Here is a 57,671-nt window from a genome sequence, read left to right as displayed (position 1 = left end):
CGACCCCATCGCCGTGCTGGCGATTATCAAGAGCCTCAGGGCCCCGGAGCAGATCGCCATCCAGGTGGAGGGGGAGTCCCTGTTCAACGACGGCTTTGGCCTGGTGATTTTCACGGTGATCTTCGCGGTGGCGTTCCAGGGCGGCCAGCCCACATTGCCGGCAGTGGCGGAGCTGTTCGCGGTGGAAGCGCTCGGCGGGGTGGCGCTGGGACTGGCCATCGGCGGTCTGTTCCACTGGCTGATCTGTTCCACTGACGACCACAGCCTGGAATTGCTGCTGACCCTGGTCATCCCCACCGCGGGCTTTTCCCTGTCCAACGTTCTCGGCGTGTCCGGCGCCCTGGCGATGGTGGTGAGCGGCATCATTATCGGCAACTTCACCCGCGAGCAGGGGTTTTCCCGGGTGAGCCAGCACGAGTTGGACAACTTCTGGAGCACCACCGAGGACTTTATGAACGGCCTGCTGTTCCTGCTGGTGGGGCTGTTCCTGATCACCATCAACCTGCGCGCCTTCGACTACCTGCTGATCGCCGCCGCCATCGCCATAGTGCTGCTGGCACGCACCCTGGCGGTGACCGTCCCCTTCACCCTGCTGAAGATGCACCGCCGGTACCACCCCTACAGCGAGCGCATCCTGATCTGGGGCGGCCTGCGCGGCGGCCTGGCGCTGGCCCTGGCGATGTCCATTCCCGCCGGCCACACCATGATCCAGGGCCAGGACCTACGCCACCTGTGGGTAGTGATGACCTACGGCGTGGTACTCTTCTCCATCGTGGTGCAGGGCTCCACCATAGCGCCGCTGATCCGGCGCAGCCGGGATATCGCCGAACCGGAGACGGCGGTGGAGCCGGTCCAGTAGCGGCAAATTCACCGACAAGAAGCCGGTAAGTCACCATGGAAGAAACCAGTTTCCCGCTGCAGACAGTCATTCACCAGGCCGCGGCGGCTTTCGCCTCCGAGCTCCGGTTCCGGGAGTAGCGCACCGTGTGGCCGTCCGTGTTCGTGCAGATGGCGGCGGTGCTCGCGGTAGCGGCACTGGCGGGCGCCCTGGCGCAAAAACTGCGCCAGCCGCTGATCGTGGCTTTTATTGCGGTGGGTATCCTGCTCGGGCCCTCGGGGCTGGGGTGGGTGGTGCACTCCGACGAAGTGGAGCTGTTCGCGCGCCTCGGCATTTCCCTGCTGCTGTTCGTGGTGGGGCTGAAACTGGATTTGCACATCATCCGCACCCTGGGGCCCGTGGCCCTGGCCACGGGCCTGGGGCAGGTGCTGTTCACCTCGGTGGTGGGTTACCTGATCGCGCTGCTGCTGGGCATGTCCCACGTCGCCGCACTCTATGTGGCGGTGGCGCTCACTTTCTCCAGCACCATCATCATCATCAAGCTGCTCTCGGACAAGCGGGAGGTGGACGCGCTGCACGGGCGTATCGCGGTAGGCTTCCTGATCGTGCAGGACATAGTGGTGGTGCTGGTGATGATCGGCCTCACCGCGCTGGGCCAGGCCGGTAAGGGTGCGGAATTGGCGTGGACGGCGCTGGAGGTACTGGCCAAGGGCGTATCGATGCTGCTGGCACTGGCGCTGCTGATGCGCTACCTGCTGCCGCCGCTGCTGCACCACCTGGCGAGCTCGCCGGAACTGCTGATGCTGTTCGCCATCGCCTGGGCGGTGCTCGGCGCCGCCGCGGGCGAGGCACTGGGTTTCAGCCAGGAAGTGGGAGCCTTCCTGGCCGGGATATCCATCGCCTCCTCCCCCTATCGCGAGCTGGTGGCGGCGCGGCTGGTGAGCCTGCGCGACTTCCTGCTGCTGTTTTTCTTTATCGAACTGGGCGCCAACCTGGACCTCGGCGCCCTGGGTGCGCAGCTGGGCCCATCGCTGGTGTTCTCGCTGTTCGTACTGGTCGGCAACCCGCTGATTGTAATGGCGATCATGGGCCACATGGGTTATCGCAAGCGCACCGGCTTCCTCGCCGGCCTCACGGTGGCACAGATCAGCGAATTCTCACTGATCCTGGCCGCGCTCGGTCTCAGCCTCGGCCACATCGGCCGGGAGACCCTGGGGCTGATCACTCTGGTGGGGCTGATCACCATCAGCGCCTCCACTTACATGATTCTCTATTCACACCCGCTGTACGAGCGGCTGGCCCCCTGGCTTTCGGTCTTTGAGAGACGGGTGGTGCACCGGGAGGTGGACGCGTTGGTGGATGGCAAAGAACGGGTGGATATACTGCTGTTCGGCCTCGGCCGCTTCGGTGCGGCGATGGCCGGCAGTCTGCGTGAACGGAAGTGCCGCCTGCTGGCAGTGGACTTTGACCCCGAAGCGGTGCGCCGCCACGCCCGCGAGGGTTTCGACACCCGCTATGGGGACGCGGAAGACCCGGAGTTCCTCGCCTCGCTGCCGCTGTCCCGGGTGAGCTGGGTGGTGAGCACCATGCGCGACCCGGCAATCAACCGCACCCTGCTGCAGGGATTGCGCCACCAGGGCTACCCCGGCAAAGTGGCGCTGGCGGTAGCCAACCGCCGGGACGCCGAGCCGTTCGAGAAAGCGGGCGTGGACCTAGTGCTGGTTCCCTACGCGGACGCGGCGCGGGAGGCGGCGGACCGGCTGTGCCCGACAGATACCGATAAGCGATAAATCCAACCGCTCCGCGGTAGCGGGGCCACCCGGGCCTCTCCGTCGGCAACGGGGCAAGTAGTACTGATCAATAAGGATTTCGATGGAACACGACAGCTTCCTGCTACAGGCGGTGATTTACCTGGCTGCGGCGGTCATCTCAGTACCGCTGGCCAAGCGCCTGGGGCTGGGGTCGGTGCTCGGCTACCTGTCCGCCGGCGTGCTGATCGGCCCGCACCTGCTGGGCTGGGTGGGTGACGCCCGGGAGGAGCTGCACATCGCCGAGTTCGGCGTGGCAATGATGTTGTTTCTGATCGGCCTGGAGCTGCAACCGCGCAAGCTGTGGCAGATGCGCCACGGAATATTCGGCACTGGCAGCGCGCAGCTGCTGGTCACCGCCGCGGTCATCACCCTGCTGGCGCTGCTGCTGTTCGGGCGCAGCTGGCGCGGCGCCATCGCCATAGGTCTGATTCTGGCGCTGTCCTCCACCGCCATAGTGCTGCAGTCCCTCAGCGAGAAAAACCTGCTTAAGACTCAGGGCGGGCGGGGCGCCTTTGCGGTACTGCTGCTGCAGGATATCGCGGTGATCCCGATTTTGGCGCTGCTGCCGCTGCTGGCCGGCGGCGAGCTGCCGGTCGCCGGCGACGAAGGCCTCACCGGCTGGCGCTATGCGCTGGCGGTGGTCGCGGTCATCGCAGCCTTTATTGCCGCCGGCCGCTACCTGCTCGGACCGCTGCTGCGTGTGGTCGCCGGCGCCCGCACCCGCGAGCTGTTCACCGCCAGCGCACTGCTGATCGTATTGGCCTCGGCGGCGGCGATGAGCTGGCTGGAGCTGTCACCGGCGCTGGGTACCTTTCTCGCCGGGGTGATGCTGGCCGAGAGCGAGTTCCGCCACGAACTGGAAGCGGACATAGAGCCGTTCAAGGGGCTGCTGCTGGGGCTCTTTTTCCTCGCCGTGGGCGCCAGCCTCGACCTGGAACTGGTGGCGGCACAACCACTGTTGCTGTTGGGGCTGGTACTGCTGCTGGTGGCGGTGAAATTCGCGGTGCTGTTCGCCCTCGCGCGGGCCATCGGCATGGCGCGTGGTGAAAACTGGCTATTCGCGCTGGCGTTGGCCCAGGCCGGCGAATTCGGCTTCGTGCTGATCACTTTCGCGGCGCAGAACCAGGTGCTTGACAGCGCCACCAGCAGCCTGCTGGTGGCGATAATCGCGCTGTCGATGGCGCTGACGCCGATACTGCTGCTGATCTACGAGCAATGGGTGATGCCCCGCTACCTGCGTAGCGGCGAGCCGCCCAGGCCGGAAGAGGAGCCGCCGCGGGATCAGGGCTCGCCGGTGATCATCGTCGGCTACGGCCGCTTCGGGCAGATCGCCGGGCGCCTGCTCAACGCCTGCGACTTCGACACCACCCTGCTGGAACGCAACGCGGAACAGCTGGACATGGTGCGACGCTACGGCATCCGGGCCTACTACGGCGACGCCTCGCGGGAGGACCTGCTGCGCGCCGCCGGCGCCCGCAACGCCAGGCTGGTGATCCTCACCCTGAGCGACCAGGCCGCCTCGCTGGAAATCGTCACCCAGCTGCAGAAGCATTTCCCCCACCTGACCATCCTCGCCCGGGCCCGCAACCGCATGCACCACTATGCGCTGATGGAGGCGGGCGTGCCCTACATCTTCCGCGAGACGGTGGACTCGGCCCTGTCCATCGGCGAGAAGGCGCTGGAGCTGCTGGGCCTGAGCCCGCTGGCGGCGCGGCGCGCAGCGCGCAAGTTCAAGCAGCACGACCAGCGCATGCTGGAATCCCTGTTCCCCTACTGGCGCGACGAATCCCGGCATATCGCCGAGACGCGGATCTACCGCGAACAGCTGCTGCAGGCGCTGCGCGAGGACCGGCGCGACAAGGACCTGCACCTGGATCACCACTGGGAGGAATCCAGGCCCGGGCTCTAGCCGCTCAATTTCCGCTCCTCGCGCCCGTTTCTGCAGCCGTCACCTTACCCGCACACGGAAGCCGAACTCCGCCCAGGCGCTGAGGCCGCCGGAGGCGGGGTTCATGCCGCCGCCGGGCCTGAGGCGGATATGGCGCACCGCGGCGTCGAAACCATCGGCATCCGGCACCGGAACATAGTCCCAGTTGATGCCGTCCAGGGAAAAGTCCAGGCCGTCGGTGCCGCTGTCCAGGGAAGTGTATTCCCAGGACAGGCCGCTGGCGGGATCACCCTCGGTGAACACCACGGGGCCGGAACCGGCCCCCGCCAGGTCGCCCACGTACAAGTCCACATCCGCCGGCAGCGCATCCCTGAGCACCAGGCTGTCGGCATCCACACTGCCGTCGCCGGCATTGCTGAGGCGCAGTGCATAGCTGCTGATGGATTGCGGAATCGCCTTGGGATCGTCGGCGCCGTTGACCGGATCCCATACCGGCGCGACCCATTTCAGCAGTGTCAACGCCGGCAGACTGCGGGTATTGGTGGCGGTGCAGACGATATCGGTATCGGCGGGCGCCACTGTGAGAGTGCTGCCGGCGAGGCCGCTGCTGCCGCTGCAGTCGATGGCAAGGCTGTAGTCGGCGGGGTCGCCGACGGAGAAGGTCTCGGCAATGGTGGCGGACTCCCCGGCGTACACAGTTACCGGTGCGCCGGCGGCGGTGTTGTCGCCGCTGGATACCACCTCGCCGGTAGTGGCGTCGTTGCTGAAGCCGCTGCTGGCGACGGTGACCGTGTCGCCACTGCTGGCATCGACCCAGGTTTTGCGCAGAGTTAGGGTCGCAGAGCGGCGTGTATTGGAGAAAGTACAGTCCACATCGGCATTGGGCATGGTGAGGCTGCCGGCGGTGCCGTCCCCGGCGGTCGCCGGGCTGGTGTTGCAGCTGTAGCTGGCATCGTAGTTGTCCAGGGAGCTTCCCGAACCGGCGCTCTCGCTGAAACTGACGCTGCTGCCCACATCCACCAGCGCGTTGGCACTGGCGCCGTCACCGCCCTCGGGGCCGGTGGTGCCGTTGGCGTTCATAACAAAGAGACCGCTGTCGCCGCCGGGCCAGGGAGTGAGGGGGGTTAGCTGCTTGGTCACCGTCAGGGTGCGCTGGCGCACATTGCTGAAGGTGCAGCCGATCTCGCCACCGGGCTCGGACACCGCCGCCGCATCCAGGGTGACCTTGTGGTTGACCAGGTCGGCGGTGGCGCTGCCCCCCGACCCCAGGCCGGTGCAGTCGATACCCGCCAGGCGCCAGCCGGACTCCGGCACCTCCACCAATTCCGTGGGTACGGCAAAGGCCGCCAGGAACTGCGCCGCGCCGCTCTCGGGAGTGCCCGCGTCGGGGGTGGTGATGGTCTGGCTGGTCCAGCCGTTGTTGCCGGTGAAGGTGAAGCTGCCGCTGTCGCCGCTGGTCACCTTGGTGACTGTCACCCGGGGCAGCTTGCGGTTGGTGATGGTGCAGGCGGCGGCGGAGTTGTTCTCGTCCAGATCCGCACTGATGCTGCGGTTGGCCTCGTCGGTGGTGATGGCGGGGGAACCGCGCTGGGCGCTGCAGTTGATCAGCGCGGTGGAGTCCCAGCCGGTCTCCAGATCCTCGGTGATCTGCAGCGTCTGTGCCGCGGGCAGGGCGTTGATGTAGACCCGCGCCGTCTGCCCGTCGCTCAGGGTAAAAGAGGCCTGGTTGCCGGCGCTGTTGAGGTCGGAGGTGTAGGTGACGCCGTCGGCGAGGCGCACAATGACCTGGGAACCGGCCGGGCCGCTCGCAGTGTAGTCAAACACCTGGCCCTCGCCGCCGGGTTGGGTCTCCTTGGTGACGTCGATATAGGCGCCGGCGGAGACGCTCACCACACCGTCCACCAGCGCGCTGTCCGCCTGACATTTGGATTTCCCGCCGGGCTCGACATCCTCCGGCGACGAACACAAGCCGCCGGTATTCTGCTGGTAGGTGAGCACATAGGGCACCTGCAGGGCGCTGGTGGCGCTATCCCCCTGGCACACCACCTTGATCTCGGTGACGCGCACTGTGTCGTCCGCGCCGCTGAAAAAGTCGCCGCAGGCGTTGCCGTCGGCGTCGAACCAATTGCCGCTCGGCGAGGTAGTGGGGAAGGTTGCCACCGAGCAGAAATTGCCACTGCTGGTTACTTGTGGATCGTTGCCCTGCTGGCCCACGAACAGGCCTATGTTGTAGCGGTCGGCGTTGCTGTCGAAGAGGCGCACGTCCACCACGAACTCAAATTCGGCGCCGGCCTCGCAGAAGGGCGGCGTGCCGGGCTCGGCGCTGAAGGAGGGCGACACGGTAAACTCTTTGGCGGTGCAGTTCGGATTTGAAATCCGCTCGCCGAGGCAGGTCTGATCCTTCAAGGCGGCAGTGGGTGTGATCTGCGCCCGCGCCTCCGGCGCCAGGGCCAACAACAGACAGATCCCCCACAGGCCGAAATAAGTACGCATTATTCTCGCCAACATCACCTGTCCCCCGTCTCGCCATCAAAACCAACGCGGGTGTTTTGATCGAACTTGAAGCGCAGCTGCAAATAGGGCCCCTGCGCGGTGTAGCGGGCCGCCTCGAAATCCCGGTCGCGGAAGCCGCGCAGATTCCAGCCCAGGGTTATCCAGCCGTCGCGCACCGGCGAGAAGCCGAGCTGCGGGCCGAAGGAGTAGAGATGGGTGCCGGCATTCCAGGAGTTGAGCGCGCTGGCCTGCAGGCCCAGATCCAGCCATTCGCTGAGGTCGTGGCGTATCTCCACCCCCAGCATATCCGTGTAGCCGGAGTACTCCTCGCCATCGAAGCTGTCCAGCACATACTTGGCGCCGTAGTAGAGGGACCACTGGTTGCGCTCGTAGCGCTGGAAGAGGTTGCCCTGGCGGTCTTCGGCAGTCCACTCCCGGGAGACGCGGTTCAGGACGAAATTGTTGATCAGGCGCCGGCTGCGGGCATCGGCGGCACTGAGGCTGTCGAAGCCATACAGGCCTCCCGGGTTGGAAAATCCTCCGCCGGTGAGCGCTGGATCCCAGACGCTTTCGTAGCGGAATTCCAAACGGTTGAGGATGGACCACTGGCTGTTCAGCGGGCGCCAGGCCCAGGACAGATCCAGGCTCGCCAGGTCGCCTCTGGCTCCGCCATCGTAGTCGCTGCGGAAGGCCTCAAGGCCGCTGGCGAAAGCCACTCCGGCGCGGGCCTGGCGCAGAAAGTTGCTGGTGAGGCCGTGGCGATCGCTGTTTTTCCCATTGCGGGATTCCAGCCGCCCGCGCCAGCCCCAGACGTCACCGCGCCATGTGGCACCGGCGCTCAGGGCCAGGAAATCCTCGCTCACCGCCGCGAGTGAGGACTGGCCGAAGGGGCTGCGGCTGGCATCTGAGTTCACCGGCGGGGTTTCGCCGCCGTCGCTCAGGGTATGGCTGGAGTCCAGGCCGAAATCCAGGCGCCAGTTCTCCCCCAGCATCGCTATCTGCGACAGGCCCAGCTGGCTGTATTTGCGCGGCCCGTGGCGGTTGATGCGGCTCTGGTTCAGGGTGGAGGTGAGGCGCGCGCCCCGCCAGGGCGTCACCTGCACGCCGACGCGGCTGGAACTGGTGTCCTGCGAGTCGCCCTCGGTGAATTCCTGCGCAGCCAGCAGCTGTGCGTAATCGGTTGCGGCATAGGTGGCGCCCAGCACATAGCGGTCGGGATAGTCGGCACTCTGCCGCTGGTCCCCGCTCAATGCCGTCTCCGCCTGCAGAGAGAGATCCAGCCTGCCCTCCATCAACTGCCGGCTGGCGGCGAGCAGGGCTTGGCTGGAGTTGGCTTCCGATACGGATTGTGGCCCGCTGGCGCCGGCGGGCAGTTCGTCCGCTATGTGCTGGGCGCCGAAACTGACGCTGCCCTGCGGGGTTTCGTAGCGCAGTCTGCCGATGGCGGCGTCGCGGGTGGCGTCGCTGGCCAGGTTCTCCTGGCGGTAGGCTTCGCCCTGCAGGGACCATCCGTCCGCCAGGTGCAGCTGCCCCTGGGCGCCGGTTTTGCGCTGGCCGGCATTGCTCAGGTTTTGCTGGTTGACGCCGAACTCCGCGTCCTGCCGGCGCGCGTAGGCGAGCAGGTCGTAGCGACCGCTGTGGTGCTCCAACTCCGCCAGCCAGGCGTCGCCGCTGCGCTCCGAACCGGCGCTGCTGCCACGGCTCTGCGCCGCTTCCAGGCGCAGTTCGCTGTCGTCGGCGAAACGCCAACTCAGGTCGGCACCCGCCAGGTCGGTGCGCCCGGCGGCACTGTCATCCCGCAGGCCGCTGAATCCGATGTCCAGGCTGTCGTCGCGCAGATTCAGGCCCACGCGGCCACCGCCGTTGAACTGGCGGTTGTCGGCGCCCTGGGTTTCGTATTCGGCGACGATATAGACGGGGTTGAAATCGCTGTCGCGGCTGAACACCGGTTGGTGGAAGAAGAGGGTACCGGCGGCGTAGTCGATTTCGTAGTCGATATAGGGGGTCAGGGTCCGGCTATTCAGTACCCGGTCGCTGTGCACCCGGTCGCGGGTTTCAATGCGCACCCGCTCGCTGTTGAGCACTATGCCCGGGTAGCTGAGGCGGTAGAGGCCGGAGGTGCCGTCGCCCTGGATTTCGTCGCGGGCGTAGGTCTGTTCCGTATCGGCGGCAAAGACGTTGAACACCAGCGGGCCGCCGCCGCTTTCCGCCTTGAAGCCGTTGAGAGTGCGGCTGTAGCGGGACAAGCGGGTTTTGTCGAGGCCGGTTTCGTAGTCGCCGAAGAGGGCGTAGAACTGGCCGCGCTCCATCTTCACGTAGAGCTTTGCGCGGCTGACGGCACCGTAGACCTGGGTGGTACCGTCGCCGTAGAGGGTGTAGTAGCGCGACGGGTCGATGGGCGACAACAGGGTATTGTCGCGGGGCTTGTCGCTGTCGTAGGCCATGGTCAGCAGCCAGCGGCCGAGCACGCGGCCCTTGGCGTAGAAACTGAGTTGACCGTCGGTGTAGACCCCCTCTTCCTCTCCGTCCGGCAGGGATTCCATATGACTCTCGATCGTGTCGTAGCCCAGGGTGCCCTCGGCAAAACCCACCACCACCCAATCCCGCGCCGCCGGCGCCATCCAGCCGTGCAACTGTTGCGTGCGGCTGGTATCCGCGCCGGTATGGAAGCGGAAATCCAGGGTGAAGGCACCGGAGCGGGTGGTGGGGGCCAGTTCTATCCAGGCAATACCCTCGTCGCCCTGCACCCGGTACTGGGGCTGGTATCCGTCCATACCCGCCAACTGGCGCTGCTGGCGGGTGTCCGCGCTCTGCCAGGCTTCGTAGGGAACACTGATACCGACGCTGCCGGTGATGCCGTCGCGCACCGGGTAGCCGTCGCGGTCGAGGATGCGTACCGCCACCCGCGGGCGACTGACGCCGTCCGCTACCAGGCTGGACTCCTCCTCCAGCAGCAGGGCGCGCGCCGGGGTGTTGGCGAAGTGCACCCGGCGGGTGAAGTTATCCAGAACCCTGCCGCTGTCATCGAGCAGCCGCGCCTTCAGTTGGTTGTCACCCTCCACCAGCGGCAGGGCGCGCCACAGGCTGATGGCGGTTTCCCCCCCGGGGGATTGCTCCACGCCCTCGAAACTGAGCGCGGGCGCCGGCTTGCCATTTACGGTGAGCTCGACTCTTTCACCCGTGCGGTGCGCTATTACGGCCCGCAGTGCGGGAGCGCGCGGGTTGTGCTTCTCCGGGGGAAACAGAAAACCCGCCTGCCCCGCCGCGCGCGCCGACCAGTCCACATCCCCGCCGGCGGCGCTGATGCTGGAGACATCCGGGGCCGCCCCGGAATCGGAGGCAACGGGCTCCTCCCCGCCGACGGACGGCGTCAGCGCAACGGTGAGACGGCCGCTGTCGACTTTTTCCCTGTGCTCTTTGCCGTTGTCCCGCGCTGCTCCATCTTCGGCGGTTTTTCCGCAACCCAGGCGGTTTTCCGCCACTGGAAGGCGCAGGTTCCCGCCGGCCGCCGTGTCCACCAGGGCATTGATTTTGATACTCAAATCCCGGTCACAGGGCGCCTCCCGCAAATGCCGCGCCTCTGTCTGGAAAGAGAAGCGGCGCCGGAAGGGCTCTGTTCCGCCGGTTTTTTCCGCCGCGCCGTCGGGCAGGCGCCACAACAGCATTTCGCCGCTCTGCTGCGGGTCGGGCACCGCCTCATCGTCGAGACGCGCGGAGCCGGCCAGGTAGCGCAGCCCCTCCGGCAGCTTGGCGGTAACGCGCAGGTTGGTGAAGGCGCCGCCGCCGGTGTCCAGGTCGATGTGGTGGCGGCGGCGCAGCCTCTCGCCCACCACCACCGTATCCGGCCCCACGCGGCCGTACACAGTCACCTCCACGCGGCGGTTCTGCGCCATGCCGGCGGCGGTATCGTTGGCGGCCAGCGGTTGATCCGGACCCATTCCGCCCACGGTTACGCGATCGGCAGACAGCCCCAGTGCCCAACCGAGCACATCGGCGACTGTGCCGGCGCGGGCCATGGAGAGACCGTAGTTGTCGCGGAATTTTGCCGCCGCGCGCGGCGACAGCCGCTGGCTGTCTGTGTGACCGACCGCTTCCAGCGCCAGTACCTCGCCACCTTTCAGTTCCCGCAGCAGAGCCTGCAACTGCGCGGTGGACTCGGGCAGCAGCCGGTCGTCGCCGGAGGCGAAGCGCCCGCGGAAGGTGAATTTGCGCGGCTCCACCTTCTCCACCAGGTCTGTCACTCCCGCCCCTTCGGTGTGCAGGCGCACACCGGCCTCGGCGGGGCGCAGCTGGAAATCGGCGCGCCACAGGCTGCCGCCGCGGGCGTCCACGAACTGGGAATAGGCACTGCCGGCGAAGCGGGTGTTGTCGATACAGGATACCGGCTCCCAGCCGGCGGGCAGGTTGCCGATATCGAGCTGCACCACGTGGCTGCCGGGGCGCAGCCCCTCCATGTGGTAGCGGCCATCGGCATCGGTCACCACATTGGTGCCGTCATCCAGCAACAGGCGCACGCCGGCGACACCATCGCGCTCCTCCCAGGGCGTGTTGCAGTCGCCGCCGAAAACGCGCCCCACCAGGGTGAAGCGATCGCTCATCAATGGTTCGGTAATGCGCACCGCCACCTGCGCCAGGTTGGAACTCAGGGCACCGCCGCCTGGATTCAGCGCCGTCGCACTGGCGCTGTTCACCGCGTCGCCGGGGCGCGCGCCGGCGACCACTTCCAGCACATAGCGCAGCTCCAGCTCGGCGCCGGCGGCGAGGCTGCCCACGGGGATGCCGAGCGTGCGGCCGTCGGCGGAGATCACTGGGTCCGGCTGCCGTTCACCGTTCAGACTGAGAGATCCGGCGCGGTAGCGCATGCCCGCGGGGATCACGTCGGTAATGGTGGCTTCCGAAGCCTCGGCGGCGATCAGGCTGCGAAGCTGCAATCGGTACTGCAGAAAGTCCCCCACAGAGGCCTCGCCATTGGACACGCTTTTCTGCAGCAATAGCCCTTCACCACTTGGGTCGGCGGGAATATCCACCACCAGCGCCGGGCCCGGAGCCAGGCTGAACACCTCGCCCCGGGAGCCCTGAACCACCTGGTAGGGGGTGCCGTCTGGCGCCGGCGGCATAGTTTCATTCTCCACGGTGGAGGGTACCGTATAGCCGAAGGGGGGCGTCACCAGCAGGCGGTAGTCTCCCGGCGGTACATAGGGAAAGCGGAAGAAGGGGGAGCCGCCGCCGGTTACCTGAGTGTTGGAGATAGGGGTGACACCGTCGTCGTCGTAGACGGTGGCGGGTGATCCGTCGCCGGCATTGACAAGGGACACGGTGGCCCCGCTCAGGGGGGTGCCGTCGACCGAATCGAACACCACGCCCAGGGGATCCACCAGCACCAGGCCCTGCGCCGTCTCGCCGGCGCACATGGGATCTTCGTAATTCAGAGTCAGGCGGGCGTTGACGCCCAGCACCAACCGGCCGTCAGCGTCTTTCGGCTCGCGCTCTGGCGACGGCGCCAAAGTCTGCACGGCCGCGGCGAATACGCCGGTATCCGGCCCGGTTTCGAGCAGGTAGAGAGTTTCCCGCTCGGGCGCGGCGCCGTCGGGGTTGAGGTCACCGCTGGAATAAGCGGAGTTCAGGGCCACCTCCACCGTTTCGCGGAGATCCGGATCTATGTTGCGGTTGCCGTCCTTGAGCGCAACCAACACGGGTTCGCCGGCATGGTAGATACCGGTGGGCAGGGATTCCACCGCCTCCGGCGCCAGGGCTGTGCCGTCAAGGGCTGCCGGCGCCTCCAGGGATTCCCGTTCACCGGCGCCGCCTGCATAGGCGCCGCCATCGAAACTGCGCTTGCGGGCATCGGGCACAGGGTAGGCGCTGGGCACATGCTGGTAGAAGACCGCTTCCGAGGGGGTGCAGGCAGGGATTTCCAGCAGCGTCAGGCTGACATCATTGGAATCCACCGACACGGGCACGGAAGGAGCTTTCGGGTTGGTCCAGCTGGAATGCGCCGTGTTGGTGATAGCCGAACCGGCCGCCAGCGCCCGGGAACCGGGCAGCAGTATGCCCGCCAGAAATACCGCGGCGGCGAACAGCAGCAGAGCCGGCGCGCGCGCAGACAGGGAATGAAACCAATCCCCCGGGGCACTGCCAGCCTGTTCCTGCAGTGTGTGAGCCATTGAAAAATTCCCGTAGTCATCAAGAGCAGCAGGGCCACCGCGGAGGTAGCCCTGCCTGGTGGCGGAACCGCTGCGCCGACCACTAAATCACTGCAGGGTGACTCGGAAACTGGCCCAGACACTGCTGCCGGCGGCAACACTGCCGAAGGGCACGGTGACGGTACCGGAGGATTCACTGCCCAGCGGCGAACCGTCGGCACTCACGCCGCAGCTGGCGCCGGTGCCGGTGGCAACGCTGCTGGCCACATAGGTGGTATTGGCGGGAATGTTGTCGGTCAGGGCGACGTCGGTGGCTTGAGTGCTGCCGCCATTAGTCACCACCATGCAGTATTCCAGCACCGCGCCGGGGATAAACTTGGGGTCCGTGGTGCCGTTGAAAGGATCGCTGATTACCGTGGAGCTCTTGGCCACGGTGATGCTGGCACTGGCCACACCGTAGGCACCGTAGGCACTGATGGTGGCGTCGCGCGCAGCGTCGGTGGCACCGGCGGCATCGCCGAATACCGTGTCTTCGCCGGCGGTATTGGCGCCGGCAGTTTCCGCCAGGGCGCTGCCGTCGGTCTCTTTGGCGGCGGATGTAAGCGCCACGCCGATGATGTCCCCGTCGACAGCGTCGGCGGGGACATCGATAACCACAAATACCTTGGCGCTGGCGTCGGCGGCCAGGTCATCGGCGCTGGCGGCTGTATCGGTGCCCGGGTCGTAGACGCCATTGCCGTCGACATCCAGAAACACAGAAATACTGGTGCCATCCTGATTGTCCACACCCAGTGCGCCCATATCCGTACCGCTCAGGTTCAGGGCGCTGAAATCGAAATCCAGCGGGGCGTTGGAGGTGTTAGTGAGGGTATAACCGGTCACCTGGCCGCTGGCGCCGGGCACGGTGCTCACGGGGCTGTCGTCCGCGGTCAGGGTCATGTCCACCACCCGATCCACGGTAAAGGTTGCGGTATTACTGTCTACCGGTGTCTGGGGAACGCCGCCCACCTGGTAATCTACGGTGGCGGTGTTCTCTACGCTGGTACCGGCGGCGGTGCCGGCGGCAAAGGCCTGCGGTACCAAGCCCAATATCAGCAACCCGGCCATTGCCGCCAGGCGCAGGGAATTGTTGTTTATGGAAATCATTGTTGACTTCGCTCCGTTATTATTAAGTGAGTAACCGTTTGTTTTTTTATTTCAAAACCGCGCGGTAGCTGACACTGCCGGAAGCGCCCGGCGCCACAGCGCCCTGTACCGTCCAGCGCAGGGCGGTGACGTCCGCCGCCAAAGCCCGGCGCTGGCTACCATCGGAATTTTTTACCCGCAGGGAGGCCAGCTGGCCGAAAGTGCGGCCGTCCACCGAAACCTCGGCAGTCGCATTGGCGCCCCGTGCAGAACCCACCACGAACACCATTTCCGCGGGCACCTTGTTGTTCACGACCAGCCCCTGCGCCGCTTCATCACTGCTGTTGCGGTAGGTGATCACATAGACCACTTCCTGGCCGGGCGCGGCGCGCTCCAGGGGTTCCAGATTCTTGGCCTTCTCGCCATCCGCACTGGCAACCTCCACCTCGCGGTAGGCCCGCGTCTCCAGCTCCACCGCCGCCAGGGCCGGTATGGCAAAAGCCAGCAGCGGGGCCGCGAGGCCCAGGGAAGAAATAAGTGCTTTCATTTTCATGGAGACCTCCTCGTCACTCAGTTGATCTGCACCTGGAAAGTGACTGTGTGGGTGGCTGGCGCGGTGACGGTGCCCAGGTCTACCTCGATATGGTTGGGTGAACTGCCCGCATCGAAAGCGGCCTCGTCGTCTCCGGGCGTATCTGTCTTGTCGGCACCGTTGAGGGTGATGGAGCCGGGGATATAAGTGGTGTTGTCGGGAATGTCGTCGCTCAACACCAGATTGCTGATATCGCCAGTGCCGTTGGCTTCGAAGCTGAGGGTATAAGTGATGACCGAGCCCTGCACCGCGGCGCTTCCACCAAAGGGATCAGCCACGCTCTGGCTCTTGTTGAAGGCAATTTCCGCCTGCAGCGACTGGTAGCCGTTCTGTCCGGAGGCGGCGGCGCCACTGGCGCCAACCACCGCATTGCCGCCGCCGTCGCCCTGGCCCGCAAAGACAGTGCCGGGGCTGTCGGCTCCGGGGGTAGCCTGCGCGGTGACGGATTCCACGGTCAGCTCCACCAGACCTATGTCGCCGTTGCTAAGAGAAGTCGGCATATCCGACACGACAAACACGGTGACTGCACCGTCCGCCGGTAACAGGGGGGGGCTAGTGCTACCCGGAACATAGAGGGTATCCACGCCCGGGTCGTATAGGCTGTTACCGTTGGTGTCCAGGTGGATCTCTGCATTCTGCGGGTCGAAATCGTCGCCAGTGACGCTGCTGTTCAGGCCCAGTTCGTAACTTTCCTCGCCGTTACCGGTATTGGTGACAGTAAAAGACAGTACCGCGTCGTTTTCCGAAACCGACACAGAGACACTGCCGGCATCGTTGCTCACCAGAGTGACATCCAGCAGCTCATCTACCGTGAGATTGGTGGTGTTGGAGTTGACCGTTTGCGGATTGCCGCCGCCGTCCGTAAAGGTGGCGGTGGCGGTGTTGCTGATGGTGGTACCCGCCCCGGTGCCGGCAGCCAGCGACAACTGCGACAGGAACAGTGCGACTCCCCCAATGAGCCAGCAGCGTAGAAAAATACCCATTTTTGACCCTTTGATGCAGGTATTGAGTAGTAATCTCACGGCCGACAATTCCGTTGTGGCGCGATTTTTGTGATTTGTATCACGATTTTGTCGTGACTTACAACAAAACGAAATAAAAATTAGAATAGATATTCCAATTTACATTAATGGAAGTATTGACAGTTATGGAAAGAATGTCTGGCCAATTACCGGAGGGGGGAGGGGGCGTATCCGCATCCACCAGTGTCAGCGAGTCAGCGGGGCTCGCCGGGCTGGGACATGGTCACATTTTGAGTGAGGGGACCGACGGATGGGCTTTTTTCGTCACCACGGTGACGATCACCAGGCCGATGGCCAGGGTGAAAAAGGTGAAAATCGGGCGCAGGTAGCAGGGCCAGGGCAACGTCTTGCATCCGCCGTCAGCGCCCGGCAGCTTCCGGGGCCGACAGCGCGGGGCAGGCGGACAGCGGGAAAACGGTTGCGAACAAGGCGTCTGCGGCGGAGGGGACTCAAACGGTGCGCAGAGCCGGAGCCACGCGGGCCCCGGTTATTCAAGTATCTCCGGCTGTTCGGCGCAGATCACGTCATATAACGGCTGGAAACTAAAAATTCCCGCCAGTTCGGTCCCCACCACCGCCCGGGTGCGGATCGCCACTTCCGGATCGATCAGTTTCGGCGTGCCGGCGGCCTCCGCCAACAGCTGCGCCTGGCAGCTGCGCTCCATGGTGATATACCACCAGGCGGCCTCGTCCACCGATTTGCCCACGGTGAGCAGGCCGTGGTTCTGCAGGATCAGCGCCTTCCTGTTGCCCAGCGCCCTCGCCAGCGCCTCGCCTTCGCCCATCTCCAACACCACGCCGGAGAAGGTGTCGAGCAGGCCGTGGTCGCCGTAGAAGGCACAGGCATCCTGGGTGATAGGGTCCAGCAATCGGCCCAGGGTGGACCAGGCCTTGCCGTACAGGGAATGGGCGTGGGCCGCGGCCACCACGTCCGGGCGCATCTTGTGGATATGGGAGTGGATGGTGAAAGCCGCGCCGTTCAGGTAGCCGTCCCCCTCCACCACCTCGCCCTTGTGATTCACCAGCAGCAGATCCGACAGTTTCAACAGTTTGAAGGAAACACCCATGGGATTAACCCAGAAGTGATCCTCGTGTTCCGGATCGCGCACGGTGATATGCCCGGCCACCCCCTCGTCGAAACCGAATTTGCCGAACAGGCGAAAGGCGGCGGTGAGTTTTCGTTTGCGCTCCTCGCGCACCTGCTCCGGCGGCTGGGTCGTCTCCCCCAGCAGCATGTTCATATTGCCGTTCATCAGGATGGGGTTGGAATCTTCCGTGTCCTTATTTTTTTCCACAGTGGTCATAAGCCGGCCCTTTCGTTGAGTTTGGGTACCGCTGGGAAGCCGTTATAGCACGACTTTTCAGCAGCAGACAGGCAAGCTGACTATTTGACGGCTACGACCACCAACTCTAATATATCCAATAGGGATATACCAAATTGGAGGAACGGCCTGTGACCACCAAAGCCGGCGTTTTCATGTCGAACAAAACACAAGCCGTGCGGCTGCCCAAGGATGTGGCGCTGCCCGACAACGTCAAGCAGGTAGAGATTGTCCGCATGGGGCGGGCCCGCCTGATAGTACCGGTTGACGACAGCTGGGACTCCTGGTTTGCCGGCGAGGGCGTCACCGACGATTTTATGGACAGCCGTGACCAACCAGACGCACAGGAAAGGGAAGACCTCTGATGCTGAGATACATGCTGGATACCAACACGGTAATCTATGTGCTGAAGAACCGGCCCGAAAAGGCCCGCCGGGCCTTCAACGCGCACCACGGGCAGATGTGCATATCCACCGTGACTCTGATGGAACTTATGTACGGCGCCTCGGTTTCCAGTGATCCGGACCGCAACACAAGAGAGGTCGAGAGCTTCACTGCACGGCTGGATGTGCTGCCCTATGACGAAGCGGCAGCCGTCCATACCGGTGAGATTCGAGCCGACCTCAAGAGAAGCGGCAGAAAGGACGCCTCGTACGACAGCATGATCGCGGGGCACGCCCGCTCCAGAGGGCTTGTCGTGGTGACAAATAATGTGAAGGACTTTAAGCGGTTCGATGGGGTCAGGACTGCCAATTGGCTCAAATAACGGCCGTTCGGGGTAGCCGGTATTTGTGGCCATCAAAATTCAAATGAAAGCGCTCCTGCCAAAGATGCCCCCGCCAACCTTCGCGGAGATTTATCCGCCTTGTATAGCGACGATGCGTTTTGGAAATAGTCGCGCGCAACCCATCTTCTGACGAAGGCACCAATACCAAGTGGACGTGGTTCGGCATCAGGCACCAAGCCCAGACTTCTGTACCGTGCATCCGACAAGCATCCGCCAATAGATCGATATACGCTTGATAGTCCTCGTCGCAAATGAAGGTTTGCTGACGCCGATTTCCCCGTTGGGTGACATGATGTGGACATCCGGGAAGAACCACGCGGGCTATTCGTGCCATCTACCTGTCTCTCCAAATTGACTCAGCAAGTATGTATACGGAATTCTGTACAATTCCGTATACTGTCCCCGGAATTCCCGCGTATACTGTCCCCGGAATTCGTCCCCGGAATTCTCATGCCGGATGTAGCTCCCAACCCAAGACTTTATTCAGACTTTTCTGAAACCATCAAGTAAAAAATATGGAGTACACAAATTAATGGCATAATCGAAAATGGGATCGTTACGCCTATTGGCAAAGAGCCATGGGGAGAAAATACTCCATAAGGCCCTGCTGCTAAGGAAATTATAAAAACAAAAAAACCTACAAATATAAACCACTTGCAAATTGAAGGCTTCTTTTTGTTTAATAACAAATATATTGCGTAACAAAATGGCAAAAATCCGAGATATATCCCAATATAATAACCTATAACGATTAGCGAATCTTTATTAGGATGATTTGCAAAGAGAAACAATTGATGAGGCAAAAGGATTAAGCCAAATACCATCGCAAAAAATGTTGGCGCCATTAAAATGGCAGTCTCAGCTAGTATCAACTTTTTCCTAATCGACATTCTTATCGCACTAATAATTTTCTTCCCAATATTTTTTCATTTCAGAATCTAGTGTGTTAAACGCTTTCGCTCCAAAAACGTCATTTGAGAACCCCAGCAACATATGTATTGGCTTGAAGGCATATGGAGAACAAAACGCTTTGTTCACTCCAACTCCATGGGTCAGACTGTAAAGAGCATCCCCTTTATTCATAATAACTCGCGAAATTGTCCCTGGGTACACTACGTGTGTAACCTCAGTAATATTCTGAATTGCGCCCCTCCACGTTCCTTGTAATTCGTGTTGCGTCACTGTCCCTCCAGGAACCATGAATGTTTCCGGAACAGAAAGTGGCGATATATATACTAAAACGCTTTCCCCATCAAGTTGAGTGTACGTAGGCTCCAGCCTCCAACTTGGATAAGAAAAATATCTCAATGCATTGGATTTGACAAAACCTTTATTACAGTTTGGGCTTCCTGAATCGCAAATTTTTGTTAATACATCATAGTGGTGATATGTAACATCGGTTTCGTCAAAAATTTCATCTCCAGGAAAGGGGGCATGTATAATATGATTATCTACATCCACGACTGACTCTAGTGGCCCTCCATCCTTAAAAATCCCTCCTCCATAAACACGTTCAAATACATCTTCTAGAATAATTTCTTCAGCCCTTGTCGGTATTGCAGGACAATCTTTGTTGAGCCTATCAAGCACCCGAGACGTTTCAAGAGCATCTTGATTAAAGGCTGAATAATCAGCTTCTAGAGTTACTTTACCTTGCTCATATCCGTAGACGTGCCAATCAAAAGAGGTACAAACATTAATCCAATGAACGCCCTGAGATTCGCCATTTTCATCAAATATTTCTTGTTTTCTTAAACATGGGGACGGGTTAGAAGTAGATATTCCACAAGCAAGGTCTCTGGCATCGGCTTTACAAGCAGCCATTAGAGAGCTTATACCCAAAAAAGCCTTCAAATTTTTAAGTGACCCAAAATATTTTGTTGCAGGCTGCGTATAATCAACCACTCGTATGGGAACGCTTTCATCAAAAAAGTTTGGATTCAACATCCACTGAGAAAGTTCTGAATAAAAATCCTGATAGGCTTCATTCATAGCGGTAATATGAAAAGGCCCATCCCCTTGAGAACCAGAAAAAACTATTTGATCAAATGAATCAGGTATACTGCCCTTAATTCCTTCAATAACAAGATCAAAATTACCATCCACGTTGGCATCTCTTAGCCTGGTTCTAACTTCTGCTATTGGCCACTGTTGTCCTCGTATCTTTTGGCTGGATGACAAATTGGTAACGAGCACAAGTTCTTTGTTCGCTTGTTGCCTGAGAACAAACTCCTTCACAGGCGCAGGTATCACTATCGGCGTGGCGATATCTCCATGCAATATCACTACCTGTGGTTTCTGGCGGATATAGAGATCGGTGAGGCCGTCGCCGTTGAAATCGCCCTTGCGAACTTCGTAGTTTTCGTCGAACCCCTGACCCAGGGACAAGGCTGGGATAAGGCACAGAAGGAAGGGAAGAAGCAGTTTGGTTTTCATGGCAACAGCCTGTCGCTATGCTGCCGCGGTGCTCCGTGCGGCGGGGGATTATTGTTGGTTTGCGCTGACGAGCGGGGCTGCAATACAGCCCTTTCCATATTTCCTTTTTCTATTTTTCGCCTGCAAGCATGCTCCTACAGTGATTTTGGCAACCTAGCAAGCTGCTTATATGTAGTCAAGCGCATTGGTGTTGACACCGCTGAGCGACCCGTTTCCTCTCTCCCACAAGTGGGAGAGGGGAAGTGGCGAGTTTTATTCCACCGTCACCGACTTGGCCAGGTTGCGCGGCTGGTCCACATCCGTGCCCTTGAGCAGGGCCACGTGGTAACTGAGCAACTGTAGCGGCACGGTACAGTATCGGCGCCAGGCTTTCGGGGGCGTCCGGTACTTCCACCACGATGATGCCCGGCCCGTTGGCGAAGCCGGTTTTGGGGCTGGTGAAGACAAACAGCTCGCCGCCGCGGGCGCGCACTTCCTGCATGTTGGATTTGAGTTTCTCCAGCAACTCGTCGCTGGGGGCGATGGCGATTACCGGCATATCCGCATCCACGAGGGCCAGGGGACCTGCTTGAGTTCGCCGGCGGGGTAGGCCTCGGCGCTACTGAGCTGAAACCTGAAGCCCTCATCTATAGGGAGGTACGCCGAGGCGGAGCGCTGCCGGCCAGGGTCAGGGTCTGCTCTCCTCGCTGTATCTCGACTGCCGTATCTTCCCCTGGCACGGCGCTGTGCATCAGCTCGGCTACATGGCGGCTGTGCTTCACCGGCTCTCCATTCCACGTCAGTAATTGATCGCCGAATTCAAAACCGAGACGTTCTGCGGGAGAGCCTTCTCCCACCCAGCGCACGAAAGTTCCATTCTGGTTGGTGGTAACCGAAAGCGCCCAGCGGGGCCGGCTCTTCCGCATAGGGAAACCGTTGCGATTCACACTCCAATCCATGAATCCGAAAAACCAGGGGTTACGATTACCGGTTCCTATTTTGGGGTTGAGATGCCACTGGTTGTCGCGGCCGAAGCCGATAAGTTGTTGCTGGGCGGCCAGATCCAGGCGCCAATGGCGCTCTTCCCGGCGCAAAAACCAAGGGGAACATTGGCGTTGTTCCAGTGGGTAGCGCACTACCGCAAGATCTCCCCCGCGGGCCGGGCCACGTAGCTCCCTGGCCGGGCCGCAGTCCCGGTAGGCGCGGGCGACGCTGTCCATCTGTGCGGGGGTCATCACCCAATCTTTCAACATCTCCCGGGTATTCCGGGTGTAGATTGCAAGATCGATCCGGTCGTTGCGCCGGGCCATGGCCTGCAGATAGCGTTCCACGGTTTTGGCCGGCGTGTCCGCCGCGGCGACATCCCGCTGTGCGCGTTCGCGGCGCGGCACCTCTCCTTCGCCCAAGCGAGCGGCGGTGCGGGCGCCCGCGCCCCCACTGAGGGCCGGCAGGGTACTGGGATCGAAGGCCTGTTGCCTGGCGGCCTCCTGGGCGCGGGTCACAACCAGTTCGGTAGTCGCGGCGATGCCGTCAGCCACCCGGTCGTGGCGGAAGAAGGGGACCATCTGGCGGTGCTCCAGATAGGCCACAAAGGCGTCCGGGTAGACCCCCTCGAGCGATTGGGATACCTCGATTCTCACTTGGTTGAGCTGTGTGTCCAGCAGCAGCAACAGGCCGCGACCACTGCCGCTTTGCTGGCCCGCACCCAGTTCGGAGAAGAGTGCGAGGGCACGCCGTTCCATGTCGCCGCCAGAGGCGCTGATCACCACCCGGTAATCAATGTCGTGGTCCTCCAGCAGCTGCCGGTGGTGCTGCTGGAGGTAGTCGGCCTGCTCGGGGTTCAACACACGACCGGGATCTCGCAACCAGCGGGGTTCGCCGGCGCAGCCGGCGAACACCATCAGGGAGAACAAAAGCAGCCAGACGAAACGCAGGACGAAATTACTGGAAGGGTAGCGCTTGCGCATCGCGAGCCTCCTGCCCTGCACGGAAATAGGCCTTGCGCTGGAACCCCCCGGCACTGGCGATAAGGTTGGCGGGTACGCTGCGGATTCGGGAGTTGTAGGACTGCACTGCCTCATTGAAACGCATGCGGGCCACATTGATACGGTTTTCAGTGCCTTCCAGTTGCGCCTGCAAGCCCAGGAACTGGTCGGCGGAGCGCAGGTCCGGATAGTTCTCCACTACCGCGAACAGGTGCCGGGCGCTTTCCGCCAGTTTTCCCTGACTGGCGGCGATGCGATCCAGCATCTGCTCGTCGCCGGGGATCGTTCCGTTAGTAGCACCGACAGCTTGTGCGGCTTCTGTGTGAGCCCGGATGACCGCATCCATGGCCCCGGCCAAGGGGGCGCTGCGCTGTTCCGTCAGGCTTTCCAGAGTGGCTCTCTCGTGGTCCAGGTAGCGCGACACGCTGTCTACCAGTTGCGGAATCAGGTCGTGCCGGCGCTGGTAGTTGCTCTCCAGTTGCGACCAGGCGGTGTAGGCAGCCTCTTCTCGCGAAACGATACTGTTGTAGGCCCAGCCGGCAGCTATGGACAGTATTGCCAGTGGAACCAGCAAAATCAGCGCCAGGCTGGTAGTGCGTGGCAACATGGTTTGAACCTCTCCCGTTTGATTATCTGTATGCATCCATTGTTCGATGTCCTGCACTTGCGAAACGCTGTCGGTACCAAGTAACAGGGCCGACAGCGCGATCAGTAACAGCAGGACAATCAGCGCCGCTGGCAACCAACTGCGCCAGGTTTGTCTGGGGGCGGGCGGTGTGGACGCGGGGTTGGCCTGTTCCATGGCGGCGTACAATTGTCTCGCCTGGTCGGCGCTGATGCGCTTTTCCGCCAGCATCCGCTCTATGCGTTCATGAGGTTCCACCGTTCAGCTCCCTAATTTGCCTGGCGGCCTGTTCGGGGGGGATATCCCCCCTCTCCACGGCCTTCAATAGTGCTTCACTGCGCTGGCGATCGGCCTCGGCGAGACGGTTCAACTCCTCGATCAGATCATCCAACCGCTTGCGCAGGGTGGGGTAGCTGATGTTCATGTCCTGGGCCAGGGCTTTCAGGTTGCCCCCCGCCAGCAGGAAGCTCTCCGCCAGGCGCATCAAGTCCGGTTCCAGCCGCGCCAGCCGGGGCAGGAGAAAATCCCCCTCGAAGCCGACACCACAACTTTCGCAGTGCAGCCGCTGGAGACCGAGTGTAGAAGCACATATGGAACATTTCACGGACGAAATTAAATATTATTAAAAATAATTCGTCAAGAATTTAATTTTTAAAAACCAATAGGGGTTGGTTCAGAAGCTTGAGACAAGAGATGAATTTTTGGTGCGAGCCGGGCGGTGAAGGCTCCCGTGGGAGCCTCTGTGTTTTGGAAACAGCCTATTCCACCGTTACCGACTTGGCCAGGTTGCGCGGCTGGTCCACGTCGGTGCCTTTGAGCAGGGCCACGTGGTAACTGAGTAGCTGTAGCGGCACGGTGTACAGGATCGGCGCCAGGCTTTCGGGGGCGTCCGGTACTTCCACCACGGTGATGCCCGGCTCGCTGGCGAAGCCGGCTTTGGGGCTGGTGAAGACAAACAGCTCGCCGCCGCGGGCGCGCACTTCCTGCAGGTTGGATTTGAGTTTCTCCAGCAACTCGTCGTTGGGGGCGATGGCGATCACCGGCATGTCCGCGTCCACGAGGGCCAGGGGGCCGTGCTTGAGTTCGCCGGCGGGGTAGGCCTCGGCGTGGATATAGGAGATTTCCTTCAGCTTGAGCGCGCCTTCCAGCGCGATGGGGTATTCCACACCGCGGCCGAGGAACAGGGCGTGGTGCTTCTCGGCGAAGGCTTCGGAGGTGGCCCGTACCAGCTTGTCCAGGCCGGTGAACTGCTCCATCAGTTCCGGCAGGCGGTGCAGGGCCCCGACCAGCTCCGCTTCCCGTTCCGCGGGCATACCGTTGGCCCTGGCCAGGGCGATGCAGAACAGCTGCAGCGCCACCAGCTGGGTGGTGAACGCCTTGGTGGAGGCCACGCCGATCTCCGGGCCCGCCAGGGTCATCAGTGACATTTCCGATTCGCGCACCAGGGAGCTGTTGGGCACATTGCAGATGGCCAGTGAGGCCAGGTAGCCCAGCTCCTTCGCCTGGCGCAACGCAGCCAGGGTGTCGGCGGTCTCGCCGGACTGGGAGATGGTGACGAACAGGGTACCCGGACGAACCGCGGTTTTGCGGTAGCGGATCTCGCTGGCCACCTCCACGGAACAGGGCACACCCGCCCAGTCCTCCAGCCAGTAGCGGGTCACCAGGCCGGCGTGATAGCTGGTGCCGCAGGCGACAATCTGCACCTGCTTCACCTGGGGCAGTAGCTCGTTGGCGCGGGTGCCCAGGGCCTCGGCGAGCACGCTTTCCGCACCGATGCGGCCGGCGAGGGTGGCGGCCGCCACTTCCGGCTGCTCGAAGATTTCCTTCTGCATATAGTGGCGGTAGCGGCCCTTGTCCGCGGCGTCGTGGCCGCCGTCCAGTTTGTGCACCGGGCGGCTGACCTCCTCGCCGCTCCTGTCGCGTATGGCGATGCCGGCGGCGGTGATCTCCGCCACGTCGCCCTCCTCGAGGAAGATAAAGCGGTCGGTGACCTGGCGCAGGGCCATGGGGTCGGAGGCGATAAAGTTCTCCTCGATACCAACGCCCACCACCAGGGGACTGCCGGAGCGGGCACAGACCAGGGTGCCCGGCTCGTCGGCGCTGATCACCCCCAGGGCGTAGGCGCCGTCGAGCTGCCCGATGGCGGTGGTGACCGCTTCCATAAGGCTGCAGCCCTCGCCCGCCAGGGAGTGGATCAGGTGCACCACCACTTCGGTGTCGGTATCGGAATCGAACTGGTAGCCCCGCGCCTGCAGGTCGGCGCGCAGCGGCTGGTGGTTTTCGATGATGCCGTTGTGCACCAGGGCGATATGTTCCGAGCGGTGCGGGTGGGCGTTGCCGTCCGAAGGGACGCCGTGGGTGGCCCAGCGGGTGTGAGCGATGCCCAGGCGGCCGGTGGCGGGGTCGGCGGCGAGCCGGGACTCCAGGTCCGCCACCTTGCCCTGGCTCTTGCGCAGTTGCAGCTGGCTGTTCCCGTCCAGCAGGCAGACGCCGGCGGAGTCGTAGCCGCGGTACTCCAGACGGCGGAGCCCCTCCAGCAGGATTTCATTGACGTTGCGCTGGGCCAGCGCGCCGACGATTCCACACATATTCGTTTACCTCTCGCAAGTTATAGAGTGGTTGTAGGAGCGGCGGGGCGGCTATCCGCCCGTGGCCGCCATCGGTGGTTTTCGCGAAGTCCGATCGCGGCCATGGGCCGCTCCTACAGGGGGGCGCGGATTACCCGCACGCCTTGGGATTCCAATTTCCGCTGTGCTTCTTCCTGCAGGCCGCTGTCGGTCACCAGGGTGTCCACCTGGCCCCAGGGCAATTCCAGGTTGGGGATGCGGCGGCCCACCTTGCTGGATTCCGCCAGCACAACCACCTCCCGCGCTACGTCGGCCATCACCCTGGAGAGGCCTATCTGTTCGTTGAAGGTGCAGGTGCCGCGCTCCAGGTCGATGCCGTCGGCGCCGATAAAGGCCCGGTCGAAGTCATAGCCTCGCAGCACCTGTTCCGCCACCCGGCCCTGGAATGCCTCGAAATGGGGGTCCCAGGTGCCGCCGGTCATCAGCAGGGTGGGTTCGTTCTCCAGCTCGCGCAGGGCGTTGGCCACGTGCAGTGAGTTGGTCATCACTACCAGGCCGCGTTTGCGATCCAGTTCGGGGATCATCGCCGCGGTGGTGCGGCCGTAGTCGATCACTATGCGGTGGTGGTCGGGAATCAGCGCCGCGGCGGCGCGGCCGATGGCGCGCTTCACCTCTGAGGGAGCCTCTTCCGCCACCATTTCCCGCGGCACCGGAATGGCGCCCCCGTGGCGGCGCAGCAGCAGGCCGGCACTCTCCATGGCGGTGAGGTCCTTGCGAATCGTAACTTCTGAGGTTTCGAATTGCCGCGCCAGTTGCTCCACACTGGCCTCGCCGGCTTCGTTGAGCTGTTCCAGTATGCGATGGCGGCGTTGAAGGGTGTTGCGTTTGGACATGGCCAGTTAAGTTTCGGTTTGAAACTTAACAATAGCAAAACGAAAGATTAATTCCCACAGTAATTTTTGAAGGGTTTTTAGGGGGCTTTGATCGTAGGGTGCGCCGTGCGCACCGCTGACGATGTTGGTGCGCGCGGCGCACCTACGAAGACAGGGACTCCATCAATGATTTCAGGAAACGCGCCAGTTCGCCGCCGGTAACCGCCCGGTGGTCGGCGCTGATGGAGAGGGGGAGGAGGGGGCGCACGGCGGGTTTGTCGTCCACCGCCACCACTCCCTGAAAGACTCCGCCGGCACCCAGGATCGCCACGGTGGGCGGCAGCACTACCGGTGTGGCGTAGCGGCCGGCCATGCCGCCGAAGTTGGACAGCAGTAGGGTGGCGCCCTGCAGGTCCTCCCGGGCGATGCCGGTCTCGCGGGCCTGCTCTTTGTAATCCTCTATCTGTTTCAGCAACTCTTCGTCGGAGCGCGCGGCCACATCCCTGAGTACGGGCACGTAGAGACCGCGGGGGGAATCCACCGCCAGGCCGATATTGACCGTTGCGGAGGGGGAGAGAGTGTCGTTTTCGTAGAGGGCGTTCAGGTTCGGTTCGGCGGCGCTGGCCTTTTGCACGGCGCGGATCAGGCGCAGGGTGGCGGACTGCTCGCCCCACCAAGTGGAGATGTCCACCTGGTCGCACAGGGTCATGGGCGCCACCTGGTCGCGGGCCCGGCTCATGGCCAGGGCCATGGCGCGGCGGGCGGGGGAGGCTCCTTTTGCGGGCGCTTTGGCCGGGCGCTTCTCCTCCTGCGCCCGCTCCGGCTTCCGCCCGGCCAACTCGCGCACCTCGTCGGCGGTGAAGCGCTCTCCTTGCGGTTGCCGCTGGCTGAGGTCCACTCCCAGGCGGCGGGCCAGGGCGCGGACCGCGGGAGTTGCGGTGCGGTGTACCGGCGCGCGGGGGGCGGCTTCTTCACCCAGGGTTTGTCCGCTTTGCTGGATTCTGCCGACCACTGTGCCGGCGTCGGAGGATTTTTCTTCGGAGGGAGGCCGATCGCGGCCATGGGCGGACGGCCGCCCCGCCGCTCCTACAGGGGGGGTCTCTCTGTCTTCTGTTTTCTGTTCCCTGTCCTCTGAATTGGCGAAGCCCACCAGGGGCTGGCCGACGTCGATGGTGTCGTCCTTGGCGGCGTAGAGCTTTCCTACAGTGCCACTCCAAGGGGCGGGCACATCCACCAAAGCCTTGGCGGTCTCCACGGTGACCAGGCTCTGGTTGACGGCGACGGTTTCGCCCTCGGCCACGTGCCACTCGCGGATCACCGCGTCCTGAAGGCCCTCGCCCAGGTCCGGCAGCGTGAAGATTTTCATTTCGCGCCCTCACCTGGATAGTCCAACGCGGTGCGGGCCGCAGTGAGCACTTGCTCCGTGTCGGGCAGGTAGCTGTTTTCCAACTGGTAGTAGGGCATCACCGTATCGTAGCCGGTGACCCGCTGCACCGGCGCCTTGAGCAGGTCGAAGGCGTATTCGCCGATCTGCGCGGCGATCTCCGCGCCCAGGCCACCGAAACGCGCCGCCTCGTGTACCACCACGCAGCGGCCGGTCTTCTCCAGGGAGTCGATCACGGTGTGGATATCCAGCGGCTTGAGGGTGGCCGGGTCGATGACTTCCGCCTCTATGCCCTCTTCGGCCAGCTGTTCCGCGGCCTCCAGGGTCTCCTTCAGCGAGGCGCCCCAGGAGATCAGGGTGATATCGGTTCCCTCGCGCAGCACGAAACAGCGGTCCAGGGGCAGGGCCTCGCCGTTGTCCGGTACCTCCTGTTTGGCGGCGCGATAAATGCGTTTGGGCTCCAGGAAGATCACCGGGTCCGGGTCGCGGATCGCCGCCAGCAGCAGGCCGTAGGCGCGGGCGGGGGAGGAGGGCACCACCACGCGCAGCCCGGGGATATGGGCGAAGATGGCCTCGGTGCTCTCTGAGTGGTGTTCCGGCGCATGGATGCCGCCGCCAAACGGCGCGCGGTAGACGATCGGGCAGGACAGGCGCCCGCGGGTGCGGTTCCGGTAGCGCGCGGCGTGGTTGAGGATATGGTCCAGACCGGGGTAGATGAACCCCATAAACTGGAACTCGGCCACCGGGCGCAGACCCTGGGCGGCCATGCCCACGGCGATACCGGCGATCATGGTTTCCGCCAGCGGAGTGTCCAGAACCCGCTCGGGGCCAAAGGTTTTCTGCAGGCCCTCGGTAGCGCGGAAGACGCCGCCGTTGACGCCCACGTCCTGGCCGAACACCACCACTTTGGGGTCCGCTTCCAGTTCGTGGGCCAGGGCCTGGTTCACCGCTTCCAACAGGGTGATCTGCGCCATCACTGCTCCCCGGCCAGTTGGTCGTATTGTTCCAGGAAGGCCTCAGGCAGCCGGGCGTAGAGGTGGTCGAACATCGCCGTGGGTTTATCTTTGGGGCGCTCGGCGTGGACGCGCAGGGATTTCTCCATCACCTCCGCCAGCTCCCGCTGCAACTCCTCCTCTTGTTCGTCGCTCCACAGGTCCTCGTCGCGCAGATAGCGGCCGAGGCGGATCAGGGGCTCGCGCTTCCAGGCCTCGCGCACCTCCTCCTCGGGCTGGTAGCGGCTGGCGTCGTCGGCGGTGGTGTGGTCGCAGAGGCGGTAGCTGGTGGCTTCAATCAGGGTGGGGCCCTCGCCGTTGCGCGCGCGCTCGATGGCGTCCGCCACCGCAGAGCGCACCGCGATTACGTCGTTGCCATCCACCTGCAGGCCGGGGATGCCGGCGGCGATGGCCTTCTGGGCGATGGTTTTCGACGCGCTCTGGGCGCTGCGGGGCACCGAGATGGCCCATTGATTGTTGTTGATCACGAACACCGCCGGCAGCTTCCAGACACCGGTCAGGTTCAGGGCCTCGTGGAAATCGCCCTTGGAGGTGGCGCCGTCGCCGGCGCTGGCCACCGCCACCCGCGGCGGTTCGCCCAGCTGTTCGCGCTTGTACTTGAGGGCGAAGGCCACGCCGGCGGCGTGCAGCAGTTGGGTGGCGATGGGAACGCAGAGGGGCAGGTCCTCGCGGGCGTGGCGGAAATCCTGCCCGCGCTCGTCGCCGCCCCAGATGTCGAGGATCTCCTCGATCTTGACGCCCCGCTCCAACAGCGCGCCGCTCTCCCGGTAGTAGGGGCAGTAGACGTCGCTTTTCTCCAGCGCGCTGCCGGTGCCCACGCCGATGGCCTCCTGGCCCAGGCTGGAGGGGTAGGTGCCCAGCTGTCCGGTGCGCTGCAGCTTGACCGCGCGGTCGTCCACCAGCCGCGCCAGGGCCATCTGCCGGTAGAAGGCGAGCAGGGTGTCGGGGGTGGCGAAGCCCGGGAGTTCCTGGGTGGCGCGACCCGCCTCGTCCAGGTACTGCAGGTGCGCAATATCGAAGGAGGCGAGCAGGTGCATTCTGGGTTTATGCATCGGGCAATTCCTTATGTTCCCGAAGCGCAAGTGTAACGGATGGGGGCGGCCTACCGGCCCGATGAGGAGGAATTTTCCGCCTGATTCGTAGGGGAGAATTCGCCCTGCAACTATTCGTCGTTCCGGCGCAGGCCGGAACCCAGTTGCCACCGAACTGGATACCGGCCTGCGCCGGTATGACGAAGCAATGGGGCGTGATTTGAACTGAGGTCAGCTTTTCTTGGAAGGCCGCTGCCAGCCGGTGATGTTCCGCTGCCGGCCGCGGGCCACCGCCAGTTCCTCCTCGCCCACCTCCCGGGTGACGGTGGACCCGGCGCCCACCGTGGCCCCGGCGCCCACACTCACCGGGGCCACCAGCGCGGTGTTGGAGCCGATAAAGGCACCGTCGCCGATCTCGGTGCGGAATTTGTTCACGCCGTCGTAGTTGCAGGTGATGGTGCCGGCGCCGATATTGACCCCCTCTCCCACGATGGCATCGCCCACGTAAGACAGATGATTGACCTTGCTGCCACGGCCGATCTGCGCCTTCTTGGTCTCGACGAAATTGCCCACCTTGGCGCCCTCAGCCAATTCTGTGCCGGGGCGCAGGCGCGCGAAGGGGCCGACGGTGCAGGCTTCGCCCACCCGGGCGTCCTCGATCACGGAGTTGGCCTCCACGCGCGCGCCATCGGCGAGTATGCAATTCTTCAGCAGGCAGTTGGGGCCAATTTTCACGCCGTTGCCAAGGGTCACCTCGCCCTCGAACACGCAGTTGATATCGATACAGACATCGGTGCCACAGTTCAGCCTGCCGCGAATATCGAGACGCGCCGGGTCCAGCAGGGTGACGCCGGCGGCCATTAGCGCCCCGGCCTGGCGGCGCTGCAGAGCGCGCTCCAGCTCTGCCTGCTGTGCACGGCTGTTGACCCCCGCCACCTCCAGCGGGTCGCTGGCACGCACACCGGTGACGGCGATACCTTCAGCGACTGAACGGGCCACCACGTCCGTGAGGTAGTACTCCTTCTGCGCGTTGTCGTTGGACAGTTCTGGCAACCACTCCGCCAGCAGTTCCGCCGGCGCGGCGAGGATGCCGGTATTGATCTCGCGGATCGCCAGGGTGTCGGCGTCGGCGTCCTTCTCCTCCACAATCGCCAGCACACGCCCGGCGTCATCGCGCACTATGCGCCCGTAGCCGGCGGGGTTGGCCACCTCCACCGACAGCAGCGCCGGCCCTTTGTCGGAAGCCGAGAGCAAAGACTGCAAAGTGCCGCTCCGTACCAGCGGCACGTCGCCGTAGAGCACCAGCACGGTCGAACCCTTGCGGAAGTTGGGGATCGCCTGGGCCACCGCGTGGCCGGTGCCCAACTGCTCCGCCTGCTCGACGAATTGCACCCCGCTGTCGGCAAAGCGCTCCCGCACCAGGTCCGCGCCGTGGCCCACCACCACGGTGATGGAGACCTCGCCCAACAGCCGGGCGGCGTCGATCACCCGGCCCAACATGGGCACGCCGCCAATGGGGTGCAGCACCTTGGGCAGGTCCGAGTGCATACGGGTGCCTTTGCCGGCGGCGAGGATAACGATATCGATGGTCATGATTGGGGAAATAACATTACTGATGAGGGCGCTCATTGTGCAGACTGGGCAGGCGGGGGACAAGTCGGGCCCCAACAGGTCCTGGTGATGGGGGATTTTCACATGACGCGACTCCAGGCGAATTCGGACCGGAATTTAAACTTCGCCCCCGCATTTCATTGGGCAAGCCGCAGGCAGCGTTCATATTCATCCCAGTAGCCGCCCGGCTGGCGGCGGTAGGGACCAACCTTGTCGCGGCGCGACTGGTCGCGGGCTATGCGGCGGCAGGCCGATTTGAGATCGCGATAGCTGCCAAAAGGGCCGCCGTCGCGGTAGCGGTAGCGGCCGTAGTTGGGGTAAAGATTGTCACGGTCCGCGCCGTAGTCGGGATAGGACGGGTAGGCCGGGGGTATTTCCTGGGGTTCCGGAGCCTGGGCTTGTGGAGCCGGAGGTTGTGGAGCTGAGCGCTGCGGAGCCGGAAGCGCGTAGAGTTTCGTCGACGCACTGTAGTCGCGCCAGCCAGGGGGCGGGGTGACCACCGTATAGTCGCCGCCACGGGGGTCGTACAGGAAAAAGGTGCCGTCGGAGGTAATAGAGTAGCGGTCGCCGCTGATGGTGAGATTGCTGGCGCCGCCGGGAACCGAAGGCACCCGCGCGCCCAGCGGCGGCTCAACACGTCGGTAACCGCCGTTTTCCGGGCGATAGAAGGAACCGCCCCAATAGTAGTAGGTCTCACCGCGCACCAACAGCTGCGAGGCGCCGGTGGGGACCTCCGGCACCCCGCCCTGGGGCCAGGCGAGCGCGGCAGTGAGGCAGAACAGAAGTGCAATGGCGTAGCGCATGACGGCATTCCCGCGGTTGCATACTGTTCAGAGTTTATGCTGCGGCAGTGCCAATCCCCAGAACGGAAGAAAGAACCAAACCGACGATAGGTCGGCTCTGCAGAAACTCCCCCGGAGTTTCCGCTGCCTTCCGAGGACGGCACGGCCTGATCGCGGTGAGCCGATTCCCCAGGGGATTCTGAACAGGCTGGATAGAGGTTATGAATATCAGGCTGAATACCGTGACGATATCGACCGATGGCGACCGATGGCGACAAGTTTCAGTTCCGCCCGCGATCAAATCCCTTCGATCACCAAGGGCAAACTGATTCCACCGATCAACCAAGTAATAGCGATACATGCCAGTCCCAACAGTATCCTGTCATTCAGGTGATCCGTCTTGAATCCCGGCAGGCCGCGATCCCGCCAGCGCCAAACCAGAAAAAACAGGCTCAGCGCGATAAATGCCAGATCCAGAAACAGGGTGTAATCGACCGAAAAATACTCCCTGTCGGTGAGACTTCTGGCCGCATCGGCCTCCGGCAGCATCCCCAGGGCGGCAAAGCCATAGTGCATGACAATCGCGCTGGTGATCAGAATAACCAGAAATACACCGAGGATATAAAGCGCCATCTTCCAGCCGTAGTACTGCGCCTGGATGCGCAATACCGGCAGCACCACCAGGTCGCTGAAAATAAATGCCATGATGCCGGCGAAGCTGACGCCGTTTCCAAACAATACGGCAGCCAGCGGGATATTGCCCATGGAGCCGATAAAGGTAAAAAACGCCGCCACCGGCCCCACCAGGCTCTGCAGCAATACTTCCCAGAAAGCCGGATCGCCGCTGCCGGCGCCGACGAACAGCGTCTGGAAGAATTTGCGCGGCACAAATGTGGCGATAATGCCGGCGACGGTAAAACCGATGGTGACATCCCGCCACACCATATGCCATTCCATCACATAGCGATCGGCCACCCGCCGCCATCCGTCGCGGCTGCGGATCAGCTTTTTCCAGTCGGGTATTTCCTCTTCATCACCGGCACTCTCCGCTTCGCGGGCCCGCTCGCGCGCGTTATCGATCAGCTTTTTCGGCCCGGTGAGAGAAACCAGCAGCCACATCAGCAGGATCAGCAGCAGGCCCCCCAGATATTCCCCGACCACGAACTGCCAGCCAAGAAACAACGCAATCACGATACCCAGTTCGATCACCAGGTTGGTAGACGCCAGCAGGAAGGCGAGAGAGGGAACAAATCCCGCGCCTTTGGAGAAGAGCGCACGGGTGGTCGCCAGGGCGGCGAAGGAACAGGAACTGGATATAAAGCCGAAAAAACCCGCCAGCGCGATATCCCGGGCCCCGGTTTCTCCCATAGTCTGCCGCATGCGACGCCGGGATACGAAGACCTGGATCATACTGCTGATCAGGTAACCCAGGCCAAAGGCCCAGAACGCCATCCAGAACAGTCCCAAGGTTGTGGTTGCCGCCTGGTGCCAATTGGCGAGTAGACTCTGCATAGGCAGGACGCTTTCGATTGCCGGGGAATCAATCTGTGAGTGTAGCCATATCACCGGCCCGGGCTCCCGATAATCCCGGATTGGTGACGTTTTATTAGTGCGTGGTGGTCCTGGGCGTGATGCTGATGGCACTGCCATCGGCGGTGATGGCGCTGTATGGGGGAGGGCGCTCGTTGGCGGTGATGCTGAGGAAGATCAATACCACGCGCCGGTGGAACAGGCGGACGCGTGGCGTGAACTGCTGACTGAGCGCATGAACAAATTTGTTGCCGAGCGGGAGTTCGACGTGGTCTTCACCACCGACCCCGACTATCTCTGACACAGCTCACCGCTGTTTGGGGGTAGCGATATAGCCGGGCGGGATCAGGGGACCATCGTCCAGCGTTGATTGCTGCCACCCCAGTCCGACCAGGTCCCGACATTGTCACCGGCATGAGTTCCGTAGCCGTCAATCACTTGCTGTGCCGCGGCGCGCACGGCGATGGAGCCATTGTCATTCAGCGTAAAACGCTGGTGATCATTGCCGTTGCAGGCCCTGATAGTCAGGTTGGCGCCATTTTCAAAAACACCGCCGTTGTCCAGGCAGAAGGCGGGGTCGTGCTTGCTGCGGATCTCTCCGGTGTCAGCATCGTAGCTCCATTTCTGCCAATTGCTGTCATTACAGTGCCACTGATGGACATCGGTGCCGGAGGCCAAGACGCCACCGGTAATATCCAGGCACAGATCGGAAGCATTGTTCACCAGTTGGACATATTCGCTAAGTTTCGGATATCCCGACGGCCTGTACCGGTTTATATCCCCGAGGAAAGAGCTGTTTCTCACCGGCAGGTTCGCCGATCCATAGTTGAATCCGTTCAAGCGGTTGCGTATCTCCCTGTTGTCCAGGCCATCGCCGTAGAACTGGTACCAGCTGACAATATCGGGGGTCACAAAAGAGCCGTAGGGGTTTTCCGCATACTCGTTGTCCTTGGCGAAGCGGAAGGCGTGGGTGCCAATTCCATCCTTGTGGTAGACGATTTTCAGATGGCCGTTCTCGAACGGCAGCTGTGACGCGGGCGCAGTGGTCAGATCCCCGTGCGCACTGTAGCTTCCGTGGGTTACCACGCCATTGGTGGTCCAGACCGCGGCGTACTCCCAATCGTGACGGTGGCCGCTTTTGATGCCATTGAGTATCTGGTCCTTTTCAAAGTACAGGGCGTAGAAGTGGCCACAGTAAGTGGAACCGCCACTTTCCGTACAGACATATCTATGCACGGTGTTGGAGGTGTCGAGAAAATTGCTTGACCGACAGGCGCCGGTAATGCTGCCCGTGGGTTTAAGACCGCCATTTTGCTGTCCGTTGCGGCTGATCCCGGCGCTCGGCAGGCAGCCGTCGGTGTCGAAGTCGAATACCGGGGCAATGGATTCGGCATCAACCTCTGTGGGCAAAGCTTTGTCCAGTTTTGCAAAGTCGCTGGCATAGGTCGATACAGAGGCAGCTGCAGCGACAAGCAGCGTAGAAAAGGCCTTATTGAAACTCATAAATTTCCCTCATTATAGATAGGCTTGAGCGGTGTTCGAGCTTTTTATGTTATGCGAGGGTATATTAAATGGATAAATGGATAACAGTAAATGTAAATCCACGCTATATTTAAAAAATGAGAAGGCCGTCTACTGCTGTATCCCAATCGCCCACACCATAATGTAACAGGGCGGAAAACGAGAGCAGCGTAACAGCAGCCCTCAACCGGACTACTTCTCCCCGGCCTTTTCCTCGGAATCGTAGGGTGAGGCTTCAGCTTCCAGGGATTCCAGAATCTTCTTCGCCCTGGAGCGTTGTTTTCCGGAATGACTCCAGGCCACTACGTTTTCCAGGAAAGGCCGGGCCAGATCGGCTCTGTCGATAGATGCCAGATAAAAGCCGATTGAGGAATTGAGGAGCAGGTTGCCCGGCTCGCGCCGATAGGCGGCCATCATGGTTTTGGATACCTCCAAGTGCTCGCCGTTCAACCGCTGTGCCATCCAAAGAGCGCGATAACCGGGCAGGTGCGCGGGGTTCATCTCAATCGCCGCCTTTGCGTTCTGCACAGCCTCTCGGTAGAGGGCTTCATCCCACTCACCGGACTTTTTTGTCATTCGCAGCCTTTTCACGTAGTAAAGCGCCAAATTGGCTGCTGTGCGGTAGTCTTTAATCTTGGCCGACTCGGTTATCTCCACCATTCGTACGGCGGCCGGCTTGTCTCCGGAATGGAGTTTGATTTTTGCCAACAGGGCATAGCTTTCCTGCCAGCCAGCGGATTTCTTATCGGCTTCATTCAGGTATTCCTCCGCCAGTTCATCATTGCCAAGGACCCACGCCTTTTCCCCAAGCAGAAAATTCCATTCGTTGTTGTTCATTTCGCGCGTTTGAATAACCCCTTCGTACTGAGGGATAGTCAACTTACGACTGCGCAGCCGGCCCCGCGCATACTGGTTCAGCTCCGTCTGCATTTCATCCAAGGGTTTACCATAGTGTTCTTCAAAAGCTTCCAATGGATCTTCGCCATTTTTTAGAGCTTGGAAGTAATTGTTGGTTTCCTGATCGTAGGATTTTCCTGCGTAATCCACTCCGAACTGCAGATAGTGGGTGAAGAGCCAGGCTCCCGCGTAGAAACTGTTGGCGTATAGGGGGCTGTAATTTTCAGTATCCGGTTTCAGTATTTCCCGAAGAGGCAGCGGCCTCGAGCCGGCTCCCCTGCCACTAAAGGCGTACATTCTCCACTTGGGCGCCTCCCCGATCCACACGCCATCTTTCGTAAGCCTGGCACTGGCTAGAAACTCGGCAAAGCCCTCTGAAAACCACTTGGGGTAGGTGGACTGACCGCGCTGGCGCATAAGGTGATGCACATATTCATGAAAGGTCACTCCGCCATCCGAAATACTTCCGGCGTTCGCTTTTGCGAAAATCAACGGCCCTTCCCAGGTATCAGTATAGATGCCTGCAATATGGTCTTTTCCGACAAATTCCTTGAATTGCCTGGAGCTGTTGAAATAGAAAACCTGCAAGCGCTGATTTTCCGCCGAGGCTTCCTGTCTGGTGACAAAAAGAACCGCCTGGCGAAACCTTTCCATATCCCGAATCAGGTTGTTCACCCGCTTCTCAGAAGTATCAGAATAAACAGTAAAGTACTCAGAACGATATTCGCGCCAATCTCTGGCCGCGGCGAGAGGGGAAAACACAACTGAAAGCAAAATAAGGGGAGTGAGGAGACTTCTAAGAGGGATTCTGCTGCTCATGGACCGACCTGTTTTTCTTATTGAAATTCAACGGTTGCTATTGGGGCGTATGGCCAACGCCCGCTCAAATACAGAGTATACTTCAAGTGCAAAAAAGCAGCCGAGGCTGCTTCCGCCGTCGAACCGAAGTTCCGAGCGGCATTCCTTAGCCCTACCTTACTGCAGTGTCAGCACGAACAAGCCGTTGGTCCGGTCGCTGACGAGGATATTTCCGGATGGCAAATACGGGTAAACGCTCCAGGCCCCTGAAAAATCCACAGCATCGTCCGCAGGGAAGGTATCGAAAAACGCGACCTCGGTGAGTTGGCCATTAGCCAGGTCGTCGAACTCGAGCACGCGCAATCCCGACGTGTAACTGGCCTCAAACACATGATTGCCCGTCACGTACAGGTTGTGATCGATAGAAGATGTCGCGGCCTCGTAGGCAGAGATGTACACCGGCATGTCGAGATCGGTGACGTCGAAGATGTGCATTCGCGTCGGCACATTGAAATCGATCTCGTCAAGTTCATCGCCGAGAAGGAAAAAGCGCTGGTCTTCGCTCAACCACCCCTGATGCGAGAAACCGGACTCTGGATACGGCGTCAATGAAAGCTGCAACGGCGAAGATTTCATCGTAACGTCAGTAATCTCGAGCCGGGCGACACCACCGTCCGGTGCGTTCGGGTCTGGCGCCTCAAGGTTTGCGGCACTGAAACAAATCTCGCTGTCCGCATGATCCGGGTCCGGCCCTATGTAATCGACGCACTGGGTATCATGTGTGTCAATGGCCGAATGGCAGCCAGAAAACATCGGGTTGACTGGCGTGCTGATATCGATCATGTGCAGGCCTTCGCCACATGTGTTCGTTCCAACGGCGTACGCGAATCCCGACGCTTCGTTGATTGCAAGGTTATGCGCGTTGGCGAAGTCGCCGTAAACGACGTCGGCCGTGAACGTCTGCGGCGCTGACACATCGCGAAGGCGCGTCAAATCGAAGACCTGCATACCGTGCGCGCCTGCCGCATCGGCGACGATAAATGCGTGATCGTTGAAGACCTTGATGTCGCGCCAGGAGGAATCGATCGTTTCGGTCGGCAGCACGCCCAGAAAGACCGGCGCTTCGGCATCTGTGACATTGACGAAGGCCGTGCCGCTTGTCATGCCCATCAGGGCGTACTCGTCGTGAGTCTGTGAATCGACCCACCCCCACAGGTCATTACCGGCCGTGCCGCCCATATCCTCGAACGGGACCCGGCTCCTGAGATCGATGCCCGAGCACGAAAAATCCTCGGCGTTACCGTTCACACACATCTTGGGCCCTGTGCTCAAACTCGCCGGAGGCGAACTTGGTGGTGGTTCCGGCGGCTCCGGTGTGGATGAATCACCCCCACCGCCGCCGCAGCCCGTGAGTGCAACAAGTGATAAGGCAAGGACAAGCGAAACGACTCGATGCTCCACGACAATCTCTCCCAAAAGAAGGCCCGATCCGAAACTTTACTCTGTGTCCTTAGGACGCGGATTTCTACGCTAAATTAAAAGATGCTGTCCCTGGAACTCCCGAAACTCCAACAAGTTACCGTGGAGGATCGTTTATTTTTTAAACAACCTTAACCCTTCGCAAGGCTCGAGTTCTAATGCCCGGCAATACTGGACGTATTCTCCTACATCTAGTCGCCGCTCGGCTGTCTCAATCTTGCTAACGAAAGAATGGGGCTCTTTGATGATTTCAGCCAAATCCCTCATCGAGTACCCCCGCGCAAGCCTTCCCGCCTTCAGCCAAGCGATTAAGCGCAAATATTCTTCTGAGTGAATTGACTTTTTCATTTGTCCCCATTATGGGAACATGTTAGGTTGTACCCAAAACAGGTACAGCCTTCCTGATTCTTTAAATCTATTTGGTCAAATAAAGAGCAATTCTGGGGTACCTCAGCTACAAGAAAGAGGAAAGTGGTTCGTGGTAGTGATGTTGTCTCTATGCCCAGGGCAAGCCAGTCGATAGCGGTATTTGAAAAAGGAATTTGTGAATGAAAACAATACTTGCAGTATCTACTTGGGCCCTTGCATTTCTAATAATGTCTGGTTGTAGTAAAGGTTCAATGAAATCTGTCGTTTATCATTTTTTTGAATCATTGAAGAATGGAGACAAAGAATCTCTGGAAAACCTGTTTATTGCTGAGAGTGAGTTCATTGAAAAAACCAAATCCGCTGAAAGAGATAATACGAAGTACCAGAATATATCAGATATTGAAATCAGATTACATTACCAAGAAATTAAAAGTAAGTTCTTTGATGAAATTGAACAAATACTTTATCAAGTAAGACAGCATGGTGGCTGGTCTAATGCAAATCTAGACGTAGTTTCTATTAATAGAGAAAACCGTAAAATAGAATCTTTTGGAGCCTTAATTAACTTTAAGCAGCCAGAAGAGGCTTTCACCATAAGATTGGATGGTATTGTAGATTCAAATCAAAAAAGATGGGCCTTTGCCCCCTATGTCAGAATAGTTGTCGCCTCTACTAAACCGGAGAAAGCAAGACGGGGAGGTAATTTGCAAATAAAAGGTGTCTGCCCCTAATACCGCTATCTTAAGCCGAAGATCGGCATATTTGTAGGGCCGAAGGCGCCGTGAATACCTGGAGCGGCCGGGCTGGGCAAAGCGTATCGTGCCCATCAGGGCCCGGAAGATGGGCACGTCGCTACGCTCCTTTGCCCATCCAACGGCCGAAAAACGTTTAAGGTAGCGGTATTAGTGTCTGCCCCATTGATCTCCATACTCTAACCTTCCTACACCCCTATACTATAATAAAGTCTCTTTTTAATAAGTTTTGGTACCGCTCGATAACAAAGTGTACCACTCACCTTTCGGGCTCTATCTTCAATATCCAGTTCGATATAAAGTTTCTCACCATTATCAAACTGGAAATCAAATGTTGGGGGTGTTTCATACACATACTGAATATATTCGCATATGTAAAAATTCGGGTTGGTTTTCTGCGGAACTACCTCACACTCAACAACGCCACCTTTAAGATCATCAGGTTTACTTCCCTTAGGTAAACTTGAAGAGCGTATCTTCGGTTTCAACACTAAAGGCAAAAAAGAATTCAAGGTCTTGCTATAATCCCTTGATAAAGAGGACTCAATCTTCATATCACGAACAACAAAGTCTGGCCGCACTTTCCCAGATGCCTCTGTTACGCCGATAGAAAGGTTGTAAGGGCCCTTAGAGGTTATAATATCTGGACGAAATTTTCGTATATACTTTTCTCCTTTTGAACCCACAATCTCCAGAAAGCTTCTTTTGTCAAATTCAAAGCGATATTCGGGTGAGACGGACCCTTGCTGATTAGTGCATTCAGCGCCTGTAACATCATAGCTCTCAGAAACTACCAAGTCATAGAGCATACCACAGCTTTGTAACTTCAAGGCACTAACTACCACTATCAGGGTGGCACCTATTTTTCTAAAACGAATCGGTGTCATGTTACCTTGTACTACCCGAATAATTCGGGCCATAGAGACAACTATAAATCCACTGTGCTGGAGCAAGCAAGGCTTCAACTCGCTGCTTACGATCTGTTTCGTCTTGATCCGAATTTTTCCATTCAATCCATGGCGTAACATCTTGCTGGAAATGCCCTAAGAGCGATTGTGTAGCCAATGTTGTCAACTGACTTAAATTGGGTGGCGGAGAGTCATAAGTGCCAATATTATTGTGATTGATCACCAACGGGCTAGTGCTTACTAACTCCTTCTTTGAGTTTCCTTTGTATATCAACTGCCAACCTTCTCGATCTGTTCCAACTTTTCCTCGTATTTCAAGAATGTTTAAGAGTCAGGTCTTAACAAAACACAGTTATTACTTGAAACCAAGACTCTTTAATACCACACAGGTTCTCCACAATACCAAAAGGAATCTAGACACATGAAATCAAAGTGCTGCCCCTCATTAGGATTAAACACTGGTATTTCATATTCCGCCGGTGACTTGGGGCATCCATATTTTTCTAGGTCATCGACACTTTGGCCAAATAATTCAAATTTTTGAATTGTGGCACAAGCACTCAAGAAAGCATTAAGAATGGGCCATTGGGTAGTTTCGAGCGAGACAGGAACCCCAGGCAAACTAGCAGAGCCGGATCTAGAGGATTCTACAAATAAACCATAACTATCAGATACAGAAGATTGATCAAGAAGCGCTGTCACCTCGGTTTCATATTTATAAGGGGTCATATCTTCAAAAGTAATCGCTGAAGCCACTACACACGAATTATTGGCTTCAATGCGCATTTCATTTTCTCCAACAAAACTACCATCGTACTCGTGATAAAACGAACCTTTCACCTCGCCGCGATCTCGCCATTTATACTCCCAACCAGTCCACCCTTTGTCAGAAATATCTACTGTTGCGGGTTTTCCATTAAGGCCCACAATGACACCTATAGTTGCATTGGAAATATCTTTCGCTACAAAGAATCCACTGCCATATTCTTGTCTCTTTCCAAAATCCAAAAGTTTTGGAGGCTCTTTAATTATTGTGGAATAATCAAAGAATCTTTCTATTAAAATATTCTGTATATAATCTGCGTCTATCGGATGCAACACAATTTTCTCATTCCACCCGATCGACCCATTGTTAGTGGAGAATACAATATGGTCATTACGAGCTGGCACAAAGAATGTGGTATCTAAATTCGCAACTGGAACAAAAGTAGGGTCACCGGGAACAACCACCACCTGATTAATTTGGCTATTTTTATCAGGATATAAATTTTCTATATTCGCGCCGGTTAATAACGCATCTGAAGAGGGGGAGAAATACAGGCTTCCGTCAGCCATCGTTAGCAGGCCATTGTTAAATGACTTGATGGACTCTAAAGATTTTGATGTTTTCTCAATATGTTTTGGATTTACATAAGCTATCTGATCAGCTGTTGATTCAAATGAGTAAATATCTCCAAAAACATCTTGAGAAAAAATTTTTCCATCTGCATATCCAATAAACTTCCACCGGGACGTGATATAGGAGTCGAGAATTCCAGAAGCATCAACAATCACTACGTTACTAGTGTTGCCATAGGTCTTTGTTTTAGCTTGAATGAGTACCTTTTCTTCGTCCTTGATTTCTACAATATTCGGCCTCTCAGAGAATGAACTAATTTCCCCTATGCTACCTAACAGTAACGTCGAGCCACCGCCACTCAGATTTAATCCGTCAGGGCTGTAGAAAATATCACCATTTTTTACAACGGATACAACTCCAGAGTCACCCAGGGCTGAAATTGCATAAAAATATTCACCCGGTCTCTGCAAAGAAACCGAGCCACCCCCCCTTAAGTATTGGGGTGCCACAGAAAAATTGACACCGCAATTATTTACACTGCCAATTACTCCTCCATTATATTCTGCCAATATTTGATCGTAGGTTAAGGCATTTGCATTAAACGCAAGAAATTGAAGGCAGATACTACAAGTCAAGATAATTTTTTTCATACTGAAATTGTATTCTCTTGTTTGAATAACATAGGCAGCAGCGTGAGCCCCCTGAAGAACAGCTTTTGCTATTGCAATAAGCTAGTCACAATATGTCAATTCTATACACCTTCGGTTAACCGCTCGCACAGCCGCTTAACCTAAATCCCGGCATCAAAAAGAAAAGAAGGGTGAGAAATAGCTTGGTTTTCATGGCAACTCCGTGTTGCGGTGCTGCCGCGGTACTCCGTGCGGCAGATAGTTGTTGGGCGCGGCCGCTATGCGGCTCTTGCCCATCCTACTGCACTAATGCTAGTCATACGTATAAATGTCTGTAACCTTGGGATAAGTACCGCTACAGCCGTCGATGGTAAATGACACCTTTGATTTTGACATTCTCGCCGCAAGCAGCAGGCTAAGAGCCTCTTTCTCGTAGTTACTGCCAGGAGGAATGCGATACCAGCTGTTTTTGCCACATCCATCCAAATCTACCATTTCTCCATCTATTCTGAATAAAATGCCAGATTTCGTGTGTACACGTACCGTTTTCACCGTTTCACTGGAATATTTGGCCGCATACGAGCTCATCGGCAATATCAAACTAACCAGCAGTGCTAGTAGATAGGTAGGTAGGTATTTGCGCATTTTCAATCCTTTATTTTTTGGGGGCTAATTCTCCTGCAAACAGGCTGTTACGGCCGGTCCGTGGTCCGCAGGACGAGCTGGAGCTCGACACTCCGGGGCAGTTGCACCCTAAAAACCATAGGCAAGCTAGCAATTCGTGGGTAAGGGGTCAAGCAAGTAAAAAAGCAGCCAAAGCTGCTTTTTTAATCGCCTGCAAGCAGGCTCCTACAGCGGGCCTGCGGCTCGCTTGCGGAGCTGGAGCTCCGCGGTCCCGGGGGATTACTTGCCGGCGGCCTTGCGAATTGCCTGCAGGGTGCGCAGGCGGGCTTCGGCTTCGGCCAGTTGGGCGGAGATGCGGGCGTAGTCGATTTCCGAGGGGGCTTTGTGCAGGGCGTGGGCCGCTTCTTCGCGGGCCTTTTGGGCGGCTTCCTCGTCGATTTCGCGCTCGGCGATATCCGCGAGGATGGTGACGGTGCCCGGCTGTACCTCGGCGTAGCCGCCGCCGACGAACAGCACTTCCTCGTCACCACCTTTCTTGATGATGCGCACCGGTCCCGGTTTGAGCGCGGTGAGCAGTTGCGCGTGGCCGTAGGAGATGCCCAGTTCCCCTTCGATACCGCTGACAACCACCATCTCCACCAGGCCGGAGAAGAGGGATTGCTCGGCGCTTACTATGTCGCAATGTATAGTCATAGCCATCAGGCTACCTCATTCTCTGATTTTAGGCTCTGAACAAATTCGATCGCGGCCATGGGCCGCTCCTACATCCCTCTCCCTGCCCGGGAGAGGGTGTCCAGAGTTACTCACAGTTCGCCTGCAAGCAGGCTCCTACTTCTTATTGGCTTTTTCCACCGCTTCGTCGATGGTGCCGACCATGTAGAAGGCCTGTTCCGGCAGGTGGTCGTAGTCGCCGTTGAGAATGCCCTGGAAGCCGCGGATGGTCTCCTTGAGGGATACGTATTTGCCCGGCGCACCGGTGAATACTTCCGCCACGTGGAACGGCTGGGACAGGAAGCGCTCGATCTTACGGGCGCGGGCCACGGTCTGCTTGTCGTCTTCGGACAGTTCGTCCATCCCCAGGATGGCGATGATGTCCTTCAGTTCCTTGTAGCGCTGCAGTACGGACTGCACGCCGCGGGCAACTTCGTAGTGCTCCTGGCCGATCACCAGCGGGTCCAGCTGGCGGGAGGTGGAATCCAGCGGGTCAACGGCCGGGTAGATACCTTTGGCGGCGATGTCGCGGCTCAGTACCACGGTGGAGTCCAGGTGGGCAAAGGTGGTGGCGGGGGACGGGTCGGTGAGGTCGTCCGCCGGTACGTAAACCGCCTGGATGGAGGTGATGGAGCCGGTCTTGGTGGAGGTGATACGCTCCTGCAGAACGCCCATCTCCTCCGCCAGGGTCGGCTGGTAGCCCACCGCGGACGGCATACGGCCGAGCAGGGCGGATACTTCGGTACCGGCCAGGGTGTAACGGTAGATGTTGTCGACGAACAGCAGTACGTCGCGGCCTTCGTCGCGGAATTTCTCCGCCATGGTGAGGCCGGTCAGGGCGACGCGCAGGCGGTTGCCGGGCGGCTCGTTCATCTGGCCGTAGACCATCGCCACTTTGGATTTGCCGAAGTCCTCAACGTTGACTACGTTGGCTTCCTGCATCTCGTGGTAGAAGTCGTTACCTTCACGGGTGCGCTCGCCCACGCCGGCGAATACGGACAGGCCTGAGTGCTCGGTGGCGATATTGTTGATCAGTTCCATCATGTTGACGGTCTTGCCCACACCGGCGCCGCCGAACAGGCCCACTTTGCCGCCTTTGGCAAACGGGCAGACCAGGTCGATCACCTTGATGCCGGTTTCCAGCAGTTCGGTGGAGCTGGACTGCTCTTCGTAGGTGGGGGCTGCGCGGTGGATGGACATTCTTTCCTTTTCACCGATGGGGCCGCACTCGTCGATGGGGTTGCCGAGGACGTCCATGATGCGGCCCAGGGTTTCGTGGCCCACCGGCACGGAAACCGGGGCGCCGGTATTTTTTACCGGCAGGCCGCGGCGCACGCCCTCGGAGGAACCCATGGCGATGGCGCGAACCACGCCGTCGCCCAACTGTTGCTGCACTTCCATGGTGAGATTCTTGTCTTCCACCACCAGTGCGTCGTATACGTTCGGCACGGAGTCACGCGGAAATTCCACGTCGATTACCGCTCCGATAACTTGCACAATTTGCCCGTTACTCATTTCCGGATCCTCAACTTTAAATTCTGTCTTCGGCAGCCCGTTCGCCTGCGAATATCAGGGTCAGACCGCTGCGGCGCCGCCCACAATCTCGGACAGCTCCTGGGTGATGGCCGCCTGGCGCGCCTTGTTGTACACCAGCTGCAGCGCGTCGATCAGCTCGCCGGCGTTGTCGGTGGCGCTCTTCATTGCAATCATGCGCGCGGCCTGCTCGCAGGCCTTGTTCTCCACCACTGCCTGGTACACCTGGGACTCGATATAACGCGCCAGCAATCCGTCCAGCAGCTCTTTCGGGTCCGGCTCGTAGAGGTAGTCCCACTCGTGCTTGAGCTCTTCGTCCTCGGCCTTGGGCAGGGGAAGCAACTGCCGTACCCGCGGCTTCTGCGACATGGTGTTGACGAACTCGTTGGACACCAGGAAGAGGCGGTCGATATCGCCCGACCCGAAGCGGTCCAGCATTACCTTGACCGAGCCCACCAGTTTGTTGGCCTGGGGGGCGTCGCCCAGGTCGCGCAGGGCGGCGACCACGGTGCCGCCGATGGCATTGAAGAAAGCGGCCGCCTTGTTGCCCACCGCGCAGATTTCCACTTCGGCGCCTTTTTCCGACCAGGCCTGCATATCGCGAATGGCGGTTTTGAACATGTTGATGTTCAGGCCGCCACAGAGTCCGCGGTCGGTGGATACCAGGATGTAACCGACCCGCACAGCCTCGCGCTCCTGCAGATAGATATGCTGGTATTCCGCCGAGGCATTGGCGACGTGGCCGATCACCGCGCGTATGCGCTGGGCGTAGGGACGCCCCAGTGCCATGCGATCCTGAGCCTTGCGCATCTTACTCGCCGCGACCATTTCCATCGCGGAGGTAATTTTCTGCGTACTCTTGATGCTGGCAATTTTTGTGCGTACTTCTTTTCCGCCTGCCATAGTGATTTACCTTGTTCGCTGGAATTTCATCTTCCTGTAGGAGCGGCCCATGGCCGCGATCGGACTTTCCGGGTGCTCCGGGGGCCGCTCCTACAGGGGCTCCAGGGATTCCGTTACCAGCTGCCGGTGGCGACGAATTTCTCGATCGCCGCCTTGAAGCCGCTCTCGATTTCGTCGTTATAGTCGCCGCTGCTGTTCACTTTCTCCATCAGCTCTGCGTGTTCGCTGTTCATGTAGGAGAGCAGGGCGGATTCGAAATCGAGCACCTTGGCCACTTCCACGTTTTTCAGGTAACCCTTGTCCGCGGCGTAAACAGACACGGCCATCTCGGCGATGGACATGGGGCTGTACTGCTTCTGCTTCATCAGCTCGGTGACGCGCGCACCGTGATCCAGCTGGGCCTTGGTGGCCTCGTCCAGGTCGGACGCAAACTGGGAGAAGGCCGCCAGTTCGCGGTACTGGGCCAGGGCAGTACGGATGCCACCGGACAGCTTCTTGATCACCTTGGTCTGCGCAGCACCACCCACCCGGGATACGGAGATACCCGGGTTGATGGCGGGGCGTACACCGGCGTTGAACAGATCCGTCTCCAGGAAGATCTGGCCGTCCGTAATGGAGATCACGTTGGTGGGTACGAACGCGGAAACGTCGCCGGCCTGGGTCTCGATGATCGGCAGCGCGGTCAGGGAGCCGGTCTTGCCTTTCACTTCGCCATTGGTGAACTTCTCTACGTAGTCGGCGTTGACACGCGCGGCACGCTCCAGCAGGCGGGAGTGTAGGTAGAAGACGTCACCGGGATAGGCTTCGCGGCCCGGCGGGCGCTTCAGCAGCAGGGAGATCTGGCGGTAGGCCCAGGCCTGCTTGGTGAGATCGTCGTAGATGATCAGCGCATCTTCACCGCGGTCGCGGAAGTACTCGCCCATGGTGCAGCCCACATACGGAGCCAGGAACTGCATCGCGGCCGGATCGGCGGCGCCGGCGGCAACCACGATGGTGTGCTCCATGGCGCCGTGCTCTTCCAGCTTGCGCACCACGTTGGCGATGGAGGATTGCTTCTGGCCCACGGCAACGTAGATACACTTAATGCCGGTGCCTTTCTGATTGATGATGGCGTCGATCGCAACCGCGGTCTTGCCGATCTGGCGGTCGCCGATGATCAGCTCGCGCTGGCCGCGGCCGATGGGAATCATTGTGTCGATCGCCTTCAGGCCGGTCTGTACCGGCTGGTCCACCGATTGACGGGCGATAACGCCGGGTGCCACTTTTTCCACCGCATCGGTCAGCTTGTTGTTTAGCGGGCCCTTGCCGTCGATCGGGTTGCCCAGGGCGTCCACCACGCGGCCCAGCAGTTCCGGACCCACCGGAGTCTCCAGGATGCGGCCGGTGCAGCGGCACTTCTGGCCTTCGGCCAGGGATTTGTAATCGCCCAGGATTACCGCGCCCACGGAGTCGCGCTCCAGGTTCAGCGCCATGCCGTAGACGCCGCCCTCGAACTCGATCATCTCACCGTACATCACCTCGGCCAGGCCGTGGATGCGGATGATGCCGTCGGAAACGGATACGATGGTGCCCTCGTTCCGGGCCTGGGTGGCCACATCGAGACTGTCGATGCGGCTCTTGATAATTTCACTGATCTCAGAGGGATTCAGTTGCTGCATGCTCTGTTCCTCGGATTTTCCGGCTCGGGCCGGAAAATTAAATTAGGAGTTTATTGCCTCGGCGAGTTTGGCCAGCCGACCACGCACTGTGCCGTCGATCACTGTGTCACCGGCGCGCACTATCGCGCCTCCCAGCAGGCTTTCGTCCACCGAGCTGTGCAGATGCACCTCGCGTTCAAATTTCGCGCTGAGCGCCCGGGTCAGTTTCTGCGCCTGGGCATCGCTGAGGGCGTGGGCGGAGAGAACCTCCACCTCCAGGGTGGCCTCCGCCTGCGCCTTCAGCTCCTCGAACAGCGCGGAAATTTCCGGCAGCAGTTGCAGGCGGTGATTTTCCGCCAGCAGCCGGATAAAGTTCTTTCCGGGCTCGTCGAGGTCGTCTGAACAGATCGACAGGAATTTGTCCGCGCGCTGATCGCCGGTGAGCTGCGGGTTGTCCAGCAGCTCGCGCACCTTTTCGCTCTGGCTGACCGCGGCCGCAGCGGCGAGCAGTGAGCTCCAACCGCCGAGGTCGGAGGCTTGCTGCGCGTAACTGAACGCCGCTTTGGCGTAGGGCCGGGCCAGTGTGCTGAGTTCCGCCATGGGGTTCCTCGCTTACAGCTCGGCTGCCAGTTGGTCGATCAGATCATCGTGCGCCTTGGCGTCGACATTGACCGAGAGAATTTTCTCCGCGCCGGCAATAGACAGGGCGGCCACACGGCTGCGCAGCTGCTCCTTGGCGCGGTTCAGTTCCTGTTCGATCTCGGCTTTCGCCGCGGCCTTCAGGCGATCTCCCTCCGCGTGCGCGGCCTGCTTGGCTTCGTCGATAATCTGGTTGGCGCGCCGGTTGGCGCCCTCGATTATTTCCGCCGCATGCTCTTTGGCTTCCTTGAGTTGGTCGGCGGCCTTGCGCCGCGCCAGCTCCAGGTCTTTGCCCGCACGCTCGGCCTCTTCCAGACCGGTGGCGATCTTCCGCTCGCGCTCCTGCATCACTCCGAGCAGCGGAGGCCACACGAACCTCCAGCAGAACCATACGAAGGCCAGGAAAGTGATCGACTGGCCGATTAGAGTCAGGTTGATATTCACACCGACACCTCTTGCTCTTTGCTCTTTATCAAAAAAGAACTTTGGGGGTTAAGGGCAATTGGAACGATGGAATTACACCAGACCAGGAGCGACGGCGAAGATCAGGTACATGGCGATACCCACACCGATCATCGGAACGGCGTCCAGCAGGCCCGCCATCAGGAACATTTTGCCTTGCAGCGCCGGGGCCTGCTCCGGCTGGCGAGCGGAGCCTTCCAGCAGCTTGCCGCCCAGAGTGCCGAAACCGATGGCGGTACCCAGTGCGCCCAGACCGATCAGCAGTGCGCTCGCGATGTAAACCAGACCAAGTGCTTCCATTGTGTTCTCCATCTAAAAGTTAAGAGTTGTATAAAAAGTGAACTGTCGAAAAATTACTGGTCGTGTTCGTGCTCTTCGTCCCGGTGGTGGGCCATCGCCATATACACCGTGGTCAGCACCATGAACACGAACGCCTGCAGGGTGATCACCAGGACGTGGAAAATTGCCCAGCCCATATGCATCAGCATCGCGCCCGCGAAGCCCAGCACGCCCACGCCGAAGACGATGGCGATCAGGATAAAGATCATCTCACCGGCGTAGAGGTTGCCGAACAGACGCAGTCCCAGGGAGATGGGCTTGGCCACCAGGGAGACCACTTCCAGCAGGAAGTTGAACGGAATCAGCAGCAGGTCGAAATACCACTTGCCGGTGTGGAAGGGGTGCAGGGTCAATTCCTTGATAAAGCCCAGGACTCCCTTTTCCCTGACGCTGAAGAAAATCATCAGTGCGAATACCGCCAGCGCCATGCCCAGGGTGGCGTTGGGGTCGGTGGTGGGCACCACCTTGAAGAACAGGTGCGGGTTGCCGGACACACCGGCCGCGGCCCTGGGCAGCCAGTCCACCGGGACCAGGTCCATCAGGTTCATCAGGAAGACCCACACGAAAATGGTCAGCGCCATCGGGGCGACCATGCTGTTGCGGTGGGGAAAGGTTTCCTTCACCAGGCTGTCGATAAAGCTGGTAACCAGCTCGACAAAGCTCTGCAGCCCGTGGGGCACACCGGCAGTGGCCTTTCTCGCGGCATAGGAAAACAGGAAGCAGAACACCAGGCCCAGACCGATGGACCAGCCCAGGGTGTCCAGGTGAACCGCCCAGAAGCCCATTTGAGAGGCCTCTTCAGAAGATTGAGCCAAAGTCCAGGTGCTCTCGGGGAGCACTGTGCCATCAGGACGAGTAGTGCCCGCGGGCAGCTTGCCGTAAGCCATGTTCTGCAGGTGGTGTTGGATATAATCCGTCGCGGTTTGAGCTTCGCCTGCCATAGTTCCTCAGCACTCGATCGTTAAATTTGTTTTTGCTTGCGCCCACTCACTTCACCAGGCGCGCCGCCAACAGCCACTGCACAAGCAAGCAGAGGCCGTAGCTGATAAACACTGCGGCCGCGTTCAGCGGCCTGACCGCGGCAAACACCGCGGCAAACCCTACCAGGGTCAGAACAAACTTGCCCGTCTCCGCGCGGTAGAAGGATTCAACCACCTGGCCGGCGGCGCGCGCGCCGCTGTGGCGCCTCTCGCCATGAAAGACGCGAAAGCCGAAATAGGCGTTGGGCAGCGCGCACAGGACGCCGCCGATAAAAGCGGAGAGCGCAATCACCGGTTTACCGCAAAAGTGCAGGGCCGCACTGACCAGCGATACCAGCAGCAGCTGTACCGCGGCAATAACTAACACCGGGGGTTTGTACATAGGCGGGGTAAGCCGGCCTGGTTACTCAGGTTTTAGCGCGCTGTCCGCCCAAAATTTGGGCGAGCGAATTATAGGAGCAACCGTCTTGCTGGTTCAACCGCCAAATATCGCGAACTTTCTCTCTTTTCGGGGTTTTTTCCCGCGAGAAGCCGGGATAGTAAGCGCTTACATATCCCGGGGTTGTGCACCAAAACCGGGCGGCTATTTATTCTTGTGGTTCAGTCTTCGCAATACCCCATGTGCGCCAGAATGCCGTCCAGTTCATCCAGGCTGCTGTATTTGAGCACCAGCCGGCCAACCCCCTTGTGGTTGTGGTCAATGGACACCGGCACCCCGACTTTTTCCGACAGGCGCTCCACCAGACGGCGGATATTCGGGTCCTCTTCGGCTTGGGCGGGAGCCGGGCTCTGCGCCTGCTGCTGCAGGCGGCGCACCAACGCCTCGGCCTGGCGCACGGTCAGCCCGCGGTCGACCACCTGGCGCGCGGCGCTGCGCTGGGTTTCCCCGGCGAGCCCGAGCAGGGCCTTGGCGTGTCCCAGCTCCAGGTCACCGCGCTCGAGAAAGGTGCGCACCTCCTCGGTGAGACTCAGCAGGCGCAGCAGGTTGGTCACCGCACTGCGGGATTTGCCCACCGCTTCGGCCACCTCCTGCTGGGTGAGTTGGAATTCGTCCTGCAGCCGCTTGAGGGCCGCGGCCTCCTCCACAGGGTTCAGGTCCTCCCGCTGGATGTTCTCGATCAGCGCCATGGCGATGGCGGCTTCGTCCGGCACCTCGCGCACCAGCGCCGGCACCCGGTCGAGTTCCGCCAGCTGGGCGGCGCGCCAGCGGCGCTCGCCGGCGATGATCTCGTACTTGTGTTCACCGATAGGGCGCACCACGATGGGCTGCATGATGCCCTGGGCGCGGATGGAGTCCGCCAGCTCCAGCAGGGACTCCATGGGGAAGTCCCGGCGCGGCTGGTAGCGGCCCCGCTGCAAAAATTCGATGGGCAGCTCGCGCAGCTCCCCGTCCACCCTTTCCGCGCCGCCCTCGCCGCTGGCCATGGCGATCGCTTGGCCGGCTTCGCCACTGATCAGATGGGATAGATTCTTGCCCAAACCTTTGCGCCGGGTGGCCATAATGTGTACCTCTTAAACGGCTTCGGCCACCGGGCCGCTGTGACTGGAATTGCGGTTGGCGGCGTGGCGGCGGGTCATCTCGCCGGCCAGCGCCAGATAGGCGATGGCGCCCTTGGAGTGGCGGTCGTACTCCAGCGCCGGTTTGCCGAAACTGGGGGCCTCCGCCAGGCGCACGTTGCGCGGGATGCAGGTCCGGTAGAGCCGATCGCCGAAATATTCGGATAGCTGGTCGGACACATCGCTGGTGAGGCTGTTGCGCGGGTCGTACATGGTGCGCAGTATGCCCTCGATCTTCAGCTCCGGGTTGGCGGCGCGCTGGATCTGGGTGATGGTGTCGACCAACGCGGACAGCCCTTCCAGTGCGTAGTACTCACACTGCATGGGAATCAGCACGCCGCTGGCGGCACAGAGGGCGTTGACCGTGAGCATGTTCAGGGAGGGGGGGCAGTCGACCACGATGTAGTCGTAGTCGCCGTTCAGATCGCGCAGCGCGCGGCGCAGGCGGGACTCGCGCCCGTCCATCTCCAGCAGTTCCACCTCCGCGGCGGAGAGATCGCCGTTGGCGGGCAGTAGGTCGTAGCCGCTGGCGGTGCTCACGATCGCCTCCCGCGCCGGCAGGCCGGTGACGAGCACGTCGTAGCTGGACAGTTGCAGTTCACTTTTGTCCACACCGCTGCCCATGGTGGCGTTGCCCTGGGGGTCCAGGTCGATCAGCAGGACCCGGCGGCGGCTGGCCACCAGGGAGGCGGCCAGGTTGACGCAGGTGGTGGTCTTGCCCACACCACCTTTCTGATTGGCCACGGCAAATATCTTACTCAAGGTTATTGTTCCCTGTTGTTAACAGCGGCTGACAAATATCTGGTCTTGGAAAGTTCTAAGCGGGATCGTCGCCAGCTGGACGGCTGAGTACGATAAGGTGGCGCTCCGCACCGCAACCCGGCACCGACAGTGGGCGCACCTGCTCGACCTTAATCCCTTTTGGAAGCGCGCTCAACTCGTCTTGCGGCAACCGACCCTTCATAGCGTAAAACTTTCCACCCGGCGCTAGCAAGTGCTCACTTCCCAGAATCATGTCGGCCAGGGAGGCGAAGGCCCGGGAAACCACGCCGTCGAACTTCGCCCCCGGTGAAAACTCCTCCACCCGCTCGTTGATCACCTGCACATTGGCCAGCGGCAACTGGCTCGCCACCTGGAACAGGAAGCGGGCCTTCTTGCCGTTGCTGTCCAGCAGGGTGACCGGGCGCGCGGGATGAACTATCGCCAGGGGAATCCCCGGCAGGCCGCCGCCGCTGCCCACATCGATCAGTGAGTCAGAGTCATGGCCGCACAGGTTCACCACGCTGAGACTGTCGATGATATGGCGCTCCAGCATCTGCGCCGGGTCGCGGATGGCAGACAGATTGTAAGCCGCATTCCAGCGCGCGAAGAGCTCCAGGTATTGGAGCAGCTTGTCCTGCTGTTCCCGGGGCAGATCCACCGACAGCTGCCCGGCGGCTTCGAGCAGGCGGGGGCGGAAGGCTTCCATTTGCTGTGAGGTCGTCAAATTTCCAACTCGGTATCGTGTTTCCCTGTAGGAGCGGCCCATGGCCGCGATCATCAGTGGAACTGACCACCGATGATCGCGGCCATGGACAGATTTTTGCTCCTGCAAAATCTGCATTTCCGCCATCCCTGGCGGTCGCCGCTCCTACGCAAGACGGGGGTTATACGGCTTTTTTGCGGGTGAGCAGGCCGCGCTTTTTCAGCTGGATCAGCAGCAGCGACACCGCCGCCGGGGTGACCCCGGGAATCCGCGAGGCCCGCGCCAGGGTGTCCGGGCGGGTCTCGTTCAGCTTCTGCTTCACCTCGCTGGAGAGGCCGGCCACGGCACTGTAATCGAAATCCGCCGGAATAGGGGTGTCTTCATAGGCCCGCAGGCGCTCGATTTCCTCCCGTTGGCGGTCGATATAGCCGGCGTATTTGGCGGCAATCTCCACCTGCTCGGCTACCCGCTCGTCCTCCACCGGCTCCCCTTTGAGGGCCGCCACATCGGCGTAGCCCAGCTCCGGGCGCCGGAGCAGGTCCATCAGGCTGTACTCCCGCGCCAGCGGTTGCGGCAGCCGGGTCTCCACCGCGGACGCCTGCGGGGTGTGCGGGTGGATCCAGGTTTCCCGCAGCCGTTGTTCCTCGCGCTCGATGGCCTCGCGCTTTTCGCTGAAGGCCCGCCAGCGGGCGTCACCCACCAGCCCCAACTGGCGTCCCACCTCGGTGAGGCGCAGGTCCGCGTTGTCCTCGCGCAGCAACAGCCGGTACTCGGCGCGACTGGTGAACATGCGGTAGGGCTCCCGGGTGCCGATGGTGATCAGGTCGTCCACCAGCACGCCCAGGTAGGCCAGGTCCCGGCGCGGCGCCCAGGCCTCGCGTTCCTGTGACTTGAGTGCCGCGTTGGCGCCGGCCAGCAGGCCCTGGGCGGCGGCCTCTTCGTAGCCGGTGGTGCCGTTGATCTGGCCCGCGAAGAAGAGCCCCTGAATGAATTTGGTCTCCAGGGAGGGCAGCAGGTCCCGCGGATCGAAGAAATCGTATTCAATGGCATAGCCCGGGCGGGTGATATGCGCCTTTTCAAAACCTTTGATCGAGTGCACCAGCTCAATCTGCACGTCGAAGGGCAGGCTGGTGGAGATACCGTTGGGGTACAGTTCGTTGGTGGTCAGCCCCTCGGGCTCGATAAATATCTGGTGGCCGTCTTTGTCGGCGAAGCGGTGCACCTTGTCCTCGATGGACGGGCAGTAGCGCGGGCCAATGCCCTCGATCACCCCCGAGTACATCGGCGAGCGGTCCAGGCCCCCGCGGATTATCTCATGGGTCTTCGCGTTGGTATGGGTGATCCAGCAACAAACCTGCCGCGGATGCTGGGCGCGGCGCCCCAGGTAGGACATCACCGGGGTGGGGGTATCGCCCCACTGCTCCTCCAGGCCGGAGAAGTCCACCGAGCGGGCATCGATCCGCGGCGGCGTACCGGTCTTCAGCCGCTCGACGCGAAACGGCATCTCCCGCAGCCGCTGCGCCAGGGCGATGGAGGGTGGGTCGCCGGCGCGGCCGCCGGAGTGGCTGTCGAGGCCGATATGGATTTTTCCGCCGAGAAATGTCCCCGCGGTGATCACCACGGTCTTACCGCGGAAGCGCACGCCGGCGTTGGTGATCACCCCGGCGACCCGCTCGCCCTCCACAATCAGGTCGTCCGCCGCCTGCTGGAAGATCTCCAGGTTTTCCTGCCGCTCCAGGATCGCGCGGACCGCGCCCCGGTACAGGGCCCGGTCCGCCTGCGCGCGGGTGGCGCGCACCGCCGGCCCCTTGCGCGCATTGAGCACGCGGAACTGGATGCCGGCCAGATCCGTGGCCTCGGCCATGGCGCCGCCCAGGGCGTCCACCTCTTTCACCAGATGGCTTTTGCCGATGCCGCCGATGGCCGGGTTGCAGGACATCTGCCCCAGGGTCTCTATGTTGTGGGTCAGCAACAGGGTGGAGGCCCCCATGCGAGCGGCCGCGAGCGAGGCTTCGGTGCCGGCATGGCCGCCGCCGATCACGATCACATCATAGGTTTTGGGGTAGTCCATAGGGTTTCCAGGCCTGGCCCTGTACAAGTAAAAATGGGCGCACATTTTATAGCCAGCGGGTGAGGTGCGGCAAACAGTGTAACAGCGCAGGCCGACGGCGTTCTGACTAAATTTTAACCATCGATTTGCTGTTTATCATTCATACACTAATTAACTTATACATATCTTGTATTGGTAGAGTTTTATATTAGTTGTTGTTATTAGGGGCGTCCGTTTTCGGTATAACTGTAGAAATATTAATAAAATCAATTACTTATGCTCTGTGACAGACTGCTGATAACCCCTGCCCCGGAGCGGGGGCAACCGCGGTAGGGCGCTGTGGACCGACGGGATAACTTTTCCCTGTTTTCCTCTTCGTTGAAGTTATGCCCGGCCGAGCTCTCAGGTTTTGACGGAGTTGTGCCCATTTTTATCCACATCGCGCAGGCTGAACCGGCCGGCTGTTGGGAAGTATCGAGCGTTCCTGTGGGTTGTCTGTGAGCAAGTGGAGTTACCTGGATAAGACTGTGGATTGCTGTGCGCAACTTTTGTGTTTATCGGGTGGGGTTGGTGGGGACAGGCTTCACGGACTAGGTGCCTGTGGATAGTTTGTTGGTGACGCCGAGCGATTTGCCGGTGCCGGGTCCGATGAAAATGTAGGGAAGGGAAGGCTGGCGGGGCTATTTACCGATACAGAAACTGCCGAAGATTTTTCCCAGCAGATCGTCCGCGGTCAGCGCGCCGGTGATTTCTCCGAGGGCCTGCTGGGCCCGGCGCAGGTCTTCCGCCAGCAGTTCGCCGGCGCCGGCGGAGCGCAGTTGGGCGGCGCCCTGTTGGATAAAGGCCCGAGCCTCGGCCAGGGCTTCGAGGTGGCGGCGGCGGGCGCTGAAGCTGCCCTCGGCGGCGCCGCTGTAGCCCATGCAGTGTTTCAGGTGCTCCCTCAGTGACTCCAGGCCCGCACCGGTCCTGGCGCTGATGGCGATGACCGGCACGCCGTCCGTATGCGCCAGCAACCCCGCGGTGTAATCGGTTAGGTCGATCTTGTTCAGCACCAGGGTGAGTTTTTCCGGGTCCGGCAGCTGTGCGGTGAATTCCGGCCAGGCCTGTTCCGGGTCCAGGGCGTTGGCCTGCTCCGCGTCCACCACCAGCAGCACACGGTCCGCGCCGCGTATCTCCTCCCAGGCGCGGGCTATGCCGATCTGTTCCACCCGGTCGGGGGAATCCCGCAGGCCGGCGGTGTCGGCGATATGCAGGGGCATGCCGTCGATGTCGATATATTCGCGCAGGATATCCCGGGTGGTGCCGGCGAGTTCGGTGACGATGGCGGCCTCCCGGCCGGCCAGGGCATTGAGCAGGCTGGACTTGCCGGCATTGGGGCGCCCGGCGATGGCCACCCGCATGCCCTCGCGCACCACGCTGCCGCGGCGGGCCTCGGCCTCCACCTGCGCCAATTGGTGCAGAAGGGCGTCCAGATCCGCGGCAACTTTGCCGTCAGCGAGAAAATCGATTTCTTCTTCAGGAAAATCTATCGATGCTTCGACATAGATACGCAGATGGGTAAGATTTTCCACTAAGTTTTCGATTTTTTCGGAGAATACCCCCTGCAGCGAGCGCATGGCATTGCGCGCCGCCTGGGCGCTGCCGGCCTCGATCAGGTCGGCGATGGCCTCTGCCTGGGCCAGATCGATCTTGTCGTTGAGAAAAGCGCGCTCGGAGAATTCACCGGGCCTCGCCTGGCGGGCGCCCAATTCGATGGCGGCGTGCAGCAGTTGGTCGAGAATCACCGGACCGCCGTGGCCCTGCAGCTCCACCACGTCCTCGCCGGTAAAGGAGTGGGGGCCGGGGAAGAAGAGGGCGATGCCCTGGTCGATCAACTGCTCGCCGTGGAGGAAATTGCGATAGTGCGCCTGGCGCGGCTGCAAGTCGCGCTCATCGCAGATGGTGTGTGCAATTTCCCGGGCCCGTGGGCCGGAGATGCGGATTACACCGATGCCACCGCGGCCTGGGGCGGTGGCGACGGCGGCGATGGTGTCTCTGTGGAGGTTTTGCTCAGGCATGGGCAAAGTTTACTCGACCGGAATGCACAGGGGCCGCTTTTGCGGCCCCTGTACTGAACAGTGTTGAACTTATTTGCTCAAATTTCAGAGTTCAGTTCCGGGAGCCGAGGCGAGGTGCGCCTTTCTGGGACACGCCGTAAATACATCCCTGTAGGCTTGTCCGCGAGGTCCCTCTCGCAGACAGTCC

Annotated in this window: 48 protein-coding genes and 1 pseudogene (1 of these 49 running past the window's edge); 6 read left to right on the top strand and 43 right to left on the bottom strand. The window is 60.4% G+C overall.

Annotated features, from left to right (window positions below):
• The 3 genes from ACRC0P_RS03905 to ACRC0P_RS03895 form a co-directional block, all read left to right on the top strand.
• Positions 1–859 carry part of the coding region annotated (locus ACRC0P_RS03905; RefSeq protein WP_438628478.1) for a cation:proton antiporter on the top strand (this coding region is incomplete at its 5' end). The annotated region extends 499 nt beyond the left edge of the window, so 859 of the 1,358 annotated nt are shown.
• 125 nt (positions 860–984) lie between these two features.
• Positions 985–2,628, top strand: coding sequence for a cation:proton antiporter (locus ACRC0P_RS03900; protein WP_438628477.1), 1,644 nt, complete (start codon positions 985–987; stop codon positions 2,626–2,628).
• An 82-nt stretch (positions 2,629–2,710) separates the two neighbouring features.
• Positions 2,711–4,558: a monovalent cation:proton antiporter-2 (CPA2) family protein gene (locus ACRC0P_RS03895; RefSeq protein WP_438628476.1), complete on the top strand. Its 1,848-nt coding sequence runs from the start codon at positions 2,711–2,713 to the stop codon at positions 4,556–4,558.
• Between the two features lie 39 nt (positions 4,559–4,597).
• On the opposite strand, the gene ACRC0P_RS03890 is transcribed toward ACRC0P_RS03895, so the two are convergent.
• From ACRC0P_RS03890 to ACRC0P_RS03865, 6 genes are all read right to left on the bottom strand, one after another.
• Complete coding sequence (locus ACRC0P_RS03890) at positions 4,598–7,030, bottom strand: prealbumin-like fold domain-containing protein (RefSeq protein WP_438628475.1); 2,433 nt, start codon at positions 7,028–7,030, stop codon at positions 4,598–4,600.
• A 14-nt stretch (positions 7,031–7,044) separates the two neighbouring features.
• Positions 7,045–13,194 carry an OmpA family protein gene (locus ACRC0P_RS03885; protein WP_438628474.1) on the bottom strand — a complete coding sequence of 2,050 codons (6,150 nt, stop codon included), beginning with the start codon at positions 13,192–13,194 and terminating at the stop codon, positions 7,045–7,047.
• A gap of 87 nt (positions 13,195–13,281) precedes the next feature.
• Positions 13,282–14,319: a hypothetical protein gene (locus ACRC0P_RS03880; RefSeq protein ID WP_438628473.1), complete on the bottom strand. Its 1,038-nt coding sequence runs from the start codon at positions 14,317–14,319 to the stop codon at positions 13,282–13,284.
• A 46-nt stretch (positions 14,320–14,365) separates the two neighbouring features.
• Positions 14,366–14,851, bottom strand: a complete 486-nt coding sequence (locus ACRC0P_RS03875; RefSeq protein WP_438628472.1) for a hypothetical protein — start codon at positions 14,849–14,851, stop codon at positions 14,366–14,368.
• A gap of 17 nt (positions 14,852–14,868) precedes the next feature.
• Positions 14,869–15,873, bottom strand: coding sequence for a hypothetical protein (locus ACRC0P_RS03870; RefSeq protein ID WP_438628471.1), 1,005 nt, complete (start codon positions 15,871–15,873; stop codon positions 14,869–14,871).
• 526 nt (positions 15,874–16,399) lie between these two features.
• On the bottom strand, positions 16,400–17,215 hold the full coding sequence (locus ACRC0P_RS03865; protein ID WP_438628470.1) for a class II aldolase/adducin family protein: 816 nt from the start codon (positions 17,213–17,215) through the stop codon (positions 16,400–16,402).
• A 149-nt stretch (positions 17,216–17,364) separates the two neighbouring features.
• On the opposite strand from ACRC0P_RS03865, the gene vapB reads away from it, so the two are divergent.
• Both vapB and vapC read left to right on the top strand, forming a co-directional pair.
• A complete protein-coding gene (gene vapB, locus ACRC0P_RS03860) occupies positions 17,365–17,598 on the top strand; it encodes a type II toxin-antitoxin system VapB family antitoxin (RefSeq protein WP_374693668.1) in 234 nt (77 codons plus the stop codon).
• Positions 17,598–17,999, top strand: coding sequence for a type II toxin-antitoxin system tRNA(fMet)-specific endonuclease VapC (gene vapC / locus ACRC0P_RS03855; RefSeq protein ID WP_438628469.1), 402 nt, complete (start codon positions 17,598–17,600; stop codon positions 17,997–17,999). The genes vapB and vapC overlap by 1 nt, the downstream gene beginning before the upstream one ends.
• On the opposite strand, the gene ACRC0P_RS03850 is transcribed toward vapC, so the two are convergent.
• The 20 genes and pseudogenes from ACRC0P_RS03850 to ACRC0P_RS03755 all read right to left on the bottom strand — a co-directional run bounded on the left by ACRC0P_RS03850 (position 17,992) and on the right by ACRC0P_RS03755 (position 38,878).
• The gene (locus ACRC0P_RS03850; protein ID WP_438628468.1) at positions 17,992–18,354 is read right to left on the bottom strand and encodes a transposase; all 363 of its coding nucleotides are present in this window, start codon (positions 18,352–18,354) and stop codon (positions 17,992–17,994) included. The two genes, vapC and ACRC0P_RS03850, sit on opposite strands and share 8 nt — an antisense overlap.
• A 145-nt stretch (positions 18,355–18,499) precedes the next feature.
• Positions 18,500–18,892, bottom strand: a complete 393-nt coding sequence (locus ACRC0P_RS03845) for a hypothetical protein (RefSeq protein ID WP_438628467.1) — start codon at positions 18,890–18,892, stop codon at positions 18,500–18,502.
• Between the two features lie 28 nt (positions 18,893–18,920).
• Positions 18,921–20,456 carry a hypothetical protein gene (locus tag ACRC0P_RS03840; protein ID WP_438628466.1) on the bottom strand — a complete coding sequence of 512 codons (1,536 nt, stop codon included), beginning with the start codon at positions 20,454–20,456 and terminating at the stop codon, positions 18,921–18,923.
• Positions 20,457–20,708: 252 nt separating this feature from the next.
• Positions 20,709–21,053 (bottom strand): annotated as a pseudogene (locus ACRC0P_RS03835) (SIS domain-containing protein); the annotation flags it as partial.
• A 29-nt stretch (positions 21,054–21,082) separates the two neighbouring features.
• Positions 21,083–22,402 carry a TPM domain-containing protein gene (locus ACRC0P_RS03830; RefSeq protein ID WP_438628465.1) on the bottom strand — a complete coding sequence of 440 codons (1,320 nt, stop codon included), beginning with the start codon at positions 22,400–22,402 and terminating at the stop codon, positions 21,083–21,085.
• Positions 22,377–23,303 (bottom strand): LemA family protein, encoded by a 927-nt coding sequence (locus tag ACRC0P_RS03825; protein WP_438628464.1) that lies wholly within the window; start codon positions 23,301–23,303, stop codon positions 22,377–22,379. The genes ACRC0P_RS03830 and ACRC0P_RS03825 overlap by 26 nt, the downstream gene beginning before the upstream one ends.
• Positions 23,290–23,649: a DUF2089 family protein gene (locus ACRC0P_RS03820; protein ID WP_438628463.1), complete on the bottom strand. Its 360-nt coding sequence runs from the start codon at positions 23,647–23,649 to the stop codon at positions 23,290–23,292. The genes ACRC0P_RS03825 and ACRC0P_RS03820 overlap by 14 nt, the downstream gene beginning before the upstream one ends.
• A gap of 154 nt (positions 23,650–23,803) precedes the next feature.
• Positions 23,804–25,633 carry a glutamine--fructose-6-phosphate transaminase (isomerizing) gene (gene glmS / locus ACRC0P_RS03815; RefSeq protein WP_438628462.1) on the bottom strand — a complete coding sequence of 610 codons (1,830 nt, stop codon included), beginning with the start codon at positions 25,631–25,633 and terminating at the stop codon, positions 23,804–23,806.
• Between the two features lie 113 nt (positions 25,634–25,746).
• Positions 25,747–26,505 carry a DeoR/GlpR family DNA-binding transcription regulator gene (locus ACRC0P_RS03810; RefSeq protein ID WP_438628461.1) on the bottom strand — a complete coding sequence of 253 codons (759 nt, stop codon included), beginning with the start codon at positions 26,503–26,505 and terminating at the stop codon, positions 25,747–25,749.
• Positions 26,506–26,647: 142 nt separating this feature from the next.
• Positions 26,648–27,850, bottom strand: coding sequence for a dihydrolipoamide acetyltransferase family protein (locus tag ACRC0P_RS03805; protein ID WP_438628460.1), 1,203 nt, complete (start codon positions 27,848–27,850; stop codon positions 26,648–26,650).
• Positions 27,847–28,842, bottom strand: coding sequence for an alpha-ketoacid dehydrogenase subunit beta (locus ACRC0P_RS03800; protein ID WP_438628459.1), 996 nt, complete (start codon positions 28,840–28,842; stop codon positions 27,847–27,849). The genes ACRC0P_RS03805 and ACRC0P_RS03800 overlap by 4 nt, the downstream gene beginning before the upstream one ends.
• Positions 28,842–29,933 carry a pyruvate dehydrogenase (acetyl-transferring) E1 component subunit alpha gene (pdhA, locus tag ACRC0P_RS03795; protein ID WP_438628458.1) on the bottom strand — a complete coding sequence of 364 codons (1,092 nt, stop codon included), beginning with the start codon at positions 29,931–29,933 and terminating at the stop codon, positions 28,842–28,844. Before pdhA ends, ACRC0P_RS03800 begins: the two co-directional genes overlap by 1 nt.
• A gap of 210 nt (positions 29,934–30,143) precedes the next feature.
• Entirely contained in the window at positions 30,144–31,541 is a 1,398-nt protein-coding gene (glmU, locus tag ACRC0P_RS03790; RefSeq protein ID WP_438628457.1) for a bifunctional UDP-N-acetylglucosamine diphosphorylase/glucosamine-1-phosphate N-acetyltransferase GlmU, read from the bottom strand.
• A 119-nt stretch (positions 31,542–31,660) separates the two neighbouring features.
• Positions 31,661–32,326, bottom strand: a complete 666-nt coding sequence (locus tag ACRC0P_RS03785) for a DUF6515 family protein (protein ID WP_438628456.1) — start codon at positions 32,324–32,326, stop codon at positions 31,661–31,663.
• 276 nt (positions 32,327–32,602) lie between these two features.
• A complete protein-coding gene (locus ACRC0P_RS03780; protein ID WP_438628455.1) occupies positions 32,603–33,817 on the bottom strand; it encodes a permease in 1,215 nt (404 codons plus the stop codon).
• 94 nt (positions 33,818–33,911) lie between these two features.
• Positions 33,912–34,139 carry a hypothetical protein gene (locus ACRC0P_RS03775; protein WP_438628454.1) on the bottom strand — a complete coding sequence of 76 codons (228 nt, stop codon included), beginning with the start codon at positions 34,137–34,139 and terminating at the stop codon, positions 33,912–33,914.
• Between the two features lie 41 nt (positions 34,140–34,180).
• The gene (locus ACRC0P_RS03770) at positions 34,181–35,338 is read right to left on the bottom strand and encodes an NPP1 family protein (RefSeq protein ID WP_438628453.1); all 1,158 of its coding nucleotides are present in this window, start codon (positions 35,336–35,338) and stop codon (positions 34,181–34,183) included.
• A 210-nt stretch (positions 35,339–35,548) separates the two neighbouring features.
• A complete protein-coding gene (locus ACRC0P_RS03765; RefSeq protein ID WP_438628452.1) occupies positions 35,549–37,072 on the bottom strand; it encodes a DUF1570 domain-containing protein in 1,524 nt (507 codons plus the stop codon).
• 156 nt (positions 37,073–37,228) lie between these two features.
• A complete protein-coding gene (locus tag ACRC0P_RS03760) occupies positions 37,229–38,359 on the bottom strand; it encodes a choice-of-anchor B family protein (protein WP_438628451.1) in 1,131 nt (376 codons plus the stop codon).
• Positions 38,360–38,644: 285 nt separating this feature from the next.
• Positions 38,645–38,878 (bottom strand): helix-turn-helix domain-containing protein, encoded by a 234-nt coding sequence (locus tag ACRC0P_RS03755; protein ID WP_438628450.1) that lies wholly within the window; start codon positions 38,876–38,878, stop codon positions 38,645–38,647.
• 200 nt (positions 38,879–39,078) lie between these two features.
• Between ACRC0P_RS03755 and ACRC0P_RS03750 the strand changes: the two genes are divergently transcribed.
• Entirely contained in the window at positions 39,079–39,630 is a 552-nt protein-coding gene (locus ACRC0P_RS03750; protein WP_438628449.1) for a hypothetical protein, read from the top strand.
• A 209-nt stretch (positions 39,631–39,839) separates the two neighbouring features.
• On the opposite strand, the gene ACRC0P_RS03745 is transcribed toward ACRC0P_RS03750, so the two are convergent.
• The 17 genes from ACRC0P_RS03745 to mnmE form a co-directional block, all read right to left on the bottom strand.
• A complete protein-coding gene (locus tag ACRC0P_RS03745; protein ID WP_438628448.1) occupies positions 39,840–40,571 on the bottom strand; it encodes a hypothetical protein in 732 nt (243 codons plus the stop codon).
• 363 nt (positions 40,572–40,934) lie between these two features.
• On the bottom strand, positions 40,935–42,548 hold the full coding sequence (locus ACRC0P_RS03740; RefSeq protein WP_438628447.1) for a hypothetical protein: 1,614 nt from the start codon (positions 42,546–42,548) through the stop codon (positions 40,935–40,937).
• A 291-nt stretch (positions 42,549–42,839) separates the two neighbouring features.
• Positions 42,840–43,172 carry a hypothetical protein gene (locus tag ACRC0P_RS03735; RefSeq protein WP_438628446.1) on the bottom strand — a complete coding sequence of 111 codons (333 nt, stop codon included), beginning with the start codon at positions 43,170–43,172 and terminating at the stop codon, positions 42,840–42,842.
• Positions 43,173–43,430: 258 nt separating this feature from the next.
• Positions 43,431–43,850 carry a F0F1 ATP synthase subunit epsilon gene (locus ACRC0P_RS03730; RefSeq protein ID WP_438628445.1) on the bottom strand — a complete coding sequence of 140 codons (420 nt, stop codon included), beginning with the start codon at positions 43,848–43,850 and terminating at the stop codon, positions 43,431–43,433.
• A gap of 129 nt (positions 43,851–43,979) precedes the next feature.
• Entirely contained in the window at positions 43,980–45,377 is a 1,398-nt protein-coding gene (atpD, locus tag ACRC0P_RS03725; protein ID WP_438628444.1) for a F0F1 ATP synthase subunit beta, read from the bottom strand.
• A 60-nt stretch (positions 45,378–45,437) separates the two neighbouring features.
• Complete coding sequence (gene atpG, locus ACRC0P_RS03720; protein ID WP_438628443.1) at positions 45,438–46,298, bottom strand: F0F1 ATP synthase subunit gamma; 861 nt, start codon at positions 46,296–46,298, stop codon at positions 45,438–45,440.
• Positions 46,299–46,411: 113 nt separating this feature from the next.
• On the bottom strand, positions 46,412–47,956 hold the full coding sequence (atpA, locus tag ACRC0P_RS03715; RefSeq protein ID WP_438628442.1) for a F0F1 ATP synthase subunit alpha: 1,545 nt from the start codon (positions 47,954–47,956) through the stop codon (positions 46,412–46,414).
• A gap of 42 nt (positions 47,957–47,998) precedes the next feature.
• A complete protein-coding gene (locus ACRC0P_RS03710) occupies positions 47,999–48,535 on the bottom strand; it encodes a F0F1 ATP synthase subunit delta (protein ID WP_438628441.1) in 537 nt (178 codons plus the stop codon).
• Between the two features lie 12 nt (positions 48,536–48,547).
• Positions 48,548–49,018 carry a F0F1 ATP synthase subunit B gene (locus ACRC0P_RS03705; RefSeq protein ID WP_438628440.1) on the bottom strand — a complete coding sequence of 157 codons (471 nt, stop codon included), beginning with the start codon at positions 49,016–49,018 and terminating at the stop codon, positions 48,548–48,550.
• 72 nt (positions 49,019–49,090) lie between these two features.
• Positions 49,091–49,336 carry a F0F1 ATP synthase subunit C gene (gene atpE, locus ACRC0P_RS03700; protein WP_020413895.1) on the bottom strand — a complete coding sequence of 82 codons (246 nt, stop codon included), beginning with the start codon at positions 49,334–49,336 and terminating at the stop codon, positions 49,091–49,093.
• A gap of 53 nt (positions 49,337–49,389) precedes the next feature.
• Positions 49,390–50,316: a F0F1 ATP synthase subunit A gene (gene atpB, locus ACRC0P_RS03695; RefSeq protein WP_438628439.1), complete on the bottom strand. Its 927-nt coding sequence runs from the start codon at positions 50,314–50,316 to the stop codon at positions 49,390–49,392.
• 46 nt (positions 50,317–50,362) lie between these two features.
• Positions 50,363–50,737, bottom strand: a complete 375-nt coding sequence (locus tag ACRC0P_RS03690) for an ATP synthase subunit I (RefSeq protein WP_438628438.1) — start codon at positions 50,735–50,737, stop codon at positions 50,363–50,365.
• A 218-nt stretch (positions 50,738–50,955) separates the two neighbouring features.
• Positions 50,956–51,855, bottom strand: a complete 900-nt coding sequence (locus ACRC0P_RS03685; protein ID WP_438628437.1) for a ParB/RepB/Spo0J family partition protein — start codon at positions 51,853–51,855, stop codon at positions 50,956–50,958.
• A gap of 12 nt (positions 51,856–51,867) precedes the next feature.
• The gene (locus ACRC0P_RS03680; RefSeq protein ID WP_438628436.1) at positions 51,868–52,674 is read right to left on the bottom strand and encodes a ParA family protein; all 807 of its coding nucleotides are present in this window, start codon (positions 52,672–52,674) and stop codon (positions 51,868–51,870) included.
• 55 nt (positions 52,675–52,729) lie between these two features.
• Positions 52,730–53,380, bottom strand: a complete 651-nt coding sequence (gene rsmG / locus ACRC0P_RS03675; protein WP_438628479.1) for a 16S rRNA (guanine(527)-N(7))-methyltransferase RsmG — start codon at positions 53,378–53,380, stop codon at positions 52,730–52,732.
• Between the two features lie 178 nt (positions 53,381–53,558).
• The gene (mnmG, locus tag ACRC0P_RS03670) at positions 53,559–55,448 is read right to left on the bottom strand and encodes a tRNA uridine-5-carboxymethylaminomethyl(34) synthesis enzyme MnmG (RefSeq protein WP_438628435.1); all 1,890 of its coding nucleotides are present in this window, start codon (positions 55,446–55,448) and stop codon (positions 53,559–53,561) included.
• 659 nt (positions 55,449–56,107) lie between these two features.
• Positions 56,108–57,484 (bottom strand): tRNA uridine-5-carboxymethylaminomethyl(34) synthesis GTPase MnmE, encoded by a 1,377-nt coding sequence (gene mnmE / locus ACRC0P_RS03665; protein ID WP_438628434.1) that lies wholly within the window; start codon positions 57,482–57,484, stop codon positions 56,108–56,110.
• Positions 57,485–57,671 lie beyond the last annotated feature (187 nt).

It is taken from the genome of Microbulbifer sp. (genome assembly GCF_051659245.1).
In the GTDB taxonomy this organism is placed as follows: Bacteria; Pseudomonadota; Gammaproteobacteria; order Pseudomonadales; family Cellvibrionaceae; genus Microbulbifer.
The sequence above is the reverse complement of the archived record's forward strand: the minus strand, read 5'-3'. Positions and strand labels throughout refer to the sequence as shown.

Excerpts from the sequence above, each read along its gene's own strand:
- ACRC0P_RS03895 (WP_438628476.1), top strand. The coding sequence starts at position 2,711 with ATGGAACACGACAGCTTCCTGCTACAGGCGGTGATTTACCTGGCTGCG.
- ACRC0P_RS03890 (WP_438628475.1), bottom strand. The coding sequence starts at position 7,030 with ATGCGTACTTATTTCGGCCTGTGGGGGATCTGTCTGTTGTTGGCCCTG.
- ACRC0P_RS03885 (WP_438628474.1), bottom strand. The coding sequence starts at position 13,194 with ATGGCTCACACACTGCAGGAACAGGCTGGCAGTGCCCCGGGGGATTGG.
- ACRC0P_RS03880 (WP_438628473.1), bottom strand. The coding sequence starts at position 14,319 with ATGATTTCCATAAACAACAATTCCCTGCGCCTGGCGGCAATGGCCGGG.
- ACRC0P_RS03875 (WP_438628472.1), bottom strand. The coding sequence starts at position 14,851 with ATGAAAATGAAAGCACTTATTTCTTCCCTGGGCCTCGCGGCCCCGCTG.
- ACRC0P_RS03870 (WP_438628471.1), bottom strand. The coding sequence starts at position 15,873 with ATGGGTATTTTTCTACGCTGCTGGCTCATTGGGGGAGTCGCACTGTTC.
- ACRC0P_RS03865 (WP_438628470.1), bottom strand. The coding sequence starts at position 17,215 with ATGACCACTGTGGAAAAAAATAAGGACACGGAAGATTCCAACCCCATC.
- vapC (WP_438628469.1), top strand. The coding sequence starts at position 17,598 with ATGCTGAGATACATGCTGGATACCAACACGGTAATCTATGTGCTGAAG.
- ACRC0P_RS03850 (WP_438628468.1), bottom strand. The coding sequence starts at position 18,354 with ATGGCACGAATAGCCCGCGTGGTTCTTCCCGGATGTCCACATCATGTC.
- ACRC0P_RS03840 (WP_438628466.1), bottom strand. The coding sequence starts at position 20,456 with ATGAAAACCAAACTGCTTCTTCCCTTCCTTCTGTGCCTTATCCCAGCC.
- ACRC0P_RS03830 (WP_438628465.1), bottom strand. The coding sequence starts at position 22,402 with ATGCGCAAGCGCTACCCTTCCAGTAATTTCGTCCTGCGTTTCGTCTGG.
- glmS (WP_438628462.1), bottom strand. The coding sequence starts at position 25,633 with ATGTGTGGAATCGTCGGCGCGCTGGCCCAGCGCAACGTCAATGAAATC.
- ACRC0P_RS03810 (WP_438628461.1), bottom strand. The coding sequence starts at position 26,505 with ATGTCCAAACGCAACACCCTTCAACGCCGCCATCGCATACTGGAACAG.
- ACRC0P_RS03805 (WP_438628460.1), bottom strand. The coding sequence starts at position 27,850 with ATGAAAATCTTCACGCTGCCGGACCTGGGCGAGGGCCTTCAGGACGCG.
- ACRC0P_RS03800 (WP_438628459.1), bottom strand. The coding sequence starts at position 28,842 with ATGGCGCAGATCACCCTGTTGGAAGCGGTGAACCAGGCCCTGGCCCAC.
- pdhA (WP_438628458.1), bottom strand. The coding sequence starts at position 29,933 with ATGCATAAACCCAGAATGCACCTGCTCGCCTCCTTCGATATTGCGCAC.
- glmU (WP_438628457.1), bottom strand. The coding sequence starts at position 31,541 with ATGAGCGCCCTCATCAGTAATGTTATTTCCCCAATCATGACCATCGAT.
- ACRC0P_RS03785 (WP_438628456.1), bottom strand. The coding sequence starts at position 32,326 with ATGCGCTACGCCATTGCACTTCTGTTCTGCCTCACTGCCGCGCTCGCC.
- ACRC0P_RS03780 (WP_438628455.1), bottom strand. The coding sequence starts at position 33,817 with ATGCAGAGTCTACTCGCCAATTGGCACCAGGCGGCAACCACAACCTTG.
- ACRC0P_RS03770 (WP_438628453.1), bottom strand. The coding sequence starts at position 35,338 with ATGAGTTTCAATAAGGCCTTTTCTACGCTGCTTGTCGCTGCAGCTGCC.
- ACRC0P_RS03765 (WP_438628452.1), bottom strand. The coding sequence starts at position 37,072 with ATGAGCAGCAGAATCCCTCTTAGAAGTCTCCTCACTCCCCTTATTTTG.
- ACRC0P_RS03755 (WP_438628450.1), bottom strand. The coding sequence starts at position 38,878 with ATGAAAAAGTCAATTCACTCAGAAGAATATTTGCGCTTAATCGCTTGG.
- ACRC0P_RS03750 (WP_438628449.1), top strand. The coding sequence starts at position 39,079 with ATGAAAACAATACTTGCAGTATCTACTTGGGCCCTTGCATTTCTAATA.
- ACRC0P_RS03745 (WP_438628448.1), bottom strand. The coding sequence starts at position 40,571 with ATGGCCCGAATTATTCGGGTAGTACAAGGTAACATGACACCGATTCGT.
- ACRC0P_RS03740 (WP_438628447.1), bottom strand. The coding sequence starts at position 42,548 with ATGAAAAAAATTATCTTGACTTGTAGTATCTGCCTTCAATTTCTTGCG.
- ACRC0P_RS03735 (WP_438628446.1), bottom strand. The coding sequence starts at position 43,172 with ATGCGCAAATACCTACCTACCTATCTACTAGCACTGCTGGTTAGTTTG.
- ACRC0P_RS03730 (WP_438628445.1), bottom strand. The coding sequence starts at position 43,850 with ATGGCTATGACTATACATTGCGACATAGTAAGCGCCGAGCAATCCCTC.
- atpD (WP_438628444.1), bottom strand. The coding sequence starts at position 45,377 with ATGAGTAACGGGCAAATTGTGCAAGTTATCGGAGCGGTAATCGACGTG.
- atpG (WP_438628443.1), bottom strand. The coding sequence starts at position 46,298 with ATGGCAGGCGGAAAAGAAGTACGCACAAAAATTGCCAGCATCAAGAGT.
- atpA (WP_438628442.1), bottom strand. The coding sequence starts at position 47,956 with ATGCAGCAACTGAATCCCTCTGAGATCAGTGAAATTATCAAGAGCCGC.
- ACRC0P_RS03710 (WP_438628441.1), bottom strand. The coding sequence starts at position 48,535 with ATGGCGGAACTCAGCACACTGGCCCGGCCCTACGCCAAAGCGGCGTTC.
- atpE (WP_020413895.1), bottom strand. The coding sequence starts at position 49,336 with ATGGAAGCACTTGGTCTGGTTTACATCGCGAGCGCACTGCTGATCGGT.
- atpB (WP_438628439.1), bottom strand. The coding sequence starts at position 50,316 with ATGGCAGGCGAAGCTCAAACCGCGACGGATTATATCCAACACCACCTG.
- ACRC0P_RS03690 (WP_438628438.1), bottom strand. The coding sequence starts at position 50,737 with ATGTACAAACCCCCGGTGTTAGTTATTGCCGCGGTACAGCTGCTGCTG.
- ACRC0P_RS03685 (WP_438628437.1), bottom strand. The coding sequence starts at position 51,855 with ATGGCCACCCGGCGCAAAGGTTTGGGCAAGAATCTATCCCATCTGATC.
- rsmG (WP_438628479.1), bottom strand. The coding sequence starts at position 53,380 with ATGGAAGCCTTCCGCCCCCGCCTGCTCGAAGCCGCCGGGCAGCTGTCG.
- mnmG (WP_438628435.1), bottom strand. The coding sequence starts at position 55,448 with ATGGACTACCCCAAAACCTATGATGTGATCGTGATCGGCGGCGGCCAT.
- mnmE (WP_438628434.1), bottom strand. The coding sequence starts at position 57,484 with ATGCCTGAGCAAAACCTCCACAGAGACACCATCGCCGCCGTCGCCACC.